Here is a 50369-nt window from a genome sequence, read left to right as displayed (position 1 = left end):
CGAAGACGTATTCTCTATTTCTGGTCGTGGTACAGTAGTAACTGGCCGTGTAGAAACTGGTATTGTGAAAGTAGGCGAAGAAGTTGAAATCGTTGGTATCAAAGATACAGTTAAAACAACTGTAACTGGCGTAGAAATGTTCCGTAAACTTCTAGACGAAGGCCGTGCGGGCGAGAACTGTGGTGTTCTTCTACGTGGTACTAAGCGTGAAGACGTACAACGTGGTCAAGTACTTGCTAAACCAGGTGCAATCAAGCCGCACACTAAATTCGATGCAGAAGTATACGTACTTTCTAAAGAAGAAGGTGGTCGTCACACTCCATTCCTTAACGGTTACCGTCCACAGTTCTACTTCCGTACAACTGACGTAACTGGCGCGATCAAATTGCAAGATGGCGTTGAAATGGTTATGCCTGGTGACAACGTAGAAATGTCAGTAGAATTAATCCACCCAATCGCAATGGACCCAGGTCTACGTTTTGCGATCCGTGAAGGTGGCCGTACAGTTGGTGCTGGTGTAGTTGCTAAAGTAACTGCATAATTATAAAATAAAATTACAAATTGGGGTTTCGGCTCCAATTTGTTTTGCAGGTCAGTAGTTCAATTGGTAGAGCGTCGGTCTCCAAAACCGAATGTTGGGGGTTCGAGTCCCTCCTGGCCTGCCAACTTTTTTATAAAAGACGCTTGATGTCGGCAAAACTGGTCATATAATAAGTCGCGAAACCTACGACGAGTACAAAAATGTCGAATGAAAAATTACGCGACGCACAAAGCGACGCGGCAATCCCTCAAAGAAATAATTCTGCTGAAGTAGTTAAATCTGGTTCTCCCCTAGACGTCGTCTTATGGATTATCGCATTGATTTTATTAATTGGTGCGACCATGGTGAATCAACACCTACCAGCGTATTGGGCACCAGCCAACGATATCTGGGTGCGCGTTGGGGTAATTTTGGCTTGTATCATCGTGGCATTCGGTTTATTATACGCCACCCATCAAGGCAAAGGCTTTGCTCGTTTGTTGAAAGACTCACGAATTGAGCTGCGTCGAGTGACTTGGCCAACGAAGCAAGAGACCATGACCACATCTTGGCAGGTGCTTGCGGTTGTAGTTGTTGCATCCATTTTATTATGGTGTTTTGACTACATTTTGGGCTGGTTAATGAAGTTTATTATCGGGTAAGAGAGCTATGAAACGTTGGTACATTATTCATGCCTATTCAGGTTATGAAAAACAAGTGATGCGTTCACTTAATGATCGAATCCAGCGTAGCGCTGTAGCCGATAGCTTTGGTGAAGTCCTTGTTCCTACCGAAGAAGTGGTAGAAATGAAGGATGGTAAGAAACGTAAATCTGAGCGTAAGTTCTTTCCAGGCTATGTATTGGTCGAAATGGAAATGAATGATGAAACTTGGCACATTGTTAAAGAATGTCCAAAAGTTTTAGGTTTTATTGGTGGTACGGCTGAGAAACCGGCGCCAATTACCCAACGTGAAGCAGATGCGATTCTTGCTCGTGTACGCAATACTGGTGAAGCACCACGTCCGAAGACGATGTTTGAACCAGGCGAAGAATTACTCGTAATTGACGGTCCATTCACAGACTTTAAAGGTGTGGTGGAAGAAGTTCTATACGAAAAGTCACGTTTAACGTTGACCATTAATGTATTTAATCGACCAACTCAGGTTGAGCTGGAATTTCGCCAAGTCGAAAAATCAGTTTAATTGGATGTGGTTGAAAAACGCCTGGCTTATTGATAAGTCAGGCATTGTTGTTGTAACGGTATCGTTACTTAGAAATTGGGGAGCCTTCATCGGCGTTTGTACCCAGAGGTAATTTGAAATGGCTAAGAAGATTGACGGCTATATCAAGCTGCAAGTTCCAGCTGGTAAAGCGAATCCATCTCCACCGATTGGTCCTGCATTGGGTCAACGTGGTGTTAACATCATGGCATTCTGTAAAGAATTCAATGCTGCGACACAAAAACTTGAAGTTGGTTTACCAATTCCAGTCGTGATCACTGTGTACAACGACAAGTCGTTCACATTCATCATGAAAACTCCTCCTGCATCTATTCTTCTTAAGAAAGCTGCTGGTATCCAAAAGGGTTCTGCTGTACCTAACAAAACTAAAGTTGGTAAGTTGACTCGTGCTCAATTGGAAGAAATCGCGACTACTAAAGAACCAGATTTAACTGGTGCTGATTTAGACGCACGTGTTCGTACCATCGCTGGTTCTGCACGTTCTATGGGCTTGGAAGTGGAGCTATAAGACATGGCAAAGTTAACTAAACGTCAAAAAGCCATTGCTGCTGCTATTGAAGCAAACAAAGTTTACACTTTAGAAGAAGCCGTAGCTGTTCTTGCTGGTCTTCCTGCTGCGAAATTCAAAGAATCTTTGGATGTTGCGGTAAACCTAGGTGTTGACCCTCGTAAATCTGACCAAGTTGTTCGTGGCGCGACTACACTTCCTGCAGGTACTGGTAAAACTGTACGTGTAGCTGTGTTTGCTCAAGGCGCTGCTGCTGAAGCTGCTAAAGCTGAAGGCGCGGACGTGGTTGGTTTTGATGACCTTGCTGAAAGCATCCAAGCGGGTAACCTTGACTTTGATGTAGTGATTGCTGCTCCTGATGCAATGCGCGTTGTGGGTAAGTTGGGTACGATTCTTGGTCCACGTGGCTTAATGCCAAACCCTAAAGTGGGTACTGTAACTCCTGACGTAGCTGGTGCAGTTAAAAATGCAAAAGCTGGTCAAGCACGTTACCGTGTAGACAAAGCGGGTATTATCCACGCTGCGATCGGTCAAGTAGATTTCTCTGCTGAAGCTGTTCGTCAAAACGTTGAAACTTTGATTGCAGACTTGAAAAAGTTAAAGCCTGCGACATCTAAAGGTGTATACATCAAAAAGATCACTTTGAGCTCAACTATGGGTCCAGGTCTTGTTGTTGATGTAAACAACGTTTCTAACTAAGTTTAACTTAGACAGAATTTTAAAGCCCTGAGTAATATTTGAAGCACTGCTTCAAATATTACGCAAGAGAAACCGGTTTCGGACTACTTGCAAACTTAGGCAAACTTTGAATTGGTAAATGTAGATTTATCAGCGTCAAAGACCTCAGGCGAGAGTAATTTCGATTACTTTCTTAATTTCCCAGCCTGAGTAGACGCGGTGGTGTGATTTGTTCATCCTCCGCGTGTAAGTTCAGTGATGAACTTGCGAATTGGGAGTGTACTTCGCGTAAGTACATAAATCACCGTTAGGAGGTTTTACAATGGCTCTTCTTATCGAAGGCAAAAAACAGATCGTTGCTGAAGTAACTGAAGTTGCTTCTACTGCGTTTGCTGCTGTTGTTGCTGACTACCAAGGTTTAACTGTTGAGCAATTAACTGCTCTTCGTGTTGAAGCTCGTAAGTTAGGTGTTGCTACACGTGTTGTACGTAATACTTTGGCTAAACGCGCTCTTCAAGATACTCCATTCAATATCTTGAACGACAACCTTGTTGGCCCAACAATTTTAGCTTTCTCAACTTCTGCAGATGATATGGGTGCTGCGGCACGCTTATTCGAAGAATTTGCGAAAACTAACAAAGCATTTGAACTTAAAGCTGCTGCATTTGAAGGCAAACTTTATCAAGGCGCAGAAGTTAGCGTTATCGCGAATCTTCCAAACCAAGAGAAAGCGCTTACTATGCTTGCAAACGTCCTTCAAGCTCCTATTTCGAAATTGGGTCGCTTACTTACAGCGCTTCAAGAGAAAAACGAGTCAGAAGCTGCATAAGCTCAAACTTAAACACACATCATTCAATACCCATTTGGAGTTACTCTCATGGCTTTAACAAACGAAGAAATCTTAAACGCAGTTGCTGAAAAAACTGTTCTTGAACTTGTTGAACTTATTTCTGCTTTCGAAGAAAAATTCAACGTATCTGCTGCTGCTGTAGCTGTAGCTGCAGGTCCTGCTGCTGCTGCTGCTGAAGAGCAATCAGAATTCAACGTTGAGTTGACTTCTTTCGGTGCGAACAAAGTAGCTGTGATTAAAGCAGTTCGTGAAATCACTGGTCTTGGCTTGAAAGAAGCTAAAGACATGGTTGAAGGCGCTCCTTCAGTTCTTAAAGAAGCAGTTTCTAAAGAAGAAGCTGAAGAACTTAAGAAAAAACTTGAAGAAACTGGTGCTACTATTACTATTAAGTAATGTTACCAGGGGGGGAATATTAATTTCACCCCAAAAATTGGCTGATGGCTCTTGGGTCATCAGCCTTTTTGCGTTACAATAATCGGCTCGATTTTTGTTTGCTTGGTGGAAAATCCATCAAATTAAAATAAAGAAAAGAATCAAACGCTTACCAATATTTTTCAAATTTAAAAATATTGGTAAGCGTTTCAATACCACTGAAAATTGCAGCATTTGTAAAAAGTGGTGGCCATATCGGCCTGCGTAATTCCTTCTGAGCCCGTTCTGCAGGCGGGCTCGGTTTACTTTCCGAGGACTCCAGATGGCATACTCATATACCGAAAAGAAACGGATCCGTAAGAATTTTGGTAAATTGCCTAGTGTTATGGATGCTCCGTACTTGCTCGCGATTCAAGTCGACTCGTACAGAACATTTTTACAAGATGGCAAATCACCAAAAAACCGCGAAGATATCGGTCTGCAAGCCGCGTTTCGTTCAGTTTTTCCTATAGAAAGTTATTCTGGCAATGCTGCTTTAGAATTTGTTGAGTATAGTCTTGGTAAGCCTGAGTTTGATGTACGCGAATGTATTCTTCGTGGCTCAACTTATGCAGCACCAATGCGCGTAAAAATTCGTTTGATCTTAAAAGATCGCGAAACTAAATCAATTAAAGACGTGCGCGAGCAAGAAGTGTACATGGGTGAAATGCCACTCATGACCGATAACGGTACATTCGTTATTAATGGTACTGAGCGTGTAATCGTATCTCAATTACACCGTTCACCGGGCGTATTCTTTGACCACGATAAAGGCAAAACTCACTCTAGTGGTAAAGTGCTTTATTCTGCGCGTATTATTCCTTACCGTGGGTCATGGTTAGACTTTGAATTTGACGCAAAAGACCTTGTATTTGTGCGTATTGACCGTCGTCGTAAATTACTTGCGACTGTGGTTCTTCGTGCTTTGGGTTATAACAATGCGCAAATCTTAGACTTGTTCTATGAAAAAGTGCCTGTATACCTAGACATGGGTAGCTACCAGATTGACCTTGTTCCAGAACGCTTGCGTGGCGAAATGGCACAATTTGACATCGTAGATAATGATGGCAAAACCATTGTTGAGCAAGGCAAGCGTATCAACGCGCGTCATGTGCGTCAAATGGAAGCTGCTGGCCTAGAAAAGCTTTCTGTGCCTGATGAGTACTTATACGAGCGTATTACTGCAGAAGACATCCCTCTTAAAGATGGTGATGTGATTGCAGCAAATACCTTACTCAGCCATGAAGTGATGGTGAAATTGGCTGAAGGTGGTGTTAAACAATTTAACATTCTATTCACCAATGACATCGACCGTGGTTCATTCGTTGCAGATACTTTACGTGCCGACACCACGACAGGCCGTGAAGAAGCATTGGTAGAAATCTACAAAGTAATGCGTCCAGGTGAGCCACCAACGAAAGAAGCGGCTGAAAACTTATTCAATAACTTGTTCTTCTCTTCAGAGCGTTATGACCTCTCTCCAGTGGGTCGTATGAAGTTCAACCGTCGTTTGGGTCGTCCTTACGAAGTGGGTACCGATCAGAAGTCTCGTGAAGTTGAAGGCATTTTGTCGAACGAAGATATCACTGATGTACTCAAAACATTGGTTGAAATCCGTAACGGTAAAGGTGAAGTCGATGATATCGACCACTTGGGTAACCGTCGCGTGCGTTCAGTAGGTGAAATGACTGAAAACCAATTCCGTGTTGGTCTAGTTCGTGTAGAACGTGCTGTTAAAGAACGTTTAAGCCAAGCTGAAACAGATAACTTGTCTCCGCAAGATTTGATCAATGCGAAACCAGTGGCTGCTGCAATCAAAGAATTCTTTGGTTCAAGCCAGTTATCTCAGTTCATGGACCAAAACAACCCATTGTCTGAGATTACGCACAAACGTCGTGTGTCGGCGCTTGGTCCCGGTGGTTTGACACGTGAACGTGCGGGCTTTGAGGTACGTGACGTACACCAAACTCACTACGGTCGTGTATGTCCAATTGAAACGCCGGAAGGTCCAAACATTGGTTTGATCAACTCGCTTTCTGTTTATGCGAAATGTAACAATTTCGGTTTCTTAGAAACACCATACCGTAAAGTGGTTGATGGTCGTGTAACGGATGAAGTTGAGTATTTATCTGCAATTGAAGAAGTAGGTACTGTGATTGCACAGGCCGATTCTGGCGTAGATAAAGACGGTAACTTAACAGAAGAATTTGTTTCTGTACGTCACCAAGGTGATTTCGTACGTATGCCGCCTGAAAAAGTGACGCATATGGACGTTTCTGCACAGCAGGTTGTTTCTGTTGCTGCATCACTGATTCCATTCCTTGAACACGATGACGCCAACCGTGCATTGATGGGTTCAAACATGCAGCGTCAAGCTGTGCCTACATTGATTGCTGACAAACCGCTTGTAGGTACAGGTATGGAAGCAAATGTAGCGCATGACTCTGGTGTGTGTGTGATTGCGGGTCGTGGTGGTCGTATCGAGTTCGTCGATGCTTCACGTGTCGTGATTCGTGTCAACGAAGATGAAATGGTTGCAGGCGAGGCAGGTGTAGATATCTATAACCTGATCAAATATACACGTTCGAACCAAAACACTTGTATTAACCAAAAAGTTCTTGTGAAACTTGGTGATAAAGTCGGTCGTGGTGATGTATTGGCTGACGGTCCATCAACAGATGGCGGTGAGCTTGCACTCGGTCAAAACATGCGCGTTGCATTCATGACGTGGAATGGTTACAACTATGAAGACTCGATCTTACTTTCAGAGCGCGTACTTCAAGAAGACCGTTTAACCTCGATTCACATTCAAGAATTATCATGTGTTGCACGTGATACGAAATTGGGTGCGGAAGAGATCACAGCGGATATCCCGAATGTGGGTGAAGCTGCACTGTCTAAGCTTGATGAATCAGGTATCGTATATATCGGTGCTGAAGTGACTGCTGGTGATATCCTTGTAGGTAAAGTAACGCCTAAAGGTGAAACGCAGTTAACACCAGAAGAAAAATTGCTTCGTGCAATCTTCGGTGAAAAAGCAGCTGACGTAAAAGACTCATCTTTACGTGTTCCATCAGGTACCAAAGGTACAGTGATTGACGTTCAAGTGTTTACACGTGACGGTCTTGAAAAAGACGAACGTGCGCAAGCAATTGAAAAAGCTCAGCTAGATTCATACCGTAAAGACTTGAAAGAAGAATACAAAATCTTCGAAGAAGCAGCACGTGAACGTATTGTTCGTTTGTTGACAGGTCAAGAGTCTAACGGTGGTGGTACAACCAAGCGTGGCGATAAGCTTTCTGCAGACGTATTGTCTGGTTTAGAATTGGTTGATTTACTTGAAATCCAACCGACTGATGAAGCTATTGCAGAGCGTTTAACTCAAATTCAAGTGTTCTTGAAAGAGAAGAGCTTTGAAATTGATGAGAAGTTTGCAGAGAAAAAACGCAAACTTTCTACAGGTGATGAATTAACAACAGGTGTATTGAAAGTTGTTAAGGTTTACTTGGCTGTTAAACGTCGCATCCAACCGGGTGATAAGATGGCGGGTCGTCACGGTAACAAGGGTGTTGTTTCTAACATCTTACCTGTTGAAGACATGCCGCACGATGCTAATGGTGTTCCAGTCGACATCGTATTGAACCCACTGGGTGTACCGTCACGTATGAACGTGGGTCAGATTCTAGAGACTCACTTAGGTATGGCAGCGAAAGGTCTTGGCGAAGAAATCGACAAGATGTTAAAAGCGCAACGTACTGTACTTGAGCTTCGTGGATTCTTAGACAAGATTTATAACAAAGTTGGTGGCGAGCAAGAAGATCTTGATAGCTTAACTGATGATGAAATTTTGGTGCTTTCAGGTAACTTGCGTGCGGGTGTTCCACTTGCAACGCCAGTATTCGATGGTGCTGAAGAATCACAAATTAAAGACTTGTTAGAGCTTGCGAACATTTCACGTACTGGTCAAACAGTATTGTATGATGGTCGTACAGGTGAACAGTTTGACCGTCCTGTAACTGTAGGTTACATGTACATGTTGAAACTGAACCACTTGGTAGATGACAAGATGCACGCGCGTTCTACTGGTTCATACTCATTAGTAACTCAACAGCCGCTTGGTGGTAAAGCACAATTCGGTGGTCAGCGTTTCGGTGAGATGGAAGTCTGGGCGCTTGAAGCATATGGCGCAGCTTACACGCTTCAAGAAATGCTTACTGTTAAGTCGGATGACGTTGAAGGTCGTACCCGTATCTATAAGAACATTGTAGATGGTAACCATTATATGGACCCAGGTATGCCTGAATCGTTCAACGTATTGACCAAAGAGATCCGTTCTTTAGGTATCAACATTGAACTGAAAAATGGTGACTAAGTTTCTCCATTGAATCTCCCCAACCTCTCTTGTTCAAAGAGAGGCTTCCTCGAAAGGGAAGCGGGGAGATTTCTCAGTTAAAAAACAATATTTGTGACCCAGTTGTGTAGTGAAAGTCTCCACAACACACGGAGAAAAAAATTGAAAGACTTGCTCGATATCATGCGCAAAAAGACGGATTCAGACGGTCATGCTCCAGTTGAGTTTGATCGCATCCGTATTGGTCTTGCGTCACCAGAAATGATTAAGTCATGGTCTCATGGTGAAGTTAAAAAGCCTGAAACCATTAACTATCGTACGTTCAAACCAGAACGTGATGGTTTATTCTGTGCCAAAATTTTTGGTCCAGTCAAAGATTACGAATGCTTGTGTGGTAAATACAAGCGTATGAAATACAAAGGCGTCATTTGTGAAAAATGTGGCGTTGAAGTAACAACTGCGAAAGTTCGTCGTGAGCGTATGGGTCACATCGAGCTGGCTTCTCCAGTTGCACATATTTGGTTCTTAAAATCACTTCCGAGCCGTATTGGTCTATTATTAGACATGACTTTACGTGATATCGAACGTGTATTGTATTTCGAATCTTACGTAGTAACTGACCCAGGTATGACTCCATTTGAGAAATACCAACTTTTAAACGATGAAGAATACTTCAACGCTTTAGAAGAACACGGTGATGAATTCACTGCGAAAATGGGTGCAGAAGCTGTTCAAGACTTGTTAAAAGACATCGATCTTGAAAACGAAATTTCACGTTTACGTGAAGAAATTCCAAACACAACGTCTGAGACTAAGCTTAAAAAAGCGTCTAAGCGTTTGAAGTTGATGGAAGCGTTTAAAGAGTCAAACAACAAGCCAGAATGGATGGTGATGAATGTACTTCCAGTACTTCCACCAGATCTTCGTCCGTTAGTACCACTTGAAGGTGGTCGTTTCGCGACTTCTGATTTGAACGACCTTTACCGTCGTGTGATCAACCGTAACAACCGTTTGAAGCGTCTTCTTGACCTTGCAGCGCCAGACATTATTGTACGTAATGAAAAACGTATGTTACAAGAGTCTGTAGATGCATTGTTAGACAACGGTCGTCGTGGTCGTGCAATCACGGGTTCGAACAAGCGTCCTCTTAAATCTTTGGCTGATATGATCAAAGGTAAACAAGGTCGTTTCCGTCAAAACTTACTTGGTAAGCGTGTTGACTATTCGGGTCGTTCGGTAATTACTGTAGGTCCTACTTTACGCCTGCACCAATGTGGTCTTCCGAAGAAGATGGCACTTGAATTATTCAAGCCATTCATTTTCGCGAAGCTACAAGCATCTGGTCAAGCAACAACCATTAAAGCTGCGAAGAAAATGGTTGAGCGCGAAACTCCAGAAGTTTGGGACGTTCTTGCTCACGTGATTCGTCAACACCCTGTGATGTTGAACCGTGCGCCTACACTTCACCGTTTGGGTCTTCAAGCATTTGAACCGATCCTGATTGAAGGTAAAGCGATCCGTCTTCACCCACTCGTTTGTGCTGCGTTTAACGCCGACTTCGACGGTGACCAAATGGCGGTACACGTACCATTAACACTTGAAGCGCAGTTAGAAGCGCGTGCGTTAATGATGTCGACCAACAACATCTTGTCTCCAGCGAACGGTGAGCCAATCATCGTACCGTCTCAGGACGTTGTCTTAGGCTTGTATTACATCACTCGTGATGCGATCAATGCCAAAGGTGAAGGCATGGTGTTTGCAGATACTCACGAAGTTAACCGTGCACTTGCAACAGGTCAGGTAAATTTACACGCTCGCGTAAAAGCACGTGTACACCAGACTGTGATTGATGAAAATGGTAACCGTGAACAGCAAACCATTGTTGTGGATACAACACCAGGTCGCTGCTTACTTTGGGAAGTTGTGCCAGAAGGTATGGATTTCCAACAAATCAACGTTGAGATGACCAAGAAAAACATCTCTAAATTGATTAACTCTTGCTACCGTAAATTAGGTCTTAAAGATACCGTGATCTTTGCTGACCAATTGATGTACTTAGGTTTCCGTCAAGCGACACGTTCAGGCGTATCGGTAGGTATGGAAGACATGGTGATTCCACCTGCGAAGTACTCAATTATTGAAAAAGCAGAAGTTGAAGTTCGTGAAATTGAGCAACAGTTCGAACAAGGTTTCGTAACTGCTGGCGAACGTTACAACAAAGTTGTCGATATTTGGGCACGTACCAATGACCAAGTAGCGAAAGCGATGATGGACAACTTGTCTTTTACCACTGTTAAAAACAAACAGGGTGAAGATGAGAAGCAAAAATCATTCAACTCGATCTATATGATGTCTGACTCAGGTGCCCGTGGTTCGGCAGCTCAGATTCGTCAGTTAGCGGGTATGCGTGGTTTGATGGCGAAACCAGATGGTTCGATCATTGAAACCCCAATTAAAGCGAACTTCCGTGAAGGTTTGACAGTACTTCAGTACTTCATTTCAACACACGGTGCACGTAAAGGTTTGGCCGATACAGCACTGAAAACAGCAAACTCTGGTTACTTGACACGTCGTCTTGTAGACGTAGCGCAAGACTTGGTAATTACTGAGCCTGACTGTGGTACTTTGGGCGGTCTTGTAATGACTCCGTTCATTCAAGGCGGTGACGTGATCGAGAACTTAGGTACTCGAGTACTTGGCCGTGTTGTTGCTGAAGATGTGAAGAAAGCAGGTTCTGACGACGTTATCCTGCCTCGTAACACTTTGATTGATGAGAAACTTGCAAACTTCCTAGAAGAGCAAGGTGTCGATGAAGTTAAAGTACGTTCAGTGGTTGCGTGTGAATCTACATTCGGTGTATGTGCGAAATGTTATGGTCGTGACCTTGCACGTGGTCATCAGGTGAACCCTGGTGAGTCTGTGGGTGTTATGGCTGCACAATCGATTGGTGAGCCAGGTACACAGTTAACAATGCGTACCTTCCACGTAGGTGGTGCTGCAAGCCGAACTTCTGCTGCAAACAGCGTACAAGTACGTAACAAAGGTACTGTACGTTTCCACAATGTGAAAACAGTACAACATGCCAAAGGTCACTTGGTATCGACTTCTCGTTCTGGCGAAATCGGTATTGCGGATGATTTAGGTCGTGAGCGTGAGCGTTATAAACTGCCATATGGTGCGTCTATCTTGTTGAAAGATGGCGAAGCTGTAGAAGCTGGCGGTATCGTGGCGACTTGGGATCCGCACACCCACCCACTTGTAACAGAAGTTGCAGGTAAAGTACGTTTCAGCCAAATCGCTGATGGCGTCACTGTTACCTCGAAAACTGATGATGCAACAGGTATGACGACGATTGAAATCTTACCTGTGACTGCACGTCCTGCGTCTGGTAAAGATTTACGTCCTGCGGTTGTTCTTGATACGACGGATGGTGGTGAGCAGTTCTACTTCCTACCACAAAACACGATTCTTTCTGTCCGTGATGGCGAAACAATTGGTGTGGGTGACGTTATTGGTCGTGTACCTCAAGAAACTTCACGTACGCGTGACATTACCGGTGGTCTACCGCGTGTAGCTGACTTGTTCGAAGCGCGTAAACCGAAAGAGCATGCAATTCTTGCTGAAATTTCAGGTGTTGTAAGCTTTGGTAAAGAGACTAAAGGTAAGAACCGTTTAGTGATTACTCCAGATGATGGTTCTGAGATTTACGAAGAACTGATTCCAAAATGGCGTACCATGAACGTGTTCGAAGGTGAACATGTGAACCGTGGTGAGACTGTTTCTGACGGTCCACAGAACCCACATGACATCTTACGCTTGAAAGGCGAAGTTGCGCTGACCAACTACATCGTGAACGAAGTTCAAGACGTATACCGTCTGCAAGGTGTAAAAATCAACGACAAGCACATTGAAGTGATCGTACGTCAAATGTTGCGTAAAGTTGATATCACTGATGGCGGTGATACAAGCTTCATTAAAGGCGAACAAGTGGATTACATCCGCGTGATGCAAGAGAACCAAGCTGTTCTTGCGCAAAACAAGTTCCCTGCGAAGTTTGAACGTCAATTGATGGGTATTACCAAAGCGTCGCTTTCTACTGACTCGTTCATCTCTGCTGCATCGTTCCAGGAAACAACACGTGTGTTGACTGAAGCGGCTGTAACAGGTAAAGAAGATGATTTACGTGGCTTGAAAGAGAACGTAGTTGTAGGTCGTTTAATTCCTGCAGGTACTGGTCTTGCGTATCATTTAGAGCGTCGTCGTCAAGAAGCTGAAGCTGCAGAGCATGAGCTTGTAAATGACTTCTCTGATGTGGATCAAGCATTAAGCCAAGCATTTAGCGATGAGTTTAACGGTCTGTAATTAGCCCTTTAAATGCATGAAAAAGCCACCTTCGGGTGGCTTTTTTTTGTCCTTTTGTTACAGAAGCGGTTTTAAGCTTTTATAAATTTCACATTTTTCCTATAGTAAAAATATAAGTACACAAATCTCCTTACTTCATTAACGATTAAAAAATAGAGGTGGTTACACATGAAATTGACATCAAAACTATTGGGCTTAAGCATCTTCGCATTTGTGAGCCAAACGATGGCAGCACCGATGCCAAATACCATCACCGTGGAGGATAAGGCGGTTGTACCGATTGTCAAAACACAGATTATTCGCAGTGTCGCGGGTCAAGAGCCTGTGCGAACGACCGAAGCGACTATTTTTGAAGTGAAAAATGGTGGTAAAGATATCGTGGCGCGTGAAGTGGTTCTCGAAGAAAATGCCAGCCAATTTTCAGATAAAAAAATGTCTGCACCAATGGTGCAAAAGGGTAGTGTAATTGTCCCGACATCCAAAGTTGAAGTGAAATCGACCTTGAGTCAAGGTGGTGTAGTCCTTGCAGAAGGTAAGCAAGTTGACGCACAAGGGGTTGAGTTTAAGAAAGGGCAGGAACCCGTACGTAAGGAGCTGAAACTGGATCAAGTGAAAGACCCGAACAGTCAAGAAAGTGTGACGCGTGCGGTGCTCCAAGAAAATGGCACCACCACCAAAGATGTGGTTGTGGTGAAAGAGCCTGAATAAGCTTGAATTGAATGCGGTATGAGGCCCTCTAAGGAGGGCTTCTTGCTTACAAATTTTCAGCAATAGCAGCTGTAACCGTAACATTTCACGGGTTTTAAGTTCATACTGATCTTTTATGCTGTAAGAAATAGCCAATAAGGACAAATCTCATGAAAAAATATATGAGCATTATTGCAGTGGCATCTCTTTCGACGATGCTGTTGGCAGGTTGTGAAAATATGAGCGCTTCTGAGCAACGTATTGGGACAGCGGCTTTAGGCGGTGCAGTAGGTGGTGCTGCGGGGAATAGCCTCGGTGGCGGTGTAGGTGCAGCCGTTGGTGGTGGTGCTGGTGCGGCTGTGGGCAGTAAAGCCCAAGGTGGATCAAACCGTAATGCAACCTACAGTGGTGTTGGCGGTGCGATTGGTTCAGCAGTGGGTAAAAGCGTGTTTGGTGGTAATACCGGCGCTGCCATTGGTGGTGCCATCGGCGGTGGCGCAGGCGCTGCTATTGAAGAACGTAAATAATGTTTTAAGTTCAAATTTCCAAAAAAAGCACTTCATGGAAGTGCTTTTTTTATAGCTGTGCCGGCTTAGGTTTTTTACGACGGATATATAAAGTCTTTTCCACTTCTGCAATTCGAATGCCAGCTTCATCATAAATATTTAAGGTATAAATACGATGTACGGGGGCATAGTTGTCGGCCAGTTGTTTCACGGTCGCGATTTCTTGGGCATCGAGGTGAAAGTCTGCATAGACTGTACTGCGCCCTGGGCTGAGAAATTGGATGGAGGCGGCTTTGTCCCAGACAATATACTTGTTGCCTAAGTGGTGCATCAGTAGGGTCATATAAAAAGGGTCGACCATCGCATATAAGCTCCCGCCAAAATGTACGCCGACAATATTTCGGTTTTGTCGAGTGAGGGGCATTTTGACGCGAATATGGTAGTGTTTAAGGTCAAATTTTTCAATTTGAATCCCTGCACCTTTAAAGGGGGCAAAATGATTAAAAATATATTTCGCGACAATCGGCTGTGTCACAATTTTTTTTAAAATGCTCATTTCGGTCAATGGTATCTGATGAACTTCTATCCATACTAGAGAAGATCAAATCAATTGGCATTGATCGTTTTGCCAGTAAAGTATAAAAAACAGTCAATAACAATAAGGAGCTGAATATGGAGCAGCAAAGTTACTGGGTGCAAACTACAGATCAGCAAAGACTTTATGTGAAAACATGGGGCAATGCGAACAATCCTGTGCTGGTCTTGGTGCATGGCTATCCAGATAATCAAGAGGTCTGGGAGCCTGTGATTGGGCATCTGGTGCAAGATTATTATATTGTGACCTATGATGTTCGCGGTGCAGGGATGTCGAGTGTGCCGCGTCGTACACGGGCCTATGCCTTGCCTCAGCTATCGCTAGATTTGGAAAGTGTGGTGAATAGTGTGATCCCACAGCGTAACTTTCATCTGGTTGCGCATGACTGGGGTTCGATTCAGTCATGGGAGTCCGCGACTGAGCCAAAATTTAGAGAGCGTATGCTGTCATTTACCACCATTTCAGGCCCATGTTTAGACCATGCCGCATTTTGGATGCGTGAACAGTTCGTACAGCATAAGCCTCAATTTTTTAAGCAGTTAACGAAGTCTTGGTACATTGCGGTCTTTCAGTTGCCTTTTTTAGCACCAACCGTATGGCAGTTTTTTAGTCCTGAGCATTGGGGCAAAGTTTTATCGCGTTTAGAAGGACGTTCAGACTTACCGTTGAATCATCACATTGCTGCCGATGGTAAACACGGGGTTGCGCTCTACCGCGCGAACTTTATCCCACGCCTGACGAAACCTCGGGAACGTTTTGCAATTTGTCCCGTACAAGCGATTGTGTTGGAGCAAGATCAGTTTGTTAGTCCCGCTTTGATCGATGAAATGCCGAAGTGGGTCGAGGATTTTCAACGGGTGAATGTAAATGCCAACCACTGGGCAATCTTGAGCCAGCCTGAGATAATTGCTAAAGAAATCAGAAAGTTTGTTCAAAACCGGCGTTGTGTTGAAGCCAGCTGAAATGATCTGTGAAAGAGAAAGGCGCTAGCGACCTGTAAGGGCAGAATTTTTTGGTTATTTTCTGATAAAATGCGCCTTTCTTCCAAGTCACTCTTTTCACTATGTTCGCAATTCTTGCCGCTATTGGGGTCATGTTTGGACTTTCATTAGCTCGTGTGCCTGTAGTATTTGCATTAATTATTGGTGCTGTCACAGGTGGTTTATTGGCTGGTTTAGGGCTACACGGTACCCTCGAAGCATTTAATAATGGGCTTGGGGGCGGCGCAAAAATTGCGTTGGCTTACGGGGTTTTAGGTGCATTTGCTTTGGCTTTGGCACGCTCAGGTTTACCTGACTTGTTGGCCTATAAGCTTATTAAAACATTGAAAGGTTCGAGCAATGAAAAGGCACAAAATCGGGTTAAATATCTGATTTTTATAACCGTCGCGTTAGCAGCCATTTGTTCACAAAACGTCATTCCTGTGCATATTGCGTTTATTCCAGTCCTGATTCCTCCTTTATTAAGTGTGTTTAACCATCTTCAGTTAGATCGTCGACTAATTGCTTGTGTTCTAACATTTGGCTTGGTTGCCACTTATATGCTGGTACCATTTGGATTTGGTGCGATTTTCCTGAATGACATCTTAGGTCAAAATATTAATACTTTCGGGCAACCCTACGGCTTTAAAATCAATTATGCCGATATCCCTTCAGCAATGGCCATTCCTGTTTTTGGCATGTTTATTGGTTTATTGGTTGCTGTATTCTTTAGTTACCGTAAGAAACGTGTATACGAAGAAGTACATGTGGAACCAGTGCAGCAAAGTATTTCTTCTGAACTTGATATCACGGGTGAGAAGTCTAAGCCCGAAATTTCAAAGTTTACGTTATCTATGGCTCTCATTGCGGTAGTTGCTACGCTTTGGGTACAAATTGCATCAGATTCCATGATTTTAGCTGGTTTGGTTGGTGTTGCGATTTTGAGCTGTGCAGGCATTTTTAAATGGAAAGAAGCAGATGATGTGATTATTAGCGGTATGCGAATGATGGCATTAGTTGGTTTCATTATGATTGCAGCACAAGGTTTTGCATCTGTTATTTCTGCGACCAATCAAGTGCCAGCATTGGTAGAAGCATCAGTGCAGTGGATTGGTTCTAGCCAAGGACTCGCTGCATTTTGGATGCTATTGATTGGCTTACTGATTACTTTAGGCATTGGTTCTTCGTTCTCTACCATTCCAATTTTAGCAATTATTTATGTGCCTTTGTGTATCCAGTTTGGTTTCAGTCCAGCGGCAACCATTGCGATTATTGGTACGGCTGCGGCACTCGGTGATGCGGGTTCTCCAGCTTCTGACTCCACTTTGGGACCGACTTCGGGTTTGAATATGGATGGTCAGCATGATCACATGAAAGACAGTGTGATCCCGACCTTTATTCACTTTAATATTCCGCTCATGATTTTCGGTTGGATTGCTGCCATGGTGTTGTAATTTAACCCCCCAAATTATTATAAAAAGGCGATTTTAAATCGCCTTTTTTATTATTTATTCAGATTAAAACAATCGGGTTTATAATATTAATTCGGATTAAAAAGGTTGGAATTAAAATATATTTATTTTGATTTTTTGTTATTAATTTAAAACCAACTAAAATGGTATATTTAATATTTAAATTAATTTAAAACAATAACTTAAAAATGGTATTTAAAATACATTATTATTATAATTGCATATTAATTACACTCTTGTTTATGATGAATTAATGTTAATTTTTATATTAATTATTTTACGAACAGAGGTTGTTTGAAATGTTGAAGCAAATTGCTCTAATTACATTAATGGGTCTTTCTGCATCTGCTGCAATGGCAGGTCAATGGCAAGTCAAAGTCGGTGGATCTGCAATTGCGCCAACGCAGGACACGAAAATTGCGAATGGTACATTAACGGTTGAAGCAGATAGCGAACTCGCGTTTACGCCATCGGTTGAATATTTCTTTAATGACAATATTTCTGCAGAGCTGCTATTGGCGACACCAATTAGCCATGACGTGACAGTAAATGGTAGCAATGCTGTAAAACTGAAGCATTTGCCGCCAACAGTGACTGCAAAATACAACTTTAAAAATTCAACAGGTTTCACGCCTTATATTGGTGTCGGTGCAACAGCATTTATTGCTTGGGATGAAGAAACTTCAGGTGTACTCTCAGGAACTAAAGTTAAAGTCAAAGATGACTACGGCTATGCTGCTCAACTTGGTTTTAATTACCAACCTGCTGATGCAAAAAACTGGGGTGTGTTTGTTGATGTTCGTTATGCGGACTTAAACCCAAAAGTTGAAACTGTGGTTGAAAACTTCAAATTAGATATCGATCCAGTGATTTATACCCTCGGTTATAGCTACAAATTTTAATAATCAAAAGTAGCTTTTTAAGAACCTCATCGATGATGGGGTTTTTTTATGCAAAGACTAAAGTTGAATAGTGGTCAACGTTGAAATAAATCACGATGATTCAGTATTAAAAGAAAATCATCTATAGAATGGATAGAAACAGAATAAGAGAGTTATAAAAATGAAATCTATGCTCGGGATCGGTTTAGTCTGTGGTTTGGCGTGGAGCATGCATGCTCAAGCGGCCAGTTTTAATTGTGATAAAGCAAAAACGACTACAGAACATGCGATTTGTGAGTATCGCCAAATCAATGACGCCGATGTGAAAATGGCCACCACTTATACCATTTTAAAACGCCTTGTTCCGATGGGGACGCGTGGCATGATTCAGGATGAGCAAGTGAAGTGGTTGAGTCTTCGTGACCGTTGTGGTGCTTCACAAAGTTGCCTTATGGATGTGTATAAAATGCGCCAGCAGCAGTTAGAACTACATTTAGATCGTATTTACCGTCAGGGCCCATTTTAAAAAAAAGCAAAAAAACTTGCGATTGCTATTGAAAAACGTATCGCTCACTCCAATTCATTAAGCATTCTCTATAAGACTTAATACATTAAGGAGCGATTGATGAGCGAGCAAAACGCACATAAACATAGTTTCCAAGCTGAAGTGGCTCAGCTATTACATTTAGTGACGCATTCACTGTATTCGAATCCTGACATTTTCCTACGTGAATTGATCTCAAATGCATCCGATGCCTGCGATAAACTGCGTTTTGAAGGCATTAATCATCCTGAATATTATGAAAATGACCCAGACTTACATGTGCGCGTCAGCTTTGATGAAGCCAATCAAACACTGACTATTTCAGATAATGGGATTGGTTTAACTGAACAAGAAGCGATTGATCACTTAGGGACGATTGCTAAGTCTGGAACCAAGGACTTTATGTCTAAGCTCACAGGTGACCAGAAATCAGATGCACAACTGATTGGTCAGTTTGGTGTCGGTTTTTACTCAGGCTTTATTGTGGCTGACAAAATTACCGTAGAATCACGCCGTGCAGGTGTGGATGCTGATCAGGCGGTACGTTGGGTCAGTGCGGGCACGGGTGAGTTCGAAGTCGAGCAGATCCACAAAGACAGCCGTGGTACCGATATTATTTTACATTTACGTGAAGATGCGTTGGACTATTTACAATCGCATAAAGTGAAGCAAATTATTAATAAATACTCGGATCACATTAGCCTGCCGATTGAGATGCAAAAAGAGGTTTGGCAGCAAGAAGAAGCGGTTGAAGGTGAAGAGCCAAAACCGGGTCAGTATGTGAAAACGGGTGAGTGGGAAGCGATTAACTCAGCCAGCGCGCTGTGGACACGTAATAAAAATGAAGTGACTGAAGAGCAGTACATCGAGTTCTATAAGAATCTCAGCCATGACTTTGAAGCCCCACTGGCATGGGCGCATAACCGCGTTGAAGGTAGTACCGAATATACGCAGTTGTTGTATGTACCGAGTAAAGCTGCTGCGAATATCTTTACCCGTGAAGCCAAAGCAGGGATTAAGCTCTATGTAAAACGTGTTTTCATTATGGATGATGCGGATAACTTGATTCCAAACTATTTACGCTTTGTCCAAGGGGTGGTCGATAGTGCCGATTTGCCACTGAACGTTAGTCGTGAGTTGTTACAAGAAAGCCGTGATGTGAAAACTATTCGTGAAGGGAATGCACGCCGTGTATTGACCATGCTGGATGCTTTAGCTAAATCGGAAGATGAAAAAGATCAAGAGAAGTTCACAACCTTCTACCGTGAATTTGGTTCAGTATTGAAAGAAGGTTTGGGCGAAGACTTTGGTAACCGTGAGCGTATTTTAAAACTTTTACGCTTCTCAACTTCAAACAATGATGCGGTGAGCACTTCTTTGCAGGACTATAAAGCGCGTATGCCTGAGGGGCAAAAAGCGATTTACTATGTGACTGCAGACAGTCTCAATGCTGCGAAGAACTCGCCACAACTTGAGCTGTTTAAGAAAAAAGGAATTGAAGTCTTACTCATGGCAGACCGTGTCGATGAATGGGCAATGGAATTTGTACATGAGTTTGATGGCACACCAATGCAAAACGTGGCCAAAGGTGCAGTCGACTTAGGTGATTTACAAGATGCCGAAGAGAAGAAAGCACTTGAAGCAGCCGCAGAGCAGTTTAAACCTGTGGTTGAAAAACTGTCTGACTCATTGAAAGCCAAGACCAAAGAAGTACGTGTGACCACACGTTTGGTGGATTCACCTGCATGCTTGGTGACAGGTGAGGGAGAGCTTTCTCCACAACTGATTCGTATGCTGCAACAAGCGGGTCAGGCCGTACCTGAAAGCAAGCCAATTTTGGAAATTAACCCAGAGCATCCATTGGTGAGAAAATTAGAAAATTCGGCACAGTTTGATGACTTGGCTAATGTAATTTTTGACCAAGCGGTGATTGCTGAAGGCGGCTTACCTGATGATCCTGCCGAATATATCAAACGGATTAACAGCTTATTGCTTCAATAAACCATTATATGTTTAAAGAAAGCCTATCGTTAAGATAGGCTTTTTTTTATGTCAATGAGTTGGATCAAGCACCTTAATATCTGTTGAACGCATCGATTAAATTGGCGGAAAAGAAGCTGATGTGGATATTCGTGGATAAGTTAGAACTTATCCACAGTTCAGCTTAAATATCCACCATGCTATTAAAATAAAGCTTCAAAACGCACCAAAGCACTGACGTAATGGCTGCGGTCTTCACGGTGATCGTTAAAATAATTTAAGTCACCTTGGATATAAAACCACTCCCTTAAGAACGGTTGACGCCACGAGACAAAAGGTCCCCAACGGTTCAAACGCAGGTCGTCGTTGTTGTAGAAACCGCCGGTATAAATGCCGTAGTTAAAACGATTGCCATGAAAGAATTGGTGTTGTCTAAAACTATAGTTATCCCAGAGCAGATCATCATCCTGATCGTCTGCATAGGTCAGACTGAACTGATTGGATAAAAATGGTTGATTGGGTCGTGCATGAGTCAGCTCTAGGTTGGTACGTAAATAATTTTCACTGTCGATACCATAACGATAAATCTGTTCAGCATAAGCGCGGAAATCATTGTCGAGTTTCCATTCTTTCGATAACTCGATACGTGCATAGATATCATCCCCTGAACGTACCCCCAAGTCGAAATCTGTTTCAAATGGCAGGCGATCTGACAGTTGTGACCATCTTAAGGCCAGTGAGCTATTGGCATCACGGGTTTGACGACGGTCAAATGATTTATCGTTATTCACACTGGGTGGATTTTCATTGCTAATTGCAACATTGTTTTGCAGCTCGTTATCTAAAGAGTCATCACCAAACACCACGCTGAGTTTATGTTCTAAGGTTGGAAGCTTAACCCGGCCCCGAATCCGCGGTTTTACATCGTATTCATCATGTTTATTCCAACGGTTATCGACCAAGACCCGTAAGGTGGCTGTGGCCGGTTTTTTAGGATCGGTTTCACCAAACCAGTTGTCCATTTTCATGGCGGTTCGATCTGCCCAGTTTCGAACTTCTTTTTGCTGGCGGTCGACCCACGTGCGTTCTTCAGTGAGGTCTGTCGTGGGCACAATCAGCTCGTTCGATTCTTCAGGTAGAACGGTTGGAAGTGAGTCGATCCACTGCGGAATTTGGTATAAAAGTCCATTACCTTTGGGGGGAGATGCGATTTTGTCAATTTCAGCCACGTCGTGAGGTGGCACAAAATGTTGTGTGCTGTTGGTATTGCTTTCCGCCCAAGCCACGTTGACGTATGCACCTAAACTTAGGCAGAAAAATAAAGAGATAGATCCCACATGTTGAGTTCTTAGCATGCTTTCGTACTTTATTGTTCTTCGATGTTTTAGTGTTGTAAATTTCACATAAGAACACAAGTAGAAAATACAAAACTCTACAACTCGCTACTCAGTTGTTTTTGAATAGAATCAAATAATTGAAACACAGTAATAGGTTCAGGCAAAGTAGAAATGGTATTTTGAATCAGCTGCCAGCTGACGCCGTGCTGTCGGTCTAAGACCAAGCATGGATAGGCGATCTCAGTACGTGAGAGTTCAACCCGCTTTTGGCCATGAATCACTCGAATTTTTTGTCGCTCTTTTAACACTAAAATGGGGGTATTTACGTCTGCGGAGCTTTCTTCAAACTGGATGAATTTACGGCTATTGAGTAGATCGGCCAGAATAAAGGGGTGATAGTCCTCAATATGCCATACCAGTTTGGCTTGTTGGGTATACAACTGAAAAATCGAAAACAGATCCTGCATGTGATCCTGTAGCTGGTTCCATTCAATTTCGCGGAGGGCTGCGAGTTGATGCTGACCACTCTGGGCAAATTGTTGGCTCAGCCGAATGGCTTCCGTAGGACTCTCAGCACCGAATAGGGCCAGATACTTAATAAATCCGCCGTGCTGATTAGTCTGTTCTGCCAAATAGATGGGATAGTCCAAGCAGTGATCGAGTTGGTCGCTGTGGATCAGAAACTCGATATTTTGATTGATCTCAATGTGCCCTGAAATGTCGAGGCCATACAGCTTAGGGTCTAAGTTTGGTTGATGCAGCGTGTGTAATTGCGCTTGATATTGCCCTAGATTAATCTGTGTGAGCAGTATAGGTTGCGGCGCAGCAAGTGCCATTGTTTCTGAGTTGTCTGTATGGTTATCCTGCATAACAGGGTTTGGTGCTGTCACTTCGCTTTCAAGTGGATTTTGCTGTTGAGATTCAGATGAAATGTCTGTATCTGGTGGTTCAGCCAAGATCGATCGCCTTTGGATAAAGTCCTGAATGGCAAGCGTTGAAATAGATGCACTTGGCTTAAGGTCAAATCGAATGGGTGCAACGGCATCGATTATAGACTCTTCCTGAGGCGGATATAGCTCATCACTTAAAAGAGGCAGATTGCTGAGAATCGAATAATTTTTTAGTAACACTTCGGGTTGAAGATCTAAATCTGTTTGTACAATATCGACCTGATTTTTAGGTTCCTTATCTCGTTTGATACTTGGCTCAATAGCATTAATAGAGATCACTTCTTCTACAGTGCTTTGTTTAAAAGAGCTGAGTTCCGTTTCTTCAATTTGAGTTGCATTTGGGCTGCTGTCAAATGTAGGTTGTATTTCAGTTTCGACTTGAAGCTCTGCTTCAACCTTAGATAAAACTAGACCAGAATCTGGGCTGACTTCGGTGAGCAATGACTCAGAATCTTGGGGCTGTTTAGCCAATGTATCATCACCTATAGCAATGTTTAAAAGCTCAATACCCGTGAGAACAAAAGCATTGCTAACCACATTGTTCTGTGCCTGCCCGATGGCAGTTTTTTCATCCAATATTGTTGCAACAGGGATGATAAACTGATTTTCTGCAACTTCTGCAACTTCTGCAACTTCTGCAACTTCTGCAACTTCTGCAACTTCTGCAACTTCTGCAACTTCTGCAACTTCTGCAACTTCTGCAACTTCTGCAACTTCTGCAACTTCTGCAACTTCTTCGGATATTTCTGGTGTTGTAATAAAAGGTACGTTCTCGGGCTGTTGAGCGCTTTGTACATGGCTCAAAAACCATTGGTAAGCGTGTTCAAACTTTAAGTGCCATGGGCTGCTATACAGTGTAGGTGGGGTGCTTTGAAAAGCAATTTGCCAACCTAAACCTGATTTATATAAAACACCCCATGCGAAAGCCGCCTGCTGTTTTAAGGCATCGGTTAAAGCAGACTCATATTGAAATAGTCCAATATAGGCATGCTGGTAGGGACTTTGTTGTATCCAGCGTTCAGCTGCAGCTTGAGGCTGAGTCAGCGCCTTATACGCTTCGAGTTGTTTTTGAAAAATGGGTTCATCACAGAGTGCAAAAATTTCACGGATGCGTTTTTTCGAGCGCGCAATTTCAAAAAAAGACAGAGGTTGATGTTCCAAACCATCAATCAATTGATGCAGTTCTTTGATCAGCAGTGCTTTTTCGATTGCTTTCATGCGCTGAACTCTAAAGTTGTTTTTGTGCTTGTTCCAAGTAGCTTGCCAAAACCATATTGATGGCCAGTTCAAGTAATTTATATTCGGCTGAAGTCGGCTGCGTATACTGCTGTGCGCAAGCAATCAATTGATCAAGGTCAATGGCTTGGGGTGTAATACGACCTTGGATAAGGGCTTGTAAATTTTGCATAGGCATGTGCTATTGAGTGCATTTAATTTATTGGTTTTGGAGTTCAGTCTTCTTGTTTGATCATAATTAGAAAAGAATAAATAGGCAAAAATTATTCTGCTCTTGATACGAGAAAAGGGTGGTGAAAAATGTAGATAATTTCGATTTCAGCACAGATTGAATTAAATATTTTTGCCCTAGAGGGTTCATAGCTGAAATTTTTTGTCAGTTCTTTGCAATTTTGGGCAAAAAAATAGGCAATCAATATTGCCTATTTTTGACCAAGTCAGCGCAAATTACGCTTCTTGATGTGGTGCAGCCGCAGGAGCATCAGCCGTTGCCGTTTGAGTGTCTGCTGGTTTTTTTACAGGAAAATCTGGAACAAAAACAACTTGTGCAGAAACAGTTGCAGAAAGAGCCATTACAGCGACAGCCAAAGCATATTTAACAGCGTTCATGATATTTCCTCTAAAAAGGAGGTCTCACTAAGGAGACTGGGAGTTTTAAAAAGATAAATTTCGCATGAATAATATCAAAAAATGATCGATTCAAGCGCTGGTTTAGGCCATTAAAAGATGAATGGTGAGTTCATTTATTGTTAAAAAACAATAAATTAGAATAAATACTCTAGTTTGATATAGAGTTTTTACTCCAGTGCTAAGCTGTTTAAATTTAAAGTGAAAATTTAGATTTTCAAGTTTAAAATGAAGCTTGAAAGTAGGACTTTTTTGTCTGAAATGAGACCTGAAAAAGGACGTGGAGTTACATGACTAATTGGTTAAATATTCATTATGTTTAAAGTCTTTTGATTGTGCACACTGTGTAAGTTTTTGCTGAGGAATGTTTAAGTCATCTATTTTTGATTGAAAATTCACCTAAGATGAACAGGAAAAAACAATAATAGCTGAGGACAAACAGATGGCCATTGCAAAAGTGGTAGAAGTCAATTCAAGCAGTGCGAAAAGTTTTGAAGATGCGATTCAGACAGGCATCGCAAAAGTCACCGAGACGGTGAAGAATGTTCAAGGTGCTTGGAGCAATGAACAAAAAGTGGTGATTAAGGACAACCAAATTGTAGAATATCGGGTCAATCTTAAAATTAGTTTCTTGGTCGATTAAACACAAGTCCATTTTTTATAACCTATAAAAAAATCCCCGCAGATCGGGGATTTTCTTATCTATGGATAGGGCTCAGTTAAGCTCTGAATCCAGTATCCTTATGATTGTTTTGGTGTTTCACAAGACTCATCGGAACACTGTGCCGCATTATTTTCTTCTGCTGGCATTTGTGCTTTTTCAAGGACTTGTAAGAATACTTCACGCGGCTGCGCACCCGCTAAAGCCACACGTTGATCGAAAACAAAGAAAGGCACGCCTGTTACTTTCAGTTGTTCACGTGCCACTTCTTGGTCAAACTTCACGAAATCTGCGTATTCGTCAGAATCCAGCACATCATCTACTTCAACTGGGTTTAAACCAATACGAGAGGCCACATCTTCAATGGTTTCACGTTCACCAATCGGTAAGCCTTGCGTCATATAGCTAAAGAAAAAGGCTTCTTCAGCTTCATTGCCTAAACCATGGCTTTGAGCAAGGTGGATAATACGGTGTGCATTGAAACTGTTGCCTGAGTTGGCATTTTCCCAGTTAAATTCAATGCCTTCTTCCGCAGCCATTTTGGCAATATTACGTTGCATCTCTTCAACTTCAGCGACTGTGCGACCATATTTTAGTGCGAGACGTTCTGAGTTCGAAATTTCTTGGCGTACTGGTGCATCTGGATCCAGTTCAAAACTGTGCCAGTGCACTTCCAATTCAACACCAGCTTGTTCAGCCGCCGCTTCTAAACGTTTTTTGCCAATATAACAAAAAGGACAAACAACATCTGACCAAATATCTACACGCATGGGATTTCTCAAAATAGTAAAAAGAGCAATTAAGGAAATGATGGGGATGAGTTATAAAATTTAAAGCAGGCCCATTAAAAAAAGCGGTTTCGCTATGGATTCAATCAGTTGAATCTTCTGGGCTTGACCGCTTATCTGACAACTACGCAACACAAAGATCGAAAAATATACAATAGGGTGAAGACGCTCAGTTTGAGCATGTCTTTTATATCTCTTATTGTTTGGGATTGTTTTATGAAATTTTTAAATTCTCTTCCAGTTTTTTGTTGTGTTCTTCTTTTTATGCCGACTTTGCTGCAAGCCAATGGTGAGATCGTGAGTCTACCGACTTTTAAAACCATGGCGGAATCAGAGCTACGTGCTGAAACGGGTGTGATTCCTTATCAACAGGATGAAAATATTCGTAAAGCCTTGCAGCACCGTATCGTTCAGTTACAGGATGATGCACAGTCTTTTGTGGTCGATCCGACCATCACTCAAAACATCGATATTTTGCCCCCTGCGGTCACCGCAGATCTAAATTCTGTGCCTCCTTTGTTACGTGAACATGTTTTGAACATCGCCGCTGGTTTGCAGTCGTCTAATCCAACTGAAGGTTTGTATATTATGTTACAGCCGTTTGGCATTGACCGTAATGCGACCAATGTACAAATTGCCCGTGAACAAATTTCGATTGGGCAGATTGATCGGAATTTTATGCAAGGGATTCAACAGAATAGTCAGCAACCGAGAATAGCTCCAACGAAGTAACACGTCCTTATTCGTTTATCTCCCGTACATTCCTCATCCACTTGGGGAAGGTACGGCCTGAGCATCCTCAAATATCGATAACATGTTGAAATATTGATCATGTGCCCTTATTTGCTATGATGAAAAGAAATGAAGAGGAAGCTGAACATGCGACGTATCGTGTTGATTTTAGTTCTTGCGACCAGTGCCGTTTTTGGTTGGATGTTTTATCAGTATTCTCAACAACAAAAAGAGCAGCAGCAGCTACAACGCTATGAAACGGTGCTGTATGAAAAGACCGAACAAATTTACAAACAAGCTCAAGATTGGACCACACCAATTCAAGTCGATGTAAAAGACCCACGTCTGACAGGTGACTATCAAATTATGGCGGAGTTTGTGCTCAGTCATATGCTGCAAAATGCCGAAGCGCGTAATCAATATCTACGAGATTTAAAAGCCTTAAATTGGGATCAGTTTCTAAATATTGACCGATTAAGCAAAGACAAAAAGAACAATTATGCTGAAACGGAGCAAATGCTGAAAGACGTACATGCCGTTGTTGAGAGCTATGCACAGCAGGTTGAACAACGTCAAAAAGAGGCCATTGCTCAGGCCAAAGATTTAGCAATATCTTCGCGGTTCCGCCATCAACTGACCGACAGCATGAAAGCCAGTGAAAAAAGCCATGAAGCCACCCGCTTGTTTAGTCTTGAACAGCAGAATTTAGCCAAAGCGGATCAAATTTTCTTGGTGCTGAAAAATAATCAATGGGAAAAGAAAAACAACACCTTTATGTTTTATGAAGATGCACCACTACAGCAGTTTAATGCGCTGTATAAAGAGATTTTGGCACTGAATAGCCAGATGCAGCAGGTCGAAAAACAGACCCAAAAAGAGGTAGAACAGAAGTTATAACACCGTACAAAGATGACAGTCTTGTAAGCGGACTGTCATCTGTTGTTCAAAATACGCTGCTAGAGTAAAAGCATCACAACGATGACGACTTTTCAGTGCAGGCAGGTGAGTCATGAGAACCATACACGTTTTTGATGATATTCAGCATGTGTATAGTGAGTTTGTAGAAAATAAAAACTATCCAAAATTAGAACGCTTAAGTAACTGGGGGAAGAATCGTTTTTTCTTCAACCAATATTTCAAAATGATTGAAGACTGGCACCACACCGAACAAATCGTGATTCAGTTTAACCAACAGTATTTCAGTCTAGATACGGGCAGCGCACCTGACTTTATGGACAAAGAAAAGTATATGGCTTGGTTGATGGGCGAACTCTTAATTTAAGTCTTTCACAAAACAGCACAGCGCCTGATTCGTTCTAGGCGCTGTGCTGTTATTGTCTTAATCAAAAATTTTATCGGCCGCTTGGAACGGCAGGCTGACCACATCAATTGCGACGGCAAAAGGCAGTAACACTAATTTTTCAAAAGGATTCATACCTGACTTCGATTTATAACTTTCCTCTTGATGGGTATAAATGCTCACCTGATAAGGCTTACTCAAGGCTTTTAACGACGCTAAATTGTTCGCGGCAGGGTAAACCACACCTGCCAGTTTGATCTCGAAACAGAAACGCTGTGCAAACATGCGTTCATCACTGGAACTTGAACATTCCTTCGCGCCATTTTCAATAAAAAACTCCAGATCTTTCTTGCTGATGTCTTCTTTGAGCTTCACATAAGACAGTGGCAGTGTTCCCGTAAAATGACCATCATTCTTTTCTGAATAGAAACTCAGTTCTCGGGTCACTTGAATATTTTTCGGGTCCAGTTTCCCAATCAAGCTGACAAATTGAGGCCCACCTTGGGTCAATACATAACTTTTTTGTTGCCCCGCAATCACTAAACTATGCGCAGGTAAACTCGGTAGAGGCTGAGCAGGTTTGCCAAAAGCCACCACTTGGTCTTCAATCAAGGTGACTTTGTTGGTACGGGTATAGGTTTTATTGTCTTTGGTCATCAGGGTTTTGGTGGCACAGCCTGTGAACAATGTTTCTATGACGCCTAAGCAAATGATGGTTTTTAAAGGTGATGCAAACATCAATAGACTCCGAATCATTTGAAATATAGTTAAGCTGAGTTTTTATTGTCTTTAAGCCTATCATTAAAATGTTCAAAAAGGCGCCAAAGCTCAAAAGTTTAAAGTCATGAAAGTTCGATGAGTCGCTCAATGCCGTGGCAACAGATTTTATTTCTTATCCATCTACTGTTTCTAGTTACTGAATGAATGTTCATTTGAGTCTGAACTGGCTATGATCATACAAGTGTTCAATAAAAAACGATGGACTGGCGAATACGTCATAACAAGGTGGGGACTAGGCTGATGCAAGACTTGATTTGTTATAAAGAACTTCCTGTATGGACTGCGCAGACCATTCCGCAAGGGTTTAAAAATCAGCACAATACCAAAGCAGGCACGTGGGCCAAGTTAAAGATTTATCAAGGAGAGCTGAGCTTTGCTTTTTTAGATGAGGCTGGTCAAGTGCAATCTGAACAGCTGTTTACCCCTGAGCAACAGCCACCGTTTATTGAACCGCAAGCATGGCACAAAATTGTTTCGACCAGTGACGACATAGAGTGTCAGTTGCAATTTTACTGTACCCCGCAGGATTATTTTTATAAGAAATATCAGCTTTCACCTACGCACTCAGAAATTTTGGCGGCTAAGCCGTATTTACACGGTGGTCGGGCTTTGGATGTCGGCTGTGGGCAGGGACGTAATGCACTGTATCTAAGTCAGCAGGGCTTTGAGGTGGATGCTTGGGATGTGAATCCGCAAAGCTTGCAAAAACTACAGCAGATTATAGACGTCGAAGGCATTCAAAAGATTCATCTGCAACAGCGGGATTTAAATACTGACCCAAGCATTACAGGTACATACGACTTTATTTGTTGTACGGTGGTGATGATGTTTTTAGAAGCGCCAACTGTGAAACCATTGATTGCGCAGATGCAGCAAGCCACAAATGTAAATGGGTTTAACTTGATTGTCTGTGCGATGGATACCGATGATATTCCTGTACAGCCTGACTTTCCATTTGCGTTTAAAGCAGGAGAGTTAAGTGCGCTATATGGTGGCTGGAACATTGTGAAATACAATGAAGATGTAGGTGAGCTGCATCGGGTCGATGAGCAGGGCAATCGGATTAAACAGCATTTTGTGACGTTATTGGCGCAGAAAATTGAAGTATGAGCTTTTTAATTGTTTGAGTCGAATAGGTTTTGTATTCAACTCATTAATTAAATACCCGAAAGTCTTCGGTCACTTCCTTAAGTTAGATGGACTGTTATTATATTCAGAAAAAGACAGTCTATTTAATGTGATGATGTGAGTAATTAAGGTTGATAAGTAATGTCTAAAGCTTTCAGAGGCAATTGAATAATGTCGATGGCGATTGTTAAAGGCAATAGCGGCATTGCAGATAATTTTTCACGATGAGACATTTTAGTATAGCCACTTTGATTGTCGTAATACATGATACGTACTTTATAAGGATGACTTAAGGGCTTTAGATCTGTGGCATTCTCAATTTTGGGGTAAACCGTACCTGAAATTTCTAAACTAAATAGATGATCTTGTTGCTCTGCCTTAGAGCAATCACATGGTGCAACACCATATTTTTTGAATAATGAACGTTCTTCTGGACTTAATGTTCCATGGGGTGGTGCATAAGAAAATTTAAAAGTACCGCTAAATTTATTGCTGTTGAGTCCAGAAGAATAGAAATCAAGTTCACGATTGATACGGATATATTGCGGATTGAGTTGGCTAATGAGTTGAATAAAATCAGCACCGCCTTTATTGATGAGGTAACTGTATTTATTTCCTGCAACTACAATGCTATCAGTTGGCTCGTTTGGAAGTGCTTTAGACAGTTTGCCAAATGCAATCACATCGTCTTCAAGTAAGGTTACCCATTCGTATTTAGCCTCGTATTTTTGAAATAAGCTACGGGAGTGATGCCCAATTTCTTTATTAGCAATGCAACCTGTGAGGAAAAGTGATGTACATAGGTAGCCGATCGTCAAAAGGGAATAAAATGGTTTAATTTTCATTGTTATGTAAAAGACTGTTATATTTTAGGTCATACCATAAAGCAAAAACTTCTGAAACTCTAGGGTTTTAGTCCCCATTATTGAATTGATACGCTTCGTTAGGAATGGTCCTAAGACTGTATAAAGATCAAATTTTATGAGAAAAGGTCGAATAGGAGTAAGAGGTTTAATGAATGTTTTGGCTTTGTAAAATAGTAAATAAGATGTTTATTCAACTTATGATTCAGTTTTGAAACTTGAACTTTCTATCTGTTAGTTTATTTTAGTTAACTGCTTTAAGTTTAAGTAAATAGTATTTACTCTTTGCTTAATAAAAAAAACCCCGCAATAAGCGGGGTTCTTTTTATCTTAGTGTTTAATTAAAAATTAAACACGTTCGATAATGGTTGCAATACCTTGACCCAGACCGATACACATAGTCGCAAGACCAATTTGCGTATCTTGCTGTTCCATCACGTTCAACAACGTCGTGGTAATACGTGAACCAGAACAACCCAATGGGTGACCCAACGCAATCGCACCACCATTTAAGTTAATGATGTCTTGCTTCTCATACACGCCTAAGCCTTTCATCACTGATAAGCCTTGAGCAGCAAATGCTTCATTTAACTCGATGGTTTGGATATCCGCCATGCTTAAGCCAGCACGTTTAAGCGCTTTTTGAGTTGCAGGTACAGGACCATAACCCATGATTGCAGCGTCACAGCCTGCAACCGCCATAGAGCGAATCACAGCACGTGGCTTAAGACCTAAAGCTTGAGCACGTTCAGCAGACATCAACAACATTGCAGATGCACCATCAGACAAAGCTGAAGAAGTCGCAGCTGTTACTGTACCGCCTTTCGGGTCAAATACAGGACGTAAACCTTTGAATGCTTCAAGGTTTGCATCTGGACGAATCACTTCGTCGATGTCGCAAAGGATTTTGAAGCCATTGGCATCATGACCTTCAACACCTACGATTTCATTTTTGAAACGGCCTTCTTGCGTTGCAGCCCAAGCGCGGCGGTGAGACTCAACACCGAACGCATCTTGTTCTTCACGCGTAATGCCGTTCATACGACCTAACATTTCAGCCGTTAAGCCCATCATGTTAGACGCTTTTGCATAGTGCTTAGATGCTTCTGGGTTGAGGTCGATGCCGTGCATCATCCCAACGTGACCCATGTGCTCTACACCACCGATGATGAAGATATCACCTTGGTTGGTTGCAATCTGTGCAGCAGCCGTGTGCAGCGCTTGCATAGATGAACCACAAAGACGGTTAACCGTTTGACCTGCCACAGTTTTTGGAAGGTCAGCCAATAAACCAATGTTACGGCCAATGTTCATACCTTGTTCTAGAGTCTGGTTTACACAGCCCCAGATTAGGTCTTCAACTTCATTGGTGTCAAACTGGTTACGAGCAACTAAAGCACGAACCAATTCAGCCGATAAGCTGTCAGCACGTACATTGCGGAACATACCGTTTTTGGTTTTACCCATTGCTGAACGTACGCCATCAACGATGACAACGTCACGTGGATTTAAAGTAGCCATTCACGTTGCTCCTTAACCGTAGAATTTTTTGTTGTTAGCAGCCATGTCACGCAACATTTGTGGCGCTTCATAAGCCTTACCTAAGTGTGCGTATTTGTCGCAAAGTGCAACGTATTCAGCAACACCTGTTTGGTCGATGTAACGGCATGGACCACCACGGAATGGAGGGAAACCTACACCCATAATCATCGCCATGTCTGCTTCAGAAGCAGTCGCTACGATGTTGTCTTCTAGGCAACGAACAGTTTCGTTACAGAAAGCCAGCATCATACGGTCAATGATTTCTTGAGCATCAAACTCGCGTTTTTCTGCAGTTGCCACAGTAGCAACAAGCTCATACGCAGTTGGATCAACCACTTTGGCTTTTTTGCCTTTACGGTCAAGTTCGTATTTGTAGAAACCAACGTCGTTCTTTTGACCCAAACGTTTGTTTTCGTACATGATTTCGATTGAACCTTTGAAGTCTGGCTTCATACGGTCAGGGAAACCTTCAGCCATGACTTCTGCACCGTGAACGCCCGTGTCGATACCCACCACGTCGATCAAGTAAGCAGGACCCATAGGCCAGCCGAATTTTTCCATGACTTTGTCGACTTGTTGGAAGTCAGCACCGTCTTTCAATAGAAGGTCAAATGCACCAAAGTAAGGGAACAATACACGGTTTACAAGGAAGCCCGGGCAGTCGTTGACTACGATTGGTGTTTTACCCATTTTCTGAGCAAGAACTACAGTGGTCGCAATCGCTTCAGCCGAAGTCTTCTCACCACGGATCACTTCTACCAATGGCATCATGTGTACTGGGTTAAAGAAGTGCATACCGACAAAGTTTTCAGGACGTTGTAGGTTTTCAGCTAAACGTGTGATTGAAATGGTTGAAGTATTTGAGGCAATGATCGTGTTGTCACGAACGTTCTTCTCAGTTTCAGCAAGTACAATGCCCTTTACTTTTGGATTTTCAGTTACTGCTTCAATCACGATGTCCACTTCTTTAAACTCGTCATAGCTTAAAGTTGGACGAATGCGCGCAAGCGTTTCACCCATTTGAGCAGGTTTCATCTTCTTACGTTCAACTTGTTTGGTCAGTAAGCCATTGGCTTCTTTCATACCCAAAGCAAGTTGCGGGTTACCAATGTCTTTCATGATGATTGGCGTGCCTTTGCTTGCCGCTTGGTAAGCAATACCACCACCCATGATACCCGCGCCTAGAACAGCTGCTTGGTTTACAGGATGTGCACCTTTCTCATATTTCTTCGAAGTTTTCTTCACCACTTGATCGTTGATGAATAAACCAATCAAAGCACCTGCTTGTGGTGTAATTGCCGCTTTAGCAAAGCCCGCAGCTTCTGCTTGAAGTGCTTCATTACGTGGAAGGCTTGCACCTGCTTGTAATGAGTCCAGAAGAAGTTTTGGTGCAGGGTATTGAGCAGGATTTGCTTTTGCAAGAACTGCACCTTTCGCCGAGTTGAACGCCATCATTTGTTCGATTGGGTTCAATTTAACTGGGTCAAGTTTTTCTTGGCGTTTTGCTTTCCAGTCTACACGGCCAGCAAGGGCTTGTTTAACCAAGTCAATCGCAGCGTCTTGTAGTTTGTCCGCAGCAACAACCGCATCAACCGCACCGTCTTTTAGTGCAGCAGCTGGTTTTTTAGGATTAGCCATTGCCATCCATTCAACTGCATTGTCGATACCAATTAGACGGCTTAAACGAACCGTACCACCGAAACCAGGGAAGATGCCCAGTTTGATTTCAGGAAGACCGACTTGAGCCGCTTCTGACATCACACGATAGTCACACACGAGACACATTTCAAAGCCACCGCCCAATGCCATACCATTGATCGCTGCAACTTTAGGAATCTCTAAATCTTCAAATGCGTTGAAGATGTCGTGAACAGGCAATGCCCAATCCACAATCGCTTGTTCGCCTTGAGCGAAGTTTGCACCAAATTCAGTAATATCTGCGCCAACGATAAATGTAGATTTAGCCGAAGTAACGATTAAGCCTTTGATGTCACCGTTTGCTTTAACAGCGTCAATTGCAGCTTTAAAATCTTCAATCGTTGCACGGTTAAATTTGTTGACCGACTCACCTTGTAAGTCAAAGCGGAATTCTGCAATTCCGTCCGAAAGCATTTGGACGGTAATGGCATTGCCAGCGTGGATCATGCCTGATCTCCTTTATTTTGGAGGACTTCTAAGTTGATGTTGTGAAGCGAGTACGTCATTCCTACGTACATCTATGCTCCGCCAATCTTACGATAACTATATCGAAAAAGAACATAACAAGTTGTATCAAGCCGTGACGCAAGGGTCATCTATTTTTATTCAATTATTTCGTGTGCTTGCGTGATGTATTTTTGAATGATGCGGCTTAAATAGAGTGAAGTTTTTGTTTCATTTAAGATTTTTTATGGATGAGTGTTCAAAAAATGATTAGACGGCGTCCTTATATTTCAAGTCAATCTTTGTGCCGATTTTGGCAATTTAGTCAATGCTGCACTTGCAGGTAAACTCAAACAGAATGAAAACTTGTGATGAAAAGCTGGAAATAGGACGTACTTTGCAGCCTATGTTACAATTCGCAGTCTAGACCGAATACCGGTCTTTTTCTTTTATTTCGTTTTCTTTGGTTTCCAGGTTTTCATATGATTAAGTGGATCATTCTGGCGATTTTTATTCTTTCTGCACTTTATATTCAGCAACGTGGGAAGGTTCGTCACTCGTTTTATCGTCAATTTTTCGATCATTCAACGATTCTTGCACCGATTAACTACCTCATGTACATGTTTTCAAAGGTGCCGAATCAGCCGTATATCGACACCCAGCATTTTCAAGACTTAAGGGTGTTGGATGAAAACTGGGAAATGATTCGTGATGAAGCAAAAGCTTTATATGAGAAAGGCGGAATTAAAGCATCGAGCAGTTATGATGACTTAGGGTTTAATTCCTTTTTCAAAACAGGCTGGAAGCGTTTTTATCTGAAATGGTATGACTCTGCGCATCCGTCAGCTGCTGAACTTTGTCCAAAAACGACGGCGTTGCTGAAAACCTTGCCGACCATTAAAGCCGCGATGTTTACTGAACTGGCACCAGACAGCCGTTTGGTTCGTCACCGTGACCCTTATGCGGGTTCATTGCGTTATCACTTGGGGCTGATCACACCGAACGATGACCGCTGCTTTATTGATGTGGATGGTCAGCGCTATTCATGGCGCGATGGTCAAAGTGTGGTCTTTGATGAAACCTATATTCACTATGCAGAAAATAAGACCGATCAAAACCGCATTATTTTCTTTGCCGATGTCGAGCGTCCATTAAAGACACGCTTTATGGAGCGTTTCAATCACTGGTTTGGTAAAAAAGTCATGACCGCTGCCAGCTCTCCAAATGAAGCAGGGGATCAAACGGGTGGGCTGAATAAAGCCTTTGGTTATGTCTATCAAGTGCGAATCAAAGCCAAAGCTTTGAAGAAAACCAACCGTCAACTGTACTACTTCTTAAAGTGGTTCCTGATGCTCGGAATTTTCTTCCTGATCTTTGTTCGACCTTATGTGTTTTAAAGTACATTAAACGCCCTGAGTGGCGTTTTTTTATTTGGGCAGAAAAGGGGAAGCCTATCTGCCCTTTTGATTTTTCTATTTATTTCAAGGCTTACAGTGGATTCGAACCACGCATGGCTTTATGCTTTATCCAGTTAAAACTAAAAACAACATGAGCGCGTATCTGTGTCATTTTTAAGATCGCAACTTATAACTTAGATAAAGCATGAGGTTTCAAGGTGCAAAAGTTTCGTTCGAAGATGGACTGGTGGTTTTTGGGGTTTATTATTGCCATGTCAGGCCTGTTGGCCCAATTGATTTTGACTACCTATGGCAAAGGCATTTTGATGCAAAACCTCTTGTTCGTTGTAGTCTATGCTTTGACGATTGTTTTACTGTGGTGGCCGCTGTGGAGTACCCGCTATGTGGTCGATCAGGAGCAACTGACAATTCGCAGTCTCTGTTTTAAATGGATCATTCCCTTGACTGCGATACAGTCAGTTTCTGAAACAGATAACTCCATCAGTTCACCTGCTTTGTCTCTAGACCGTCTAAAGATTGAATACTTAAAAGAGGGCCAAACCAAAACCATTTTGGTGTCACCGAAAGACAAAGTCGCGTTTAAAGCCGCGTTAAAATTGTCATAAATATAGTCTTAGGCAAGTTGTATGCTTTACGGGCCTAAGCGAGTGAAAGCCTTGCTCAAATATGCCGTGAAGACTAAAGTAAAATAAACTTGAGTTCTGTTCATCCCACAAACCTCCACATGCAAAACGTCTACTTGCCGTTGAAGGATATGCTTATGAAGTCGTATCAATTGAGTCCGACACAAATTCAAACTTTAGTACCGCATATGGGAAGTTGTATCGCTTCCGATATGATTACGGTGCAAGGCCTAAAAGTGGCCTATATGTACCGTGAAGAAGCACAATCTAGCGATGAAAGTGGTTGGGTTTTTTTATCGGGTGAAGAAGGAGATGACTATATTGAAGACCCTGAAAATTTAGGTTTTTATGAGGTCAATGTGATTGCCAACTATGATGCGGACATCGTTGCTCACTTAAATGCCCCTGCGGGAAGTCACTTTGCCCGCAATGAACAAGGTGTGTTTGAACGGATCGATTTTGAAGCGATGGATCTGGAGTAAGCCTTCAACCTCAGCATCAACGTCTTTTGCCAGCCAGACTGGTTTTGAAATGCACTTTCATGTGCTTGAAATGCGTCAGACCTGCCCAATCTAAAAGACAGATCAAAGGCTAAGCCTACGCAAAACAGTTGACGGCGAGCCGAGAAAATTAGGGAACCCTGTGAACGAAAACGCACGAGAACATATCGAAAAAATTTTAGCCAATATGACCACACTGCCGGGCGTTTATCGCATGCTCGGCAAAGACGGTGAACTGCTGTATGTGGGCAAAGCGAAAAATTTAATAAATCGTGTTTCCAGTTATTTTGTCAAAACCATTGAGCACCCGAAGACGCAGGCTTTGGTGGCGCGTATTTATGACATCGAAACCTTAGTCGTTCGTTCCGAAACTGAAGCACTGCTGCTTGAACAAAACCTGATTAAGCTGCACCGTCCACCGTATAACATTATGCTCAGGGACGATAAATCCTATGTGTATATCTTTGTTTCTGCCGACAAACCTTATCCACGGATTGCATCAGGTCGAGGCAAAGGCAAACACCAAGTTGGGAAGTTTTTTGGACCGTATCCGAGTGCTTATAATGCACGGGATACTTTGTTGGTTTTGCAAAAGCTGTTTAATGTTCGCCAGTGTGAAAATAGCTATTTTTCACAGCGTAAGCGTCCTTGTTTGCAGTATCAAATCAAACGTTGTTCAGCGCCGTGTGTGGGACTCATTAGCCCTGAAGAGTATAAAAATGATGTCGATAACTCGATTCGTTTTTTACAAGGGGACACTAAAGAGCTGAATCAAGAACTGATTGCAAAAATGGAGCAAGCGGCCGAAGCCTTAGAATTTGAAAAAGCGGTGTTTTACCGTGACCGTATGGCGCTGCTGCGGGATGTCCAGTCTCAACAAGCCATTTATAAGCTCAAAGGTGAGGCCGATATTTTAGCGATTGCCTATCAGGCAGGGGTGACCTGTGTGCAGATTATGCATGTGCGCAACGGGAAAATGCTCGGAGGTAAAAGCTACTTCCCAGATATGCTCGGAGATGATTTGGGGCAAATGCTGGCCGACTTCATAGCGAACTTTTATTTCCAAGTGGCAGATGAAGTACCCAGTGAGTTGATTGTAAATGTCGAATTGCCCGATCGAAAAGAACTGGAACAAGCGTTACAACAACAGTTTGATAAGAAAGTACAGATTAAACATAGCGTGCGTGAAACACGTGCAGAATGGTTAGAGCTGGCACAGATGAATGTGCAGCATGCGATCAAAGGGCAATTGGCCAATCACTTTGAGCTGAATGAGCGTTTCCATCAACTTGAACAAGTGGTGGGACGTCCGATTGATCGGATCGAATGTTTTGACATTTCACATACCATGGGTGAAGAAACCGTGGCTTCGTGTGTGGTGTTCGACAGTGGCGGCATTCGTAAGCGTGATTATCGTCAGTTTTCAATTCAAGACATTACTGCGGGTGATGACTATGCCGCAATGCGTCAAGCGCTGACCCGTCGTTATAAAAAAGCCATGCTGCCTGATTTATTGCTGATTGATGGTGGCAAAGGGCAGTTGCATATGGCGATGGACGTCATGCAAGAGCTGGGTTTAGAAGCCTTTATGGTCGGGGTGTCAAAAGGCGAGGGGCGTAAACCGGGCCTTGAAACCCTACACTTTACCGATGGAACTAAAATTCAGTTGCCTGAAGATCATAAAGCGTTGCATTTGATACAACAGGTGCGTGATGAGGCACATCGGTTTGCGATTACTAAACACCGGGCTAAACGTGATAAAAAACGGGGTTCATCGATTTTGGAAGTAATTCCGGGTTTGGGGCCGAAACGACGCCGCGATTTGTTGACGCATTTTGGCGGGATTCAAGGGGTGTTAAAGGCCTCCGAGAAAGACTTAACTGGAGTCCCCGGTTTGGGCGAAGTGATGGCCCGTACTATTTATAAAGTCTTGCATGAATAGAACCGCACCTACTGCGATGGCAAAAGTGCTCATTGACGCATGGGTCATTGATCATTCACATTGGTTGAATTGTGTTGTAAAGATATGGACGGAATTTAAAACAAGGATGCCAGATGTCACTTCAACACAGTTATCAAGCTTTAGCAGAACAAGAATGGATTGATATTCCGACAGGTTGGTTACAAGGACGCACGATTTATGGTGGACTGGTCGCAGGTTTAATGATGCAAAAAGCATTGTTGACTCTTGCCGATGACACGAAGCATTTACTCAGTTGTAGCGTGACTTTTGTTGGCCCAGTACAACAGGCCAAAGTTCGTTTAACCAGCGAGATTCTACGTCAAGGCAAGTCGGTTACGACCTTGGAAGTGCGTTTATGGCAAGATGATGCAGTTCAAAGCATTTTAGTGGCAAGCTTTGGGACACAGCGTGAATCAAGTATCCATGTGCATCAAGAACCTGTAGCGCCAGCATTTCCATCGGTTGATGGTCTTACAACAGCACCGCATCACCCGCTTGCACCTGAGTGTTTTAAGCAGTTGGATATGGTTTGGGTCACAGGGCAGTATCCGTGTACAGCCAGCCCAAAGCCTGACTTTTCTGGCTGGTATCGCTTTAATCCAGACTTACATGAAAATCGAGACATGACTGTAGCCGACCTTATGGTGTCGATGGACATTTGGCCACCAGGGGTGCTACCGATGTTTAAAAGTATGGCACCCGCCAGTTCGCTAACATGGCATTTGACCTATGTGCATCCGTTGAAAAATCAGTTACACGATTGGATGAAATACCACGTTGAAACGCAATATGCTGCGGGTGGATATTCCACCGAAGCCGCCTATTTGTGGGATGATCAGAATCGTTTAATTGCAATTTCACGTCAAACAGTTACCGTGTTTGCCTAGTGACACCTTAGGTCAATTCGTATAAAGTGGGCGCTATTAACGATGGATTAAACCTCAAAAAAGTGTGCATTTTCATCGTACATGAGGGAAACAACTGGCGGTGTTTATGACTACAGGTCGCATCCTGAATATTCCTAATATCTTGACCTTGGCGCGTATTGCCTTAATTCCGGTCTTTTTGTTGGTGGCCTATTGGCCCCCTGTAATGGGTATCGCTGAACAAGCGGTAAGTATGTCTCGTCATATTTTGTTGACGTCTATTTTTGTCGTTGCAGCGGTGACAGATTGGTTCGATGGTTATTTGGCGAGGACTTTAAATCAGACCTCTGCATTTGGGCGTTTCTTAGACCCTGTTGCGGATAAATTGATGGTGGCAGCAGCACTGATCGTGTTGGTGCAGTGGAAACCAGAAATTTCGATGGCATTTGCGGCGATTGTGATTATTTCCCGTGAAATTACGGTGTCAGCACTGCGTGAATGGATGGCGGAATTAGGTGCACGTACCAATGTAGCCGTGTCTACGGTTGGGAAATATAAAACCGCTTTTCAAATGATTGCAATTACCGTGTTCTTACTGAATTGGCAGCCGCTTGAAATGTTGGCTTATGCATTGTTGTATACCGCAGTAATTTTGACTTTGTGGTCGATGTTTATTTATCTCAAAGCAGCTTGGCCGTATTTAAAACAGCCTTGATTGTTAGATTTTTAAAAAGCTCCTGCGGGAGCTTTTTTTGTACCTGAGATACATTAGCTATGCGTTTCTTCCTCAGTATCATCTTCAAAAGTCTTGGCAATTTTTCCAATATTGAGGCTCTTGGCCATGGCATCGAAAATTTCCTTATAGACTCCATCCTGACGATACAGCGCTTCATGTTCCCCATGTTCTGCAATACAGCCTTCCTTCATGACATAGGTATAATCGGCATCGATAATTTGTGACAAACTATGCGAAATAATAATCACCGTTCGCCCTTGTTTGATTTCATCGAGGCTCTGTTTAATTTGCTCGCTGGCAATCGCATCGAGGCTGGCAGTTGGTTCATCGAGAAAAATAATCGGTGGGTTTTTGAGGAACATACGTGCCAGTGCAATACGCTGTTGTTGCCCGCCTGAGAGCATCAGTGCATCGGATTGATAAGCTGCGGGGAGCTGCAAAATTTGTTCATGAATAGAGGCTTTTTCTGCGGCAGCATAGACTTCGTCATCACTGGCATTGATTTTTCCATAGCGAATATTGTCTAAAATACTGCCTTGGAAAATGTGATTTTTCTGTAAGACGAGGCCAATGTGATCGCGTAAATAGGCGGTGTCGATGTCTTGTAAATCAATTCCATCGAGCTCAATTTTTCCTGCATCAGGCTGATAAAATTTATCTAATAGGCTAATTAAAGTGGATTTTCCTGCACCAGATAAGCCCACCAAAGCCGTGATTTTGTTGGGTCGAATTTCCATGTCGATTTGTTTTAATGCGTGATGACCATTGGGGTAGAAAAAATCGACATTCTTTAAGGTGAATTTACCCTGAATTGTGGGTTTGAGCGCACCACTTTGCTCGATTTCATCATCTGCTTCTAAAATTTTAAAAAAGCTTTCCGCGTAAATCATTGCATCATTGACTTCATCATAAATACGGTGCAATGAACGAATTGGCGCAGAGACATTATTAAACAGCAAAATATGAAACATGATCATGCCAATGCTCATTTGTCCATCGAGTACAAAGTACGCCGTGAGGATGATGATCAGCACAATCCCGATTTGTTCAATAAAGGTCTTTAAGCCATCAAATAAAAAGCTGAGTTGACGCGTTTGCATCTGGTTATCGGTCAGTGCTTTTTGTAGTTTCAGTTGTTTAGTCGATTCAATGGACTCTCGGTTAAAGGACTTAATCACGCTAATCGACTGGATAATACTGAGAATGCCTTGGCTCTTTTTTTCACGGCCATCACGCAGGTTGCGCCGCCATCCGCCCAGTTTCTTAGCTTGTTGGAAGGTCAGCCAAAAGTAAATTGGGATAATACTGGTCGCCACCAAACCGACGTAGAAGTTGGCATAGTACATCAGCCCCAGTGCCACAATGGCACTGCTAAAAAGTGGCAAAATATCGATAAAAAAGATTTGTACCAGACGGGTCAGTGAACCAATGCCACGGTCAATTCGCGTTTGTAGCTTACCCGCTTGGTTTTGATCGGCATTAAAAAAAGCCAAACGGTAGCTAAGGAATTTTTCGATAATACTTTGCGCCAAGTCTTGCGATACCAGAATGCGGAGCTTTTCCCCATAAAACTTTTGACCAAACTGCACCAAGGCACTGATGATTTCTTTACTGAGTAAAATCATAGAAATGGTGATCAAAATATGGAGGCCTTCGGTCAGTCCTTGGCCTTGTTCGACCAGACGGTTGATACTGTCGACGGCATATTGCAAAGTCAGAGCATTAACCTGCGCGGTGAAGGAACCAATCAGCGTCAGGATCAAGGTCGCAATCACCAATATCCGATAGGGACGGACAAAGGGGTGAAGCTTTTGAAACAACTGCCAAAGGTTCATACATGCTTCTTTTTATTGTGAAAGTTCACATGAGTGTATGCATAAGGAGGCTAGGCGACAAGCTGTGACTTTGTTTTGATTTGTGTCGTTCTAAATTCAGTTAAACTGTTTGCAGAGGAGGAAAAGTCATGACCTTAGATCTGTTTAGTCCTGAACCGCAAGCAAACTTGCTGCCATTCGATGGGCAGGTGCAGGACTTGGGCTTGATTTTAACGGCAGAGCAAAGTGCGAAATATTTGGATTATTTTTTAGCACATTTGGCATGGCAACCTGACGAAGTCGTACTGTATGGCAAACGTTATGTCACGGAACGAAAAGTGGTGTGGTATGGCGATGCCGAGTACCAATATCACTATTCGGGCAGTGCCAAGCAAGCACTGTTATGGAATCCAGCTTTGTTTCGTTTAAAACAACATATTGAGCAACTGGTGGGACATCCATTTAACTCATGTCTAGCTAATTTATATGAAAATGGCAGCCAAGCCGTGGGCTGGCATAGTGATGATGAGCCTTCACTACGTTCGCCGCAGCAAGAAAATGTGGTGATTGCCTCACTCAGTTTTGGTGCAACCCGTAAGTTTTGCTTTAAGCACAAGTTTAAACAGGAAAAAATCGAGCTGATGTTGCATAGCGGGCAATTGATCGTGATGCGTGGACAGACCCAGCGCTACTGGAAACATGCTTTGATGAAATCCAGTAAAATCACTGAGCCACGTCTGAATTTAACCTTTCGCTATTTCTATCCAGCGCCTCAAAGCTAAGTTGAGTTAAGCCTCAATATTATGCAGTAGATGGCATTTCTGTTCGATCTGTAAGGCGCTATGTCTTAATATTTCGACCATTTTTTTTAGATCGACAAATTCAAACCGGTTTTTCGAAGCCAATAAGGTCAGTGCCAACGGTGTATCTTTGGGTGAAAATTTGACTGGTACAGACAGACTGGCAAGGTTGGGGTCAAACTCGCCATTGGAAAAATAATAGCCCTGTTTCTTAATGGCTTTCATTTTCTGTAAAAATTCATCTTGGCTCGCAGCAAAATTGACCTCGGCCAGCTGAGCCGAAAATTTTTGATAATATTCAATAATTTTAGCTTTGCTGAGCTGTGAAATCACCACTTTTGGCGATGAACCCAAATACACGGGACGTGGGCAACCGCGCCCATAAGAAAATAACTCAAGGTCTTTAAAGACTTCACCATATAGGTCAATACAGTGCTCTGCGTTGAGCTGGGTGAGGATACAGCAAAACTCCGTTCGCTCAACGATGTCTTGCATAAAAGGAATGCTGATTTGTAAGAGTGGGTCTGTGGTTCGAGAGATATAGTCCAAAACAGCAATTTGAGAGCCTAAGGTATAGTCACCGCTGGTTCCACTTAAGCGCTGTAAAAGTCCTGCGGATACCAATTCCTTTAAATAACGGTAACTGGTGGGCTGTGATAGCCCCAGTTCGGCACTGATGATATCGACATTGATAATCGGGCGTGACACAGAAAAGAGGTCTAAGACAGTGAGAATTTTACCGAAACTTGAAAGTGCCATAAGAACCTACTTAGTCAAAATAAATGCCATTTGAACGACAGTTACTATATAACAAAAACCCTAGACTCGACATGGCTTTCGTTCTGGACGCATGGCTTTCGTGGACTTTTATCAGCATTTGCAACGCAATAAAAAGGGTGAAATATGATCTTAAAAATATGTAAATTATCATATTGAGATATTTTTATTGACAAAAAACTATATTTTTGGAAAAATTATCATTAAAAATATCTTTTAATGAATAATAATTTTGTTATTTATTGAGCTATTTTCTTTCCTTTCAACATGGCGCTGTCTTTGACCATGTCAGTAAAAGACTTCATTTATTTGAATCATTTTTTCATCCGTCTTCGCATGAGGTGAGGACGAAGTGATGCTGTTTGTCTGAGCAATGCTGTGTTGAAGAGTTGTTTAAATGTTGTCATTCAGCGCATTTAGAGATGAATTTATGTTCCTCACCAAACAGTTACTCGCATTCCGCCCAAATAAATTGGACTGGATTTTTGCGACGAAAACCTTTTTGGCAGGCATGCTTTCACTTTATGTCGCATTTTCATTAGATTTGGCTTATCCCATTTGGGCGATTGGAACGGTCTTCGTTATCGCAAACCCATATGCGGGTATGACCTCCTCAAAAAGTCTTTATCGGGTATTGGGAACGTTGCTGGGAGCGATTGTTTCGATTGCAGTCACGCCAAACCTGATCAACACTCCAGAATTGTTCACGTTATTTTTAGCCACATGGGTCGGGTTTTGTCTATATTTTTCATTGTTGGATCGGACGCCGCGTAGCTATATTTTTATGTTGGCGGGTTATACCACGGTCATTATTTGCTACAACATTGTCTATAACATTGAAACCACTTCCATGTTTGATATGGCGATTGGTCGCTGTATTGAAATCACGGTGGGAGTACTGTGTAGTGCAGTGGTGAATGCGGTACTGTTTCCCATGCATATTGGTCCCGTAGTCAAAACCCGTGTTTCACAGACTTTTCAAGACACCCGAGCGGTTTTTGATCAGATCCTGACAGATGATGTTAAGGCCATTAATTACAGCACTACGCTTAGTCATATCACGCGGGATATTGCCGATATTCATGTGATGGCCGTGCACTTGAGCTATGAAAAATCGACCTTGCAGGGCATGACCAAACCGCTCCAAGAAATGCTGCATCAACTCAGTATGTTGGTGACGAACTTGGTGGCCATGGCCGAGCGAATTCAGCAGTTAGATCATATTGACTCACGCTACCGTCCAGCTTTAGAAAAGGCGCATGCACAGATTGTAAAATTTTTACAAAGTGATCAGGTCATTTTAGAGCAGGACTTAAACCAGCTACCTGAGCAGTTTGAGTCAAGTTTCCAAGCCGTATTTGACAGTGCCTTGCCACAGCAGCAAGTCATGTTGGCCAGTTTAAAAATGGATGTGCGTCATTTCACCCAAAATATACGCGCCATTAAGTTGATTTGGCAGCGTATCCAACAGGGGGATGACAGCTTACCCGCAATCGTGACCCCGATTAGTACCAACTATCCCAACCTACATCGAGATCATGGCGTAGCCGTGCGTGGCGGCATTTCAGCTTTTATTGTGGTGCTTGTGGCGACTGGCTTTTGGATTATCAGTGGTTGGAAAGCGGGTTTTATGATGGCAGAGATGGCGGCTATTTGTGCCTGTATTCTCACCAGTATGGACAACCCTGTTCCTGCCTTAAAAATCTTTATCCGTGCCAGTCTATATGCCGCGATTATTGTCTTTATTTATGCTTTTGGCATCTTCCCACACATCAGCGCTTTTTGGATGTTGGCTGTGGTGTTGGCTCCTTTTTGTATGTACTGTCTGATGCTGTTTTTACATCCACCTCTTACAGGTTTAGCGTTACCTTTGATAATGGGTGTGGTCATGGGCTTAAACCTGCAAAACCGTTATCACCTTGACCAAGTGATGTTTTTTGATGCATCGATTGGGACGGTGCTTGGCCCCATCATTTCTGTCTATGTGATTCACTTGGTGCGTGCGATGTCGCCGGACATTACCGCCAAGCGAATCCTGTCTTTACATTATAAAGCGATACGACAAGCGCTTTACTTGCCTTATGGGGGGGAATTTAGAGTGCATTTGCGCAGTATGTTGGATCGGATAGGCGTACTGAATACCAAATTGGTACAGTCCGATCGTTTGAAGCAAAAAATCAATTTGGCCCTGATTGAATCCAGTGCGGTGATTGATTTAACTCGGGTGCAAGAACTGATTGAAAAAATGCCTGTGCAGTCCTCTATCACGCTGCATCTACAAGAACTACAAGGCCAAATGGATGCTTATTTTCACGCTAAAGAATTAGACCATAGCGACCTACAGGTCAGACAACACATTTTGGACAAAATTCAGATCATTCAGGCCGAGCTTATACAGCTACAAGACCTAAGTATTGCTCGACGTTTGCAAGTTTCACTGAATAATATTCAAAGCAGTCTTTGTCATGCGACATGGGATGAAATGTCTCAAGTCCGTTTGTTGGGAGCATAACGATGGGCGAACTTAATATCTATGGTGTGTATGTGCCAGTTTTGGTCATTCAGGCGGTATTGGCCTACATCGTATTACGTTTACTCATGCGGGTGACCGATCCTTGGGTCGACAAAGGCTGGATTTTTTTACCCAGTATTTTTTATTTATGCCTCTACATTACAGTGCTTGGCATGGTCCATTGGGGTTTTATCGTGAGCTTTGCCTAAGCGCACATCTGATTGAAATGAATGAGGTAAAAGAAATGGCATCCTTTGATTGGCGTAAACTGAGCCGTCCTATCACTTTAGTGCTGATTGCGGGTATCGCGATCGCAGTGCTCGTGCATCTTTGGCATTATTATAATGCTGAACCGTGGACACGTGATGGGCGGGTCCGTGGCGATGTGATTCAAGTGTCTTCCGATGTTTCAGGCTTAGTCACTGAAGTTTTAGTGCATGATAATCAAAGCGTCAAACAAGGGCAGGTGCTGTTTAAAATTGATGTTGCACGTCAGGCGCTTGATGTGGAACAAGCCAAATCAGACTTGGCTAAAGCCAAAGCCAGCTTGGCCGCCGCCGAAGCGGAGCTGTTTCAAAGCAAAGCCAATTTGACCAAATCACAGGCCAATAGTCACTTGGCCGATAAAAATGCAGAACGCTATGCCAATTTGATGGATGGTGCTATATCAAAGCAAGAACAAGATCAGATGTTTGCCGTACGAGATCAATCACATGCCGAACATGAACAAATGCAAGCGGCGATTCAGCAGGCCAAAGCCAATATTGCGCAGCAACAGGCGTTAATCGATGTAGCCACCAGTAATTTACATTTGGCTGAATTAAACTTGAACCGTTCCGAAGTGGTGGCACCAGCCGATGGCACACTGTCTAATTTTGAGATGAAAGCAGGGAATTATGTCAAAGTGGGGCAAGCGGTAGCGGCATTATTAGATCGCTCGCAGCTTTATGTGGTCGGTTATTTTGAAGAAACTAAGTTAAATAAAATTTATCTCGGTGCGCCTGCGACTGTACAGTTGATGGGTGACTCAAACATCTTAAAAGGGCATGTGCAGGGGATTGCTTCAGGCATTGAAGATCGTGAACGAACTACAAGTACAGGTTTATTGGCCAATGTAAACCCAACTTTTAGTTGGGTGCGTTTAGCGCAGCGCGTTCCTGTGAAAATTGCACTGGATGATATCCCTAAAAATGAATTGGCCTTTGTCGCGGGGAGAACCGTAACGGTACATATTACCGAGTCACAGCACTAAATTGACCTCTGTTCATTTCAAAAAAAAGCATCCGATGAGGATGCTTTTTTTAGAACGCTATTTGCTGTGTTGAGATACAACTCCAGTCATAAAACCCATGTCATCTGTTTTAAGAAAGTCTTACTTAAGGTGTAAGCCCTTCAGGATCGCGATACCAACTTTCAATAAATAATGTGGCGGCAAGGCTATCAGCAGAAAGTTTTTTTCCTCGACCTTGCGCATGATAGTGGCTCAGCTCATCACGGGCTGCACGAGTACTTAAGCGTTCATCTACCATCCATGTTTCAATATTGGTTTGATGACGTAAACGACGTGCGAACTTACGTGCTCGAGCAGATAATTCCGACTCACTATCATCCATATTCAGCGGTAAACCGACTAAAAATACATTGGGCTGATATTGTTTAATAATTTTATGCAGTTCATCCCAATTGGGGATGCCATCTTTCATTGGAAACAAAGCCAAAGGTGTTGCACTTTCAATCAGTGCTTGACCGACAGCCATGCCCATTTTTTGTGTACCAAAATCAAATGCCATAATCATTTGGGGCGTGTTTAAATCAGGCATGTCCAATCTCAGAAGACAACCAGGTTCGGTCCAGTCCAAGCTTTTTATAGGCTGCGTCCCAACGGTCGTTATAAGGAATATTAAAAATCAAATCCATATCAGCATCGCAGACTAACCAATCACCACGAGACAGTTCATCTTCCAATTGGTTTTTGGTCCAACTGGTATAACCCAAAGCAATTTGATAGCGACCCACACCTTCATTATGCGCAATCGCATCTAAAATATCTTTAGACGTGGTGATACAGATATTTTCGCCGACTGCAATGGAAGAGTGCCATGTCGGCTGGCCCGTATGTAAGACAAAGCCAGCTTCTGGACGCAAAGGCCCACCTTGGAGAACATCGTGTGGTCGGACGTGATCGGCTTCAATTTCAAGATCATTGAGCAGTTCTTTGACTGAAAGTCCTGAAGGGCGGTTGATGATGATGCCTTGAGCACCTTCCTCATCGTGTCGGGCCAAATAAATCACGGTATGGGCAAAGACTTCATCTGCCATATCGGGTGGGGCAATGAGACAGCGATGCGTCAGATATTGTTTGCTCACCTAAAGGCTTCTCCTTGAAATTAAAATGCTTCTAGTCAAATGTTGTTATCTACCACGTTACTAGACTAATGCACTTTCTCCAAATCTTTTTTTGCGATCCAGTCTACATAAATTAGGCAGATTGAAACTTCAACTGACGTAACTGCTTGGCATGTTGTAGCGTGGTGTCATTGATTTCAACGCCGCCTGTCATACGTGCGAGTTCATCGATACGCTCATCTTCTTCTAAGTTTAAAATGGTGCTACTGGCAGGGTCAGTCTGACGTTTTTTCACCAACAAGTGCTGGTCAGACTGTGCTGCAACTTGAGCTTGGTGGGTAATACACAGAATTTGCACATGCGAACCCAAGTCGGCCAAGAGACGACCGACAATTTCCGCCGTGCCACCACTAATGCCGACGTCAATTTCATCGAAGACTAAGACTTCAGCTTCAGTTTTTTCAGCATTCATCACTTGCATCACCAACGCGATACGTGACAGCTCTCCCCCTGAGGCAACTTTGGCTAATGGTTGCGGTGGAATGCCTTTGTTGGCGGTGAACAGTAATTGGATAAAACTTAGGCCTTCACTAGAAACCTGCTCCATTGGTTCAAACTTAAACTCAAAGTGCGCTTCAGGCAGAGCCAATTGTTTGACCTGTTCGGTTAAATGTTTTGCCAATGGTGCGGCTGCATCGCGACGAATTTTGTCGAGGTGCTGGGCTTTACTTAACAGGTCCTGATGCGAGACTTCAACTTGCTCAGCTAGTGTTTCTGGGTCTTCTAATAAATGGAGTTGTGCCAGTTCAGATTGCCATTGTTCATGTTCTTGTTTTAAGTGTTCTGGCTGCGTGCGGTACTTACGGGCAAAACGGTGGAACATCTCAAGTTGGGTATTCAACTCTTCCATGCGTTCAGGGTCATAACTTTGACGGTCAATAAACTGACGGAGATTGGCCGTGGCATCGTCAAGCTCACTTTGTGCATTCAGCAAAGAAGTATGAATCTCGGCCAATTGTTCACTGCGTCCTGCATGTGACTCTAAGCGGCGAATAATACTGGAAATTTCTTGATTAATATTTTGTTCAGCATCATCTAAGGCCGTAACGGCATAACTACAGTCCTGCATGATATTTTCATGATGGGATAAGCGGTCAAACTCTTGTTCAATCTCTTTATAGTCGATTTGCACCACATCTTCGAGTTCTTCTAATTGTAAACTCAAAGTATCCATACGTTGTTTACGCGTGGCTTGAGCATCCAATGCGGCTTGGTGCTGACGAATGTCTTTTTGCCATGTGCTATAGGCTTCACGCACAGCTTGCGCTTCTGGGTAGAAGTTATGATAGAGGTCTAACCAG

Annotated in this window: 46 protein-coding genes and 1 tRNA gene (1 of these 47 cut by a window edge); 32 read left to right on the top strand and 15 right to left on the bottom strand. The window is 42.8% G+C overall.

Features of this window, described 5'->3' with window-relative positions; genetic code table 11:
* From KVY11_RS10025 to KVY11_RS09970, 12 genes are all read left to right on the top strand, one after another.
* The coding region (locus KVY11_RS10025; protein ID WP_256350732.1) for an EF-Tu/IF-2/RF-3 family GTPase at positions 1-541 on the top strand (541 nt) is incomplete at its 5' end.
* A gap of 48 nt (positions 542-589) precedes the next feature.
* A tRNA-Trp gene (locus tag KVY11_RS10020) sits at positions 590-665 on the top strand.
* 76 nt (positions 666-741) lie between these two features.
* Complete coding sequence (secE, locus tag KVY11_RS10015) at positions 742-1182, top strand: preprotein translocase subunit SecE (RefSeq protein WP_004692774.1); 441 nt, start codon at positions 742-744, stop codon at positions 1180-1182.
* Positions 1183-1189: 7 nt separating this feature from the next.
* Positions 1190-1723: a transcription termination/antitermination protein NusG gene (gene nusG / locus KVY11_RS10010; protein ID WP_004692772.1), complete on the top strand. Its 534-nt coding sequence runs from the start codon at positions 1190-1192 to the stop codon at positions 1721-1723.
* A 118-nt stretch (positions 1724-1841) separates the two neighbouring features.
* Entirely contained in the window at positions 1842-2270 is a 429-nt protein-coding gene (rplK, locus tag KVY11_RS10005) for a 50S ribosomal protein L11 (RefSeq protein ID WP_004668262.1), read from the top strand.
* Positions 2271-2273: 3 nt separating this feature from the next.
* Positions 2274-2969, top strand: a complete 696-nt coding sequence (rplA, locus tag KVY11_RS10000; RefSeq protein ID WP_010325731.1) for a 50S ribosomal protein L1 — start codon at positions 2274-2276, stop codon at positions 2967-2969.
* Positions 2970-3270: 301 nt separating this feature from the next.
* On the top strand, positions 3271-3777 hold the full coding sequence (gene rplJ, locus KVY11_RS09995; RefSeq protein ID WP_010325732.1) for a 50S ribosomal protein L10: 507 nt from the start codon (positions 3271-3273) through the stop codon (positions 3775-3777).
* 48 nt (positions 3778-3825) lie between these two features.
* On the top strand, positions 3826-4191 hold the full coding sequence (gene rplL, locus KVY11_RS09990; protein WP_004692767.1) for a 50S ribosomal protein L7/L12: 366 nt from the start codon (positions 3826-3828) through the stop codon (positions 4189-4191).
* A 301-nt stretch (positions 4192-4492) separates the two neighbouring features.
* Positions 4493-8581 (top strand): DNA-directed RNA polymerase subunit beta, encoded by a 4089-nt coding sequence (rpoB, locus tag KVY11_RS09985; protein ID WP_010325733.1) that lies wholly within the window; start codon positions 4493-4495, stop codon positions 8579-8581.
* A 141-nt stretch (positions 8582-8722) separates the two neighbouring features.
* Positions 8723-12922 (top strand): DNA-directed RNA polymerase subunit beta', encoded by a 4200-nt coding sequence (gene rpoC, locus KVY11_RS09980; protein ID WP_010325734.1) that lies wholly within the window; start codon positions 8723-8725, stop codon positions 12920-12922.
* A 168-nt stretch (positions 12923-13090) separates the two neighbouring features.
* Entirely contained in the window at positions 13091-13630 is a 540-nt protein-coding gene (locus KVY11_RS09975) for a hypothetical protein (protein ID WP_218288810.1), read from the top strand.
* A gap of 149 nt (positions 13631-13779) precedes the next feature.
* Complete coding sequence (locus KVY11_RS09970; RefSeq protein ID WP_058868762.1) at positions 13780-14136, top strand: DNA transfer protein p32; 357 nt, start codon at positions 13780-13782, stop codon at positions 14134-14136.
* A 49-nt stretch (positions 14137-14185) separates the two neighbouring features.
* Here KVY11_RS09970 and KVY11_RS09965 read toward each other — a convergent pair whose 3' ends face one another.
* A complete protein-coding gene (locus KVY11_RS09965; RefSeq protein ID WP_218288809.1) occupies positions 14186-14671 on the bottom strand; it encodes a DUF4442 domain-containing protein in 486 nt (161 codons plus the stop codon).
* A gap of 116 nt (positions 14672-14787) precedes the next feature.
* Between KVY11_RS09965 and KVY11_RS09960 the strand changes: the two genes are divergently transcribed.
* The 5 genes from KVY11_RS09960 (at position 14788) to htpG (ending at position 20588) form a co-directional block, all read left to right on the top strand.
* Positions 14788-15672 (top strand): alpha/beta fold hydrolase, encoded by an 885-nt coding sequence (locus KVY11_RS09960; RefSeq protein ID WP_218288808.1) that lies wholly within the window; start codon positions 14788-14790, stop codon positions 15670-15672.
* A 101-nt stretch (positions 15673-15773) separates the two neighbouring features.
* Positions 15774-17144: a Na+/H+ antiporter family protein gene (locus KVY11_RS09955; protein WP_062035230.1), complete on the top strand. Its 1371-nt coding sequence runs from the start codon at positions 15774-15776 to the stop codon at positions 17142-17144.
* Between the two features lie 317 nt (positions 17145-17461).
* Entirely contained in the window at positions 17462-18064 is a 603-nt protein-coding gene (locus tag KVY11_RS09950; RefSeq protein WP_004978667.1) for an OmpW family protein, read from the top strand.
* Between the two features lie 160 nt (positions 18065-18224).
* Complete coding sequence (locus KVY11_RS09945; RefSeq protein WP_218288807.1) at positions 18225-18569, top strand: lysozyme inhibitor LprI family protein; 345 nt, start codon at positions 18225-18227, stop codon at positions 18567-18569.
* 99 nt (positions 18570-18668) lie between these two features.
* Positions 18669-20588: a molecular chaperone HtpG gene (htpG, locus tag KVY11_RS09940; RefSeq protein WP_218288806.1), complete on the top strand. Its 1920-nt coding sequence runs from the start codon at positions 18669-18671 to the stop codon at positions 20586-20588.
* Between the two features lie 182 nt (positions 20589-20770).
* Here the strand turns inward: htpG and KVY11_RS09935 are convergent, their stop codons facing one another.
* The 4 genes from KVY11_RS09935 to KVY11_RS09920 form a co-directional block, all read right to left on the bottom strand.
* On the bottom strand, positions 20771-21922 hold the full coding sequence (locus KVY11_RS09935) for a hypothetical protein (RefSeq protein ID WP_218288805.1): 1152 nt from the start codon (positions 21920-21922) through the stop codon (positions 20771-20773).
* A 77-nt stretch (positions 21923-21999) separates the two neighbouring features.
* Positions 22000-24072, bottom strand: a complete 2073-nt coding sequence (locus KVY11_RS09930) for a hypothetical protein (protein WP_218288804.1) — start codon at positions 24070-24072, stop codon at positions 22000-22002.
* Positions 24073-24082: 10 nt separating this feature from the next.
* Entirely contained in the window at positions 24083-24262 is a 180-nt protein-coding gene (locus tag KVY11_RS09925; RefSeq protein WP_168159380.1) for a hypothetical protein, read from the bottom strand.
* A gap of 275 nt (positions 24263-24537) precedes the next feature.
* Positions 24538-24699 carry a hypothetical protein gene (locus KVY11_RS09920; protein WP_004692748.1) on the bottom strand — a complete coding sequence of 54 codons (162 nt, stop codon included), beginning with the start codon at positions 24697-24699 and terminating at the stop codon, positions 24538-24540.
* A gap of 460 nt (positions 24700-25159) precedes the next feature.
* On the opposite strand from KVY11_RS09920, the gene KVY11_RS09915 reads away from it, so the two are divergent.
* Positions 25160-25360 (top strand): dodecin family protein, encoded by a 201-nt coding sequence (locus tag KVY11_RS09915; RefSeq protein WP_168159378.1) that lies wholly within the window; start codon positions 25160-25162, stop codon positions 25358-25360.
* Positions 25361-25458: 98 nt separating this feature from the next.
* On the opposite strand, the gene KVY11_RS09910 is transcribed toward KVY11_RS09915, so the two are convergent.
* A complete protein-coding gene (locus KVY11_RS09910) occupies positions 25459-26148 on the bottom strand; it encodes a DsbA family protein (protein WP_062035216.1) in 690 nt (229 codons plus the stop codon).
* Between the two features lie 234 nt (positions 26149-26382).
* Here KVY11_RS09910 and KVY11_RS09905 point away from each other — a divergent pair, with 234 nt between their 5' ends.
* The 3 genes from KVY11_RS09905 (at position 26383) to KVY11_RS09895 (ending at position 28180) form a co-directional block, all read left to right on the top strand.
* Entirely contained in the window at positions 26383-26898 is a 516-nt protein-coding gene (locus KVY11_RS09905) for a hypothetical protein (protein ID WP_005400963.1), read from the top strand.
* A gap of 147 nt (positions 26899-27045) precedes the next feature.
* Positions 27046-27795 (top strand): hypothetical protein, encoded by a 750-nt coding sequence (locus tag KVY11_RS09900; protein ID WP_168159375.1) that lies wholly within the window; start codon positions 27046-27048, stop codon positions 27793-27795.
* A gap of 112 nt (positions 27796-27907) precedes the next feature.
* Positions 27908-28180, top strand: a complete 273-nt coding sequence (locus KVY11_RS09895; RefSeq protein WP_005400961.1) for a hypothetical protein — start codon at positions 27908-27910, stop codon at positions 28178-28180.
* A gap of 57 nt (positions 28181-28237) precedes the next feature.
* Here KVY11_RS09895 and KVY11_RS09890 read toward each other — a convergent pair whose 3' ends face one another.
* A complete protein-coding gene (locus tag KVY11_RS09890; protein ID WP_218288803.1) occupies positions 28238-28936 on the bottom strand; it encodes a hypothetical protein in 699 nt (232 codons plus the stop codon).
* Positions 28937-29218: 282 nt separating this feature from the next.
* On the opposite strand from KVY11_RS09890, the gene tehB reads away from it, so the two are divergent.
* Positions 29219-30088, top strand: a complete 870-nt coding sequence (tehB, locus tag KVY11_RS09885) for an SAM-dependent methyltransferase TehB (RefSeq protein WP_218288802.1) — start codon at positions 29219-29221, stop codon at positions 30086-30088.
* A 143-nt stretch (positions 30089-30231) separates the two neighbouring features.
* On the opposite strand, the gene KVY11_RS09880 is transcribed toward tehB, so the two are convergent.
* From KVY11_RS09880 to fadB, 3 genes are all read right to left on the bottom strand, one after another.
* Complete coding sequence (locus KVY11_RS09880; protein ID WP_218288801.1) at positions 30232-30951, bottom strand: hypothetical protein; 720 nt, start codon at positions 30949-30951, stop codon at positions 30232-30234.
* 366 nt (positions 30952-31317) lie between these two features.
* Positions 31318-32490: an acetyl-CoA C-acyltransferase FadA gene (fadA, locus tag KVY11_RS09875; RefSeq protein ID WP_004692736.1), complete on the bottom strand. Its 1173-nt coding sequence runs from the start codon at positions 32488-32490 to the stop codon at positions 31318-31320.
* Positions 32491-32502: 12 nt separating this feature from the next.
* A complete protein-coding gene (gene fadB, locus KVY11_RS09870) occupies positions 32503-34656 on the bottom strand; it encodes a fatty acid oxidation complex subunit alpha FadB (protein WP_110975682.1) in 2154 nt (717 codons plus the stop codon).
* A gap of 479 nt (positions 34657-35135) precedes the next feature.
* Between fadB and lpxO the strand changes: the two genes are divergently transcribed.
* From lpxO to pgsA, 6 genes are all read left to right on the top strand, one after another.
* The gene (gene lpxO / locus KVY11_RS09865; protein ID WP_218288800.1) at positions 35136-36050 is read left to right on the top strand and encodes a lipid A hydroxylase LpxO; all 915 of its coding nucleotides are present in this window, start codon (positions 35136-35138) and stop codon (positions 36048-36050) included.
* A gap of 218 nt (positions 36051-36268) precedes the next feature.
* Positions 36269-36676: a PH domain-containing protein gene (locus KVY11_RS09860; RefSeq protein WP_010325754.1), complete on the top strand. Its 408-nt coding sequence runs from the start codon at positions 36269-36271 to the stop codon at positions 36674-36676.
* A gap of 155 nt (positions 36677-36831) precedes the next feature.
* A complete protein-coding gene (locus KVY11_RS09855; protein ID WP_218288799.1) occupies positions 36832-37176 on the top strand; it encodes a DUF2185 domain-containing protein in 345 nt (114 codons plus the stop codon).
* Between the two features lie 160 nt (positions 37177-37336).
* Complete coding sequence (uvrC, locus tag KVY11_RS09850) at positions 37337-39136, top strand: excinuclease ABC subunit UvrC (protein WP_218288798.1); 1800 nt, start codon at positions 37337-37339, stop codon at positions 39134-39136.
* Positions 39137-39249: 113 nt separating this feature from the next.
* Complete coding sequence (locus KVY11_RS09845) at positions 39250-40044, top strand: thioesterase family protein (protein ID WP_148826870.1); 795 nt, start codon at positions 39250-39252, stop codon at positions 40042-40044.
* Between the two features lie 106 nt (positions 40045-40150).
* A complete protein-coding gene (pgsA, locus tag KVY11_RS09840) occupies positions 40151-40738 on the top strand; it encodes a CDP-diacylglycerol--glycerol-3-phosphate 3-phosphatidyltransferase (RefSeq protein ID WP_004692729.1) in 588 nt (195 codons plus the stop codon).
* 53 nt (positions 40739-40791) lie between these two features.
* Here pgsA and KVY11_RS09835 read toward each other — a convergent pair whose 3' ends face one another.
* On the bottom strand, positions 40792-42594 hold the full coding sequence (locus KVY11_RS09835; RefSeq protein ID WP_218288797.1) for an ABC transporter ATP-binding protein: 1803 nt from the start codon (positions 42592-42594) through the stop codon (positions 40792-40794).
* Between the two features lie 128 nt (positions 42595-42722).
* On the opposite strand from KVY11_RS09835, the gene KVY11_RS09830 reads away from it, so the two are divergent.
* The gene (locus KVY11_RS09830; protein ID WP_218288796.1) at positions 42723-43355 is read left to right on the top strand and encodes an alpha-ketoglutarate-dependent dioxygenase AlkB; all 633 of its coding nucleotides are present in this window, start codon (positions 42723-42725) and stop codon (positions 43353-43355) included.
* A 6-nt stretch (positions 43356-43361) separates the two neighbouring features.
* Here KVY11_RS09830 and KVY11_RS09825 read toward each other — a convergent pair whose 3' ends face one another.
* Complete coding sequence (locus tag KVY11_RS09825) at positions 43362-44132, bottom strand: IclR family transcriptional regulator (protein WP_004692725.1); 771 nt, start codon at positions 44130-44132, stop codon at positions 43362-43364.
* Positions 44133-44580: 448 nt separating this feature from the next.
* On the opposite strand from KVY11_RS09825, the gene KVY11_RS09820 reads away from it, so the two are divergent.
* Genes KVY11_RS09820 through KVY11_RS09810 form a run of 3 tightly spaced genes read left to right on the top strand, consistent with a single transcriptional unit; the run spans position 44581 to position 47914 of the window.
* Entirely contained in the window at positions 44581-46662 is a 2082-nt protein-coding gene (locus tag KVY11_RS09820) for an FUSC family protein (protein WP_218288819.1), read from the top strand.
* Between the two features lie 2 nt (positions 46663-46664).
* Positions 46665-46871 (top strand): DUF1656 domain-containing protein, encoded by a 207-nt coding sequence (locus KVY11_RS09815; protein WP_005400946.1) that lies wholly within the window; start codon positions 46665-46667, stop codon positions 46869-46871.
* A 35-nt stretch (positions 46872-46906) separates the two neighbouring features.
* On the top strand, positions 46907-47914 hold the full coding sequence (locus KVY11_RS09810) for an HlyD family secretion protein (protein WP_004692722.1): 1008 nt from the start codon (positions 46907-46909) through the stop codon (positions 47912-47914).
* 124 nt (positions 47915-48038) lie between these two features.
* On the opposite strand, the gene ruvX is transcribed toward KVY11_RS09810, so the two are convergent.
* From ruvX to recN, 3 genes are all read right to left on the bottom strand, one after another.
* Positions 48039-48482 carry a Holliday junction resolvase RuvX gene (gene ruvX / locus KVY11_RS09805; protein ID WP_062035179.1) on the bottom strand — a complete coding sequence of 148 codons (444 nt, stop codon included), beginning with the start codon at positions 48480-48482 and terminating at the stop codon, positions 48039-48041.
* A complete protein-coding gene (locus KVY11_RS09800; protein ID WP_218288795.1) occupies positions 48475-49029 on the bottom strand; it encodes a YqgE/AlgH family protein in 555 nt (184 codons plus the stop codon). Before KVY11_RS09800 ends, ruvX begins: the two co-directional genes overlap by 8 nt.
* 112 nt (positions 49030-49141) lie before the next feature.
* Positions 49142-50369: the 3' portion of a DNA repair protein RecN gene (gene recN, locus KVY11_RS09795; RefSeq protein ID WP_218288794.1), read on the bottom strand. It continues 434 nt past the right edge of the window; the window shows 1228 of its 1662 coding nt (coding positions 435-1662); the start codon falls outside the window, past its right edge; the stop codon is at positions 49142-49144.

Source organism: Acinetobacter sp. CWB-G5 (assembly GCF_019209785.1).
Taxonomy (GTDB): Bacteria; Pseudomonadota; Gammaproteobacteria; order Pseudomonadales; family Moraxellaceae; genus Acinetobacter; species Acinetobacter johnsonii.
This window is presented reverse-complemented; position numbering and strand designations above follow the sequence as displayed.

Excerpts from the sequence above, each read along its gene's own strand:
- KVY11_RS09950 (WP_004978667.1), top strand. The coding sequence starts at position 17,462 with ATGTTGAAGCAAATTGCTCTAATTACATTAATGGGTCTTTCTGCATCT.
- KVY11_RS09930 (WP_218288804.1), bottom strand. The coding sequence starts at position 24,072 with ATGAAAGCAATCGAAAAAGCACTGCTGATCAAAGAACTGCATCAATTG.
- KVY11_RS09955 (WP_062035230.1), top strand. The coding sequence starts at position 15,774 with ATGTTCGCAATTCTTGCCGCTATTGGGGTCATGTTTGGACTTTCATTA.
- KVY11_RS09895 (WP_005400961.1), top strand. The coding sequence starts at position 27,908 with ATGAGAACCATACACGTTTTTGATGATATTCAGCATGTGTATAGTGAG.
- rplA (WP_010325731.1), top strand. The coding sequence starts at position 2,274 with ATGGCAAAGTTAACTAAACGTCAAAAAGCCATTGCTGCTGCTATTGAA.
- KVY11_RS09855 (WP_218288799.1), top strand. The coding sequence starts at position 36,832 with ATGAAGTCGTATCAATTGAGTCCGACACAAATTCAAACTTTAGTACCG.
- KVY11_RS09915 (WP_168159378.1), top strand. The coding sequence starts at position 25,160 with ATGGCCATTGCAAAAGTGGTAGAAGTCAATTCAAGCAGTGCGAAAAGT.
- KVY11_RS09880 (WP_218288801.1), bottom strand. The coding sequence starts at position 30,951 with ATGAAAATTAAACCATTTTATTCCCTTTTGACGATCGGCTACCTATGT.
- KVY11_RS09945 (WP_218288807.1), top strand. The coding sequence starts at position 18,225 with ATGAAATCTATGCTCGGGATCGGTTTAGTCTGTGGTTTGGCGTGGAGC.
- KVY11_RS09845 (WP_148826870.1), top strand. The coding sequence starts at position 39,250 with ATGTCACTTCAACACAGTTATCAAGCTTTAGCAGAACAAGAATGGATT.
- KVY11_RS09935 (WP_218288805.1), bottom strand. The coding sequence starts at position 21,922 with ATGCTAAGAACTCAACATGTGGGATCTATCTCTTTATTTTTCTGCCTA.
- KVY11_RS09925 (WP_168159380.1), bottom strand. The coding sequence starts at position 24,262 with ATGCAAAATTTACAAGCCCTTATCCAAGGTCGTATTACACCCCAAGCC.
- fadA (WP_004692736.1), bottom strand. The coding sequence starts at position 32,490 with ATGGCTACTTTAAATCCACGTGACGTTGTCATCGTTGATGGCGTACGT.
- tehB (WP_218288802.1), top strand. The coding sequence starts at position 29,219 with ATGCAAGACTTGATTTGTTATAAAGAACTTCCTGTATGGACTGCGCAG.
- KVY11_RS09960 (WP_218288808.1), top strand. The coding sequence starts at position 14,788 with ATGGAGCAGCAAAGTTACTGGGTGCAAACTACAGATCAGCAAAGACTT.
- KVY11_RS09975 (WP_218288810.1), top strand. The coding sequence starts at position 13,091 with ATGAAATTGACATCAAAACTATTGGGCTTAAGCATCTTCGCATTTGTG.
- KVY11_RS09965 (WP_218288809.1), bottom strand. The coding sequence starts at position 14,671 with ATGAGCATTTTAAAAAAAATTGTGACACAGCCGATTGTCGCGAAATAT.
- htpG (WP_218288806.1), top strand. The coding sequence starts at position 18,669 with ATGAGCGAGCAAAACGCACATAAACATAGTTTCCAAGCTGAAGTGGCT.
- KVY11_RS09900 (WP_168159375.1), top strand. The coding sequence starts at position 27,046 with ATGCGACGTATCGTGTTGATTTTAGTTCTTGCGACCAGTGCCGTTTTT.
- KVY11_RS09910 (WP_062035216.1), bottom strand. The coding sequence starts at position 26,148 with ATGCGTGTAGATATTTGGTCAGATGTTGTTTGTCCTTTTTGTTATATT.
- ruvX (WP_062035179.1), bottom strand. The coding sequence starts at position 48,482 with ATGCCTGATTTAAACACGCCCCAAATGATTATGGCATTTGATTTTGGT.
- pgsA (WP_004692729.1), top strand. The coding sequence starts at position 40,151 with ATGACTACAGGTCGCATCCTGAATATTCCTAATATCTTGACCTTGGCG.
- KVY11_RS09835 (WP_218288797.1), bottom strand. The coding sequence starts at position 42,594 with ATGAACCTTTGGCAGTTGTTTCAAAAGCTTCACCCCTTTGTCCGTCCC.
- lpxO (WP_218288800.1), top strand. The coding sequence starts at position 35,136 with ATGATTAAGTGGATCATTCTGGCGATTTTTATTCTTTCTGCACTTTAT.
- KVY11_RS09830 (WP_218288796.1), top strand. The coding sequence starts at position 42,723 with ATGACCTTAGATCTGTTTAGTCCTGAACCGCAAGCAAACTTGCTGCCA.
- KVY11_RS09815 (WP_005400946.1), top strand. The coding sequence starts at position 46,665 with ATGGGCGAACTTAATATCTATGGTGTGTATGTGCCAGTTTTGGTCATT.
- rpoB (WP_010325733.1), top strand. The coding sequence starts at position 4,493 with ATGGCATACTCATATACCGAAAAGAAACGGATCCGTAAGAATTTTGGT.
- rplK (WP_004668262.1), top strand. The coding sequence starts at position 1,842 with ATGGCTAAGAAGATTGACGGCTATATCAAGCTGCAAGTTCCAGCTGGT.
- rplL (WP_004692767.1), top strand. The coding sequence starts at position 3,826 with ATGGCTTTAACAAACGAAGAAATCTTAAACGCAGTTGCTGAAAAAACT.
- KVY11_RS09905 (WP_005400963.1), top strand. The coding sequence starts at position 26,383 with ATGAAATTTTTAAATTCTCTTCCAGTTTTTTGTTGTGTTCTTCTTTTT.
- fadB (WP_110975682.1), bottom strand. The coding sequence starts at position 34,656 with ATGATCCACGCTGGCAATGCCATTACCGTCCAAATGCTTTCGGACGGA.
- KVY11_RS09810 (WP_004692722.1), top strand. The coding sequence starts at position 46,907 with ATGGCATCCTTTGATTGGCGTAAACTGAGCCGTCCTATCACTTTAGTG.
- rplJ (WP_010325732.1), top strand. The coding sequence starts at position 3,271 with ATGGCTCTTCTTATCGAAGGCAAAAAACAGATCGTTGCTGAAGTAACT.
- KVY11_RS09820 (WP_218288819.1), top strand. The coding sequence starts at position 44,581 with ATGTTCCTCACCAAACAGTTACTCGCATTCCGCCCAAATAAATTGGAC.
- KVY11_RS09890 (WP_218288803.1), bottom strand. The coding sequence starts at position 28,936 with ATGTTTGCATCACCTTTAAAAACCATCATTTGCTTAGGCGTCATAGAA.
- KVY11_RS09920 (WP_004692748.1), bottom strand. The coding sequence starts at position 24,699 with ATGAACGCTGTTAAATATGCTTTGGCTGTCGCTGTAATGGCTCTTTCT.
- nusG (WP_004692772.1), top strand. The coding sequence starts at position 1,190 with ATGAAACGTTGGTACATTATTCATGCCTATTCAGGTTATGAAAAACAA.
- KVY11_RS09825 (WP_004692725.1), bottom strand. The coding sequence starts at position 44,132 with ATGGCACTTTCAAGTTTCGGTAAAATTCTCACTGTCTTAGACCTCTTT.
- KVY11_RS09970 (WP_058868762.1), top strand. The coding sequence starts at position 13,780 with ATGAAAAAATATATGAGCATTATTGCAGTGGCATCTCTTTCGACGATG.
- secE (WP_004692774.1), top strand. The coding sequence starts at position 742 with ATGTCGAATGAAAAATTACGCGACGCACAAAGCGACGCGGCAATCCCT.